Origin of the sequence: Klebsiella sp. DY2415, assembly GCF_026314315.1 — a bacterium.
GTDB classification, from domain to species: Bacteria; Pseudomonadota; Gammaproteobacteria; order Enterobacterales; family Enterobacteriaceae; genus Klebsiella; species Klebsiella ornithinolytica.
This window is the reverse complement of the sequence record NZ_CP111115.1, coordinates 3,837,572-3,893,830: the sequence shown is the minus strand read 5'-3', so window position 1 is coordinate 3,893,830 and position 56,259 is coordinate 3,837,572. Positions and strand designations below refer to the sequence as shown.

Sequence of the window (56,259 nt, the reverse complement as noted above, 5' to 3'; positions counted from 1 at the left end):
GCGGCGGTCATGTCCTTTCCGCTGATGGTGCGGGCCATTCGTCTGGCGCTGGAAGGGGTGGACGTGAAGCTGGAACAGGCGGCGCGAACTCTGGGGGCGGGCCGTTGGCGGGTGTTTTTTACGATAACGCTGCCGCTGACGCTGCCGGGCATTATCGTCGGTACCGTTCTGGCCTTCGCCCGTTCGCTAGGGGAGTTTGGCGCCACTATTACCTTTGTCTCCAATATCCCGGGAGAAACGCGCACTATTCCTTCGGCGATGTATACCCTGATTCAAACCCCCGGCGGCGAAGGGGCCGCCGCGCGCTTATGTTTGATTTCCATCGTGCTGGCGCTGGTTTCGCTGCTGGTTTCTGAATGGCTGGCGCGGCTCAGCCGCGTGCGGACGGGGAAATAACCATGCTTGAACTCCATTTTACCCAGACGCTGGGCAGCCACTGCCTGAGTATCGATGAAACGCTGCCTGCCAGCGGCATCACCGCCGTTTTTGGCGTCTCCGGCGCAGGCAAAACCTCCCTGATTAATGCCATCAGCGGCCTGACCCGGCCGCAGAAAGGGCGAATTGTGCTCAACGGCAGGGTTTTAAATGACACGGAAAAACGCATCTGCCTGGCCCCGGAAAAGCGGCGTGTTGGCTATGTGTTTCAGGATGCACGCCTGTTTCCGCACTATAAGGTGCGCGGCAATCTGAAGTACGGCATGGCGAAAAGTATGGCCGGTCAGTTTGATAAACTGGTGGCGCTGCTCGGTATCGAACCGCTGCTTGATCGCCTGCCGGGGGGGCTGTCCGGCGGAGAAAAGCAGCGTGTGGCGATTGGCAGAGCGCTTCTCACCGCACCTGAGCTGTTGCTGCTTGATGAGCCGCTGGCTTCGCTGGATATCCCTCGTAAACGTGAGCTTCTGCCGTACCTGCAGCGGCTGGCGCGGGAAATACATATCCCGATGCTCTACGTCAGCCACTCGCTTGATGAGATTCAACATCTGGCGGATAAGGTGCTGGTGCTGGAGGAGGGGAGCGTCAAAGCCTTTGGCGATCTGGAGGAGGTATGGAGCAGCAGCGTGATGCATCCGTGGCTGCCGCCGGATCAGCAGAGCACAATACTGAACGTGTCCGTTGCCGCACAGCATCCCCGTTATGCCATGACCGCGCTGGCGCTGGGCGAGCAGCAGATCTGGGTGAACTATCTCGATCGGCCAATCGGCGAGGCGACGCGAATTCGCATTCAGGCCTCCGACGTCTCGCTGGTGCTCGAACAGCCGCAGCAGACCAGCATTCGCAATATTTTGCCGGCGCGGGTCGTGCAGTGTCTTGAAACACACGGACAGATCGAAGTGCAGCTGAACGTCAGCGGCCGTCCGCTGTGGGCGCGCATCAGCCCGTGGGCCAGAGATGACCTGGGGGTCACGCCAGGTCAATGGCTGTATGCGCAGATTAAAAGCGTATCGATTGCCGCCTGATTACAGCAGGTTGCGGTTGATGAAGTCGGCAATACTGTTGCTTTCGTTTTCGCCAATGACCACGTTGGCGCGCGCTTTGACTTCCTCAACCGCATTGCCCATCGCTACGCCGGTTCCGGCGGCTTCCAGCATGCTGAGGTCATTATAGTTATCGCCAAAGGCCACCACGTCCTGCATGGACAGGCCCTGTGCTTCCACCCACTGCGTCAGGCGCTTGCCTTTGCTGTTGCCCGCGCGGGCGATATCGACCTGATCGTGCCACGACCATTCGCACTCCAGACCCAGCGTCTGACCCACATCAAGGGCGAACTGCTGCAGCTTAGGTATATCTTCATCGGTGAGGGCAAACTTCCACACCGACTCGACGTCGCGGGCGGCCTGCGCCAGCGAAGCGACTTGGGTGAACACCGGACGCTGCTCGACGGGCAGCGACTGTGCCCAGCGGCTAGTACGGATAACGTGCCCGGTCGGACGTTCATAGAGCATTGCGTCGTCGACATACATCAGGCCGTGAATATCGTGCGCGGCGAGCATATCGGTCAGGCTCAACGCTTTATCAACCGGCATCGGATCGGACTGCAGAACCTTTTTTGCCTGATAATCATACAAATAAGTGCCATTACAACAAATTGCAGGTGTATCCAGAGCCAGTGCCTGATAAAAAGGATGGATAGCGACGTGATGTCGGCCAGTGACGACGATCACCTGGAACCCTGCCGCTCTGGCGCGGGCCAGGGCTTCCAGCGAGGCGGGCAGGATAGTTTTGTTGGAGGTGAGCAGGGTGCCGTCTAAATCCAGTGCAATCACGCGTGATGTCATGTGTTGTTTCCGGTTAATGATGAAAAAATTGCCTGGCATGATGGTACACCGCTATGCCTGCGGGGCAAATTTTTCAGCATCTACCGTTAAAAGAGTCTATACATTGCATCAGCTCAGCAGCTTGATGAATGAAATGTATACGTTTTCCCTGTGCAGTGAGGAAAGGAGCAGTCATGAAACAAACCGTTTATACCGCCAGCCCGGAAAGCCAGCAGATTCATGTCTGGAGTCTCGATCTTGAGGGTAACCTGAAGCTTGTTCAGGTTGTGGATGCCCCGGGTCAGGTTCAGCCGATGGTGGTGAGCCCGAATAAAGAGTATCTCTACGTTGGCGTACGTCCGGAGTTTCGCGTCCTGGCTTACCGCATTGCGCCCGATAACGGCGCGCTGACTTTCGCCGGCGAAGCGGTGCTGCCGGGCAGCCCGACGCATATTTCGACCGATCATCAGGGCCGTTTTGTCTTCAGCGCGTCCTATAACGCCGGCTGCGTGAGCGTTACTCCGCTGATCGATGGTCTGCCGGGTGAAACGGTGGCCGTTGTGGAAGGGCTGGAAGGGTGTCACTCGGCCAATATTTCGCCCGACAACCGCACCCTGTGGGTCCCGGCGCTGAAACAGGATCGTATTTGCCTGTTTACCCTCAGCGATGATGGCTTCCTCGCGGCGCAAGAACCGGCGGAAGTGACCACCGTTGAAGGGGCTGGCCCGCGTCACATGGTGTTCCATCCGAATCAGCAATACGGCTACTGCGTGAATGAACTGAACAGCTCCGTTGACGTCTGGGAGCTGAAAGATCCGCATGGCGAAATTGAGTGCGTCCAGACGCTGGATATGATGCCCGCCGGTTTTACCGACGTACGCTGGGCGGCGGATATTCATCTGACGCCGGATGGCCGTCATCTGTACGCCTGTGACCGTACCGCCAGCATCATCACCATTTTCAGCGTATCCGAAGATGGCAGCGTGCTGTCCATTGAAGGGTATCAGCCGACGGAGGCGCAGCCGCGCGGTTTCAATCTCGATCACAGCGGTAAATATCTGATCGCTGCGGGGCAGAAATCACACCATATTGCGGTCTATGAGATCGTCGGTGAGCAGGGGCTGCTGACAGAGAAAGGGCGCTATGCCGTCGGTCAGGGGCCAATGTGGGTGGTCGTTAACGCTTACTAAGTTGCAGAGATAAAAAACCTCGCCGCGGCGAGGTTTTTTTATCGGTTAGCGTAGTCTGAAGCGCCGGCAAACAAAGTGCCATCAACCTGATGGATGACCAGACCCGATAGCGCAGCGATGAGCGGTAGAGAACGCCCGCTAATCCAGCGCCACCCAGCGCCTGCCAACCAACACCGTCAGCGCCACGATTGTGACTATCGCCGCCAGATGCATGACAAAATCCATCGGGTGCAGATGCACCGGATGGCAAAACGCCAGCAGGCTGACCGCCATGCTGGCAATGCCCAGTCCCGCCATTGCCAGGCTGCGCACCGGATGCAGCGTTCGGGTGCGGCGCAGACTGGCGATCATCAGCGCCATCATTGGCGTGCTGACCACCAGCAAAAAGGTAAAGCAGGGCGTGCTGTCGCTCTCCGCCACCCGCAGCGCCGGATAGGGAATGCTGCTGATACTCAACCCCAGCCACATCAGCCCAATCGGCAGCAGGGCTTTCCAGCTGAGCGAACGCCGGCCGGCAATGCTCATCGTGAAGGCGCTGCGAATCGCCAGCGCGCCGAGCACAAAAGCCAGCAGCAGCTGCACCACCGCCAGAGGGGCGCCGGGCTGTGACCAGTCGGTCGGACTGCGTTGCACAAGGAAACTGGCGGCAACCGCGCACGGCAGCGCCGCTGCCAGCCAGGTCAGAACCCGCCTGCCGGTCGACGGCAGGCGTTTCACCGGCCGCATGTCGCGCCCCAGTTTGTCAATTAACAGGTCATGATTAGTCATGATGAGCTCCAAAACGGCGCAGGTTTTTCAGCGCCCGATGCAGCAGCGATTTCACTGCGGCGACACTCAGATTATTATGTGCAGCGGCTTCCGTCAGGCTCATTTCGCGCAGATGGACATGCTCCACAATGGCTCGTTGGCGGGAGGGGAGCTGGCGCAAATAGCCCGCCAGCTCCTCCCGACTATCCCGCTTTTGCGGATCTGCTGACGTTGCCGGTTCCGGCAGCGTCTCTTCGGGGATCTCCCACTGCTGATAGCGGCCGCGACGGCGCAGCGCATCAACGGCCCGCGCCGAAATAATCGCCATCAGCCAGGGCAAAAAAGGGTAGCTCGGATCGTAGGTATGGCGTACCCGATGCACCGTCAGCAGCACATCCTGAATCACATCTTCGACTAACGCGTCGTCGGCGATTCGCTTACGTATCTGCGAACGAATGACCGGAACCAGCGCTTTTAACAGCCGGGTGTAGGCGAGCTGATCGCCCGCCTGCGCCTGCTCCATTAGCGCGGGCCAGCTTTCACGCGCGCTGTCGTTTATTTCCATAATCCGCCTTGTTGCGTTTATGCTTTTTTGCCGGTTGCCTGGTTCAGGGCGTTCACGACGATGCCCGGAGTCAGGAGCTGCGGCAGTACTTTCGGCGGCCCGCCATCGGCAGGATAGACCACGTACAGCGGCAGACCGCCCTGACCAAATTGATTCAGCGCATCATCGACGTCCGGATTAAATTTAGTCGAGTCTGCCACCATATACAGCGTCCCGGTTTTTGCCAGCGCCTCTTTTACGGCCTGGGTTGAAAGCGATGTCTTTTCGTTAACCTGGCAAGTGATACACCAGGAGGCGGTGAAGTTAACAAAGATCGCTTTGCCGTGGCCGCGCTGCGCCTCGACAGCCTGCGGCGTCCATTTTTCCGCAGCGGTTTCGGCGGTCGCGACAGTCTGTGCGCCGGGCGACACGGAATCAGCCTGAATCAGACCGACCAGCGGGGCAATAACCGCGACGGCGAGCAGGCCGGTGACGGCGAACAGGCGCTTATGCCCTTTGCCCTGAAAGCGGCGCTGCTGGGCGATACCATAGAGCCAGGCAGCAAAGCTCAGCACCACGGAGGCCGCCAGTAGCGTCGCCAGCGCGCTGCTACCGGCCTGCTGCGCCAGCACCCAAACCAGCCAGGCGTAAGCGCCGAACATCGGAAAGGCCAGCGCACGTTTAAGAATATCCATCCACCCGCCAGGACGGGGGAGGAGAGAAGCCAGCGCCGGAAACAGTGAGACGAGGGTGAACGGAGCGGAAAAGCCGAGCGCGAGGGCAAAAAACACGACCAGCGCGGTGGCCGGCGGCTGCACCAGCGCATAGCCAATCGCACTGGCCATAAACGGCGCCGCGCACGGGGTTGCAACGACGATTGCCAGCGCGCCGGTCATCGCCGAGCGTAAAAAGGCGCCGCGGCCAATATCCAGAGCGCCGACACGCTGCGCCGATAGCCCGACCTCGAACACCCCCAACAGGTTCAGCGCAGCGGCGAGGATCACCAGCGAAAGCAGGGCAATCACCAGCGGCGATTGCAGCTGGAACCCCCAGCCGACAGCGACGCCGCCGGCGCGTGCAGCCAGCAGAACACCGGCCAACAGCATCATGGTGACCATCACACCAAGTAAAAAAGCCAGCCCTTCGCGACGAGCGCCCACGGCGTTATCCGCATGGCGCAGAAGCCCGAGCGCTTTCAGGGAGATGACCGGAAAAACGCAGGGCATAAAGTTGAGTATGATGCCGCCAATAAAGGCGGCCAGCATGGCGGTGAGCATCGCTGGCCTCTTCGCTTAGTGGGTTTGCGGGTGGGCGGCGTCGTACTGCTTGACGGCGGCCAGGGTCTTCTCAATATGGGCATCCGGATTTCGATCGGTGTAGCTGAGCAGAATCGTGTTGTCCGGCGCAATGACAAATGAAGTCCGGTCAGAAACGGTCTTACCTTTCATCTCCATCAGCGTTTGATACTGCGCGGCGACTTTTGCCCCCGGATCCGCGGCGACGGCGAACTTATCGCGGCACTCCAGTTTAGAGAAATCGCTGACCTGATCGGTGTTACCGGCGGTGACGCCGATGACGGTAGCGCCCATTTTGTTAAATTCATCGGTGGCTTCGGCGAAAGCGTGGGCCTCAATGGTGCAGCCGGCGGTAAATGCCGCCGGGAAGAAATAGAGCACCACCGGCCCCTTTTGCAAAGCCTGCTGCAGGGAGAAGGCGATCGGTTTACCGGCTAAGGCGCCCTGCAGTTCGAAAGCAGGGGCTTTTGCGCCGACGGGCAGCGCCGCGCCGGCGTTAAACGCGGTGGCGGACAGGCCAAGCGCGACGGTCAGGGTCAAAGAACGAGCAAGGTTTTTCATCAGTTTCATTATTAGCTCCAGCGATGTCAGGGCGTTCTGGTCAGGTGACTCTGCTATACAGTTCGCCGGAGTGAGAAAGAAAGTTTCGCCGGGTGAAAAATATTTAGCGGCCGGATGCGATGGCCGACGGCAGTTCTCAGCGATGTTGAGCGAATCATCGCCCGCTATCGCCGGTCATCGCCCCGAAGGGCGACGTTGCCTATGACAGTAAGTCCTGCAGTTTGCGGGCGTTATCGTGCAATTGTGCGCGAGGATTGCGGCCAATCAGCACGAACTGATATCCGTTAGCGCGCCACCAGGCGAGGTTCATGTCGTGCCGCCGTTCCGCGACTATCCTGGTCTCGTTTTGCGGGCTGGCCGCAGAGATGCACAGCGCCATCGGCCCATACGCCGCGTGAATCCAGGCGATCTGCGCAATGGTGGTGCGCTCGTAACGCAGAATGCGCACCATTTTTAGCTCGGCGCCCGGCAGCGCAAGCTGCTGCGGGTTGAGCGCTAAACCGATATCTTCGGCGGTGCGCGTCAGGCCGCGCTGTAATATCGCCGGTGAACTGTCCATATCGAGCAGGGTTTCCGCGCTATACAGCGACATGTAACGGGCCTCGAGATCGCGAATGTTTTCGCTCTCATCAGGTTCGCCGGGAGCGGGACGGGCCAGATAGCCTAAGCCGCTGCCGATCAGTAAAAACGCGAGCGAGGCGGCAATCATGGCGCGGCGGCTAAAGACCGGGGGAGGTGCAGCGCTGTCCGGCGCGGGCATTGCCGCCAGATGGGCATCAAGTCGGTTCTGCATGCGCGCGACGGGGGCCTGTTCCAGCAGCGGGGCAAACGCCTGCTGATAATTCCGCGGGATGCTCTTCAGTTCGGCGGTGCGCGCGGCCAGCTGCCGATCCTCTCTGAAGGCGGCTTCAAAGCGGAGAGCGTCGGGAGCGCTCATTTCGCCATCCAGCCAGGCAATAATGGCCTCATCGCCATAGGGCGGAGTAAAAAAGGATGATTTCACAGGCGTTTCTCCCTGGCTGCAGCGGCGGTAGCGGGCGTTTTTGCCAGCGTCGATCGCGCCGCCGCCAGCCGGCTCATCACCGTACCGATGGGGACCGATAGCGTATCGGCCGCCTCCTGATAGGTAAAACCTTCAACATAAACTAAAAACACCGCGTTGCGCTGGGCTTCCGGCAGGGCGCTGACCCGGCGCATAAGTTGCTGATACTGGCGATGATCTTCATTCATTTCGCGGTCGTCGGTGGCAAGCTGCGGGGCGTTTTCGACGAAGCCTTGCCCCATTCGGACGTGACGCGCCCGCAGCTCGGAAATCCAGATGGAGTGGAGAATGGTGAACAGCCACCGGTCGATGCGGGTGCCCGGCGTAAACTGCGCGCTCCGTTCGAGCGCGCGAACACAGGTTGACTGAACCAGCTCTTCGGCAATATCGCGATTGTGCGACAGAATCAGCCCGTAGCGCCAAAGACGGGCCAGATGTGCGGCAAGCTGTGAGCGAACGTCGCTGGTGGTAATTTTTTTACCCTCGCGGTGGGCTTCAGGATTCCGGATGTCCGTTAATGGCGGCCTGCAAATCGCGATACTCCTCGCAGCTTTGACCGCAAATCCCGGAAATCACTTTCAGCTGTTCCTGCGCCAGATCCCGGCGGCCTTTTACCATCCACGCTTCGCCAAGATATTCACGCGCTTTGGCGTAGTTCGGCTCAAGCGCCAGCGCGCGCTGATAATAGCCAATCCCTTCATCCGTCCGTCCGAGCTTACGGGTGGCATAGCCGCGGTAGTTCCAGGCTTCGGCGGTATTGCCGTTTTTCAGCGAATCCAGCAGGTTCAGTGCCGCCTGATATTGCCCTTTTTTCGCCAGATGATAGGCGTAGTTGGTTTTATCCTGATCGCTAAGACTGCTGGTTTTATCCGGGACGCACTGCTTGCTGACGCTGTCATATACCTGCCCGCTGGGGCAGTCCGGCGTTTTGCTCTGGGTGCTGTTATCGCCCATGGCGAATGACGGCGATGCATATAACAAACATAGCAGTGCCGGGACCATTAAGCGGCGCGAAGCCGGCAGAATTGATGAGATAAGGGTGTTCATTTTTCGTCTCCAGGAGCAACGATGCGGGTAACCCGGCGGCCTCCCTGTCGGGGGGAACCGTGCCGGATGGCCGTTGTGTTCTTACAGAGAGTAAACGCATCAGCGGGGATATTTATTCGCCAGAAAACGCTATTTTTTGCACGCGTAAGAGAAGCGGCTGCGCTAGCGATGAATTGAGGAGGCGGAGCGGAGGAAAAATGCAGAGGGGTAAGTCGCGAAAGAGAACGTCGCTCAGAAAAAGAGAGGGAAAAAGAGAGAAAAAAGGGGGAGACGCGCTCCCCCCTCGTGAAGATTTACTGCTTCGGTTCGGCGACAACCACGCTGCCCACGCCGCGGTTATTGTATTCCCACATGCGGTTGAAGCTGCTGTCGTTGAGATTACGTTGCGGCACGCCCTTCGCATCTACGGCGCCGGTGTTACCGCTGAACGGGCGGCTGGAGATTGCCGCGTCGGCCCACGGTTTCGCCACGTTAAAGCCTTCATTGATGGCGCTGTCGCGGATTACCACCTGGCCACTGGTGGCGCTGTCGACATCGAGAGAGCGTCCCAGTTGCGCCACGCCGTCGCCGGAGGCGGTAAAGCGACTGTTCACGGCCAGGAAGCCGTAGGTAACGCTTTTCAGCGTTGCCGGTGCAAAGACGTAGGCTTCTTTCTGGGTGCGTGAATTCACGACGCGGAAATCGGTGTTATCAAACACGACGGCACCGCGGCCGGAAACGATATCAACATCGCCTTCAATGTAGCTGTTGCTCACCAGGGTACGGGTCTGGCGATCGTTTTGCAGACGGTTCTGCACGCCGCTGTTGGTGACGAAGAAGGTGTTCTGGCGACCCAGAATGTTGACGTTGTTAATCTGGACCTGGTCGCCATCGCTGCGCAGCGCAACGGCCTGGTGAGTCCCGGCATCCACGCTGTCGCCGAGGTTGTTGGCGATGGTCAGGTTTTGCAGCTGCAGACCATTGTTCTGCGACCAGAATACCGCTGAACACATCACGCCGACGGTGGCGGCGCGTTTGCTCTGGCAGCTGTCAAACATATACCACGCCGGTTTACCTGGCATATATTTACCGGCCGGGTTGACCAGGTGGCGCCAGGTGTTCACGTCCATCTCCGAGTCAATAGCCTGGCTGATTTTCACATCCAGCGGCTTCTCGCCGGTACCGTACAGCGTCAGCGCACCGGGTGCCGCAGGGACATAAACGGTACCCGTATATTCACCCGGCATAATCGCAATAAACTGACGACGATCGGAGTGGCGGGCGATAGCCGCATCAACCGCAGCCTGAATGGTGGTATGGGTCACGCCCTGAGCGCCCGCCGGGCCGACGACGAAGTCAGGCTGAGACGGTATGCTGATGGCTGCCGGGGTCCACGCCGCGGCGTTTGGATCCAGGGACTGGAAATAGCTTGCCGGCGTGAAGTTTTTCGCTTCATCAGCGGTCAACACAGGGCGAGAGACGGTGCCCGGCGCAGTCTGCGTCGAGGGCTGTTGATCGGCAGGGGTTGAGCTACAGGCGGATAACGTCACGCCAAAAGCCAGTGCCAGCGTCAGGCGGGAAACTGAGAATGTGTTCATGTTGCTCCGGGCAAGAATCAATTAACAAGACCTGTCATTCTTCAGGCTGCCTCTCTGTTGGCGTATTTGTTGATTTCCGCCGCAAAGCAACCCGAATGATTTGGGGAGGGCATTATACAAAAAACATGCAAGCGGCGTCAGGCCGGCAAGGAATGAATTACGCGTATAACGTCCTTTAAAACCTGCTTTTTATACTAAGTCGAGCGAAACGGGAAGACGCTGCGCGAAAAAGTTCGCCTGAACCGGGCAGATGGACGGAGCTTCGCCCGCGTCCGGTCACAAAAAAATAACAATTCCCTCTGCTTTTATTGACATTCCGCGTGGAATGAAAATAAATGTCTATACAACCCATGACAAGCTGACTGGTATGACTGAAGCCACCTCCGATCGCGTTATCTGGCGAAATGCCCGCCTCGCCACTCTGAACCCTGATGATTCGCAGCCTTACGGCCTGCGGGATGGTCATGCGCTGCTGGTGCGCAATGGCCGGATTGAAGCCATTGTGCCTGAAAATGATGCCCCGGCCGGGCCGAGTATTGATCTTGGCGGTAGGCTGCTGACGCCGGGACTGATTGATTGCCACACCCATCTGGTCTTCGGCGGTAGTCGGGCGCAGGAGTGGGAGCAGCGTCTGAACGGCGTCTCCTACCAGACGATCAGTGCCAATGGCGGCGGCATTAACTCAACGGTGCGCGCCACCCGTGAAAGCAGCGAAGCGCAGCTGTTAGCGCTGGCTCAGCAGCGGCTGGAGCGACTGCTTCGCGAGGGGGTGACCACGCTTGAAATTAAATCCGGCTACGGGCTGGATCTGGAAAACGAGCGCAAAATGCTGCGCGTGGCGCGCCAGCTTGCGCAGAACAATGCGGTCGAGCTGTCGCCGACGCTGCTCTCCGCTCACGCCACGCCACCGGAATATAAAGACCGCCCGGACGCCTACATTACGCTGGTGTGTGAAACCCTGCTGCCGACGCTGTGGGAGGAGGGGCTGTTTGAAAGCGTTGATGTTTTCTGCGAAAACGTCGGCTTCAGCCCGCAGCAGACCGAACGCGTATTCCAGGCCGCGCAGGCCCGCGGTATTCCGGTCAGAGGGCATGTTGAACAGCTCTCTTCGCTGGGCGGCGCGCAGCTGGTGAGCCGTTATCAGGGGCTCTCGGCCGATCATATCGAATATTTAACGGAAGAGGGGGTTGCGGCGATGAGCCGCAGCGCGACGGTGGCGGTGCTGCTGCCCGGCGCGTTCTATTTCCTCAATGAAACCCGCAAACCCCCGGTCGAGCTGCTGCGTCAGTATCAGGTGCCGATGGCGGTGGCGACGGATTACAATCCGGGTACCAGCCCCTTTGCCAGCCTGCATCTGGCGATGAACATGGCCTGCGTCAAATTTGGCTTAACTCCGCAAGAGGCGTGGGCGGGCGTGACGCGTCATGCCGCGCAGGCGCTGGGGCGCCAGAATAGCCACGGCCAGCTGGCGGCGGGGTTTGTTGCCGATTTTGCTATCTGGGATGCTGAACATCCGGTTGAAATGGTCTATGAACCGGGGCGGAGCCCGCTCTGGCATCGCGTTGTGCGAGGAGAAATGCAATGACATTGTGGCAACCGACCCCCGCCGATATCTGGCAAGGGCGTGACGACAGCGCGGAAGCCGCCAATGCGCTGCGCCTGTTTCAGACTATCGTGCGGGCCGAACGTTTTGCACCACAGGCGTTACCGGGGGATATTGCCCTGCTGGGGTTTGCCTGCGATGAAGGCGTTCGCCGCAACCGCGGACGTACCGGGGCCGAAAAGGGGCCGGAAACGCTACGCCGGGCGCTGGCGAATATGGCCAGCCACAGCGGCCACGAGCGCTGTGTCGATATGGGCACCATCGGCGTCGCCGGTGAAGGGCTGGAGACCGCCCAGCAGGCGCTGCGCGAAGCGGTGGCCGCCTGTCTGCGCGCAGGCAAACGCACGCTGGTTCTCGGCGGCGGGCATGAGACGGCATTCGGTCATGGCGCGGGAGTGCTCGACGCTTTCCCCGGAGAGAAGGTCGGGATCATTAACCTCGATGCGCACCTGGATTTGCGCATCGCTGAGCAGGCCAGCTCCGGTACGCCGTTCCGCCAGCTGGCGCTGGAGTGCGACGCGCAGCAGCGCGGCTTTCACTATACCTGTATCGGCGCCAGCCGTGCGGCGAACACCCAGGCGCTGTGGGATGAAGCGGCGCGTCGCGAGGTGCGGATCGTGGAGGATTTGGACGTTCTGCAGGCCTATGATCAGCAGGTTGCGCCGGAAATCGCGCGTAATATTGCCCTCTACGACAGGCTCTATTTGACCATCGATCTGGATGTGCTGCCGGCGCGCGAAATGCCGGCGGTCTCGGCGCCTGCGGCGCTGGGCATTCCGCTGGCGATCCTGCTGCGCATCGTTGAACCGTTATGCCGCAGCGGAAAACTGCAGGCGGTGGATCTGGTGGAGTTTAATCCGCAGTTTGACATTGACAGCCAGGGGGCCCGTGCGGCGGCCCGGCTGGCATGGCAAATCGCCCATTGGTGGCGCTGACGATTCAGTATATTCTGACCGTTTCGCCGCCCATTGAGTATAAGGAAAGCCAGGCTATGTTTTCACAGCAACCTCGAACCGCGCCTGCCCCGTTTTATGAAAAGGTGAAGCAGGCGATCAGCGAAAAGATTCAGCGCGGCGTCTGGCGTCCCCACGACCGCATTCCTTCCGAGGCGGAACTGGTGGCCCAGTTTGGTTTCAGTCGCATGACGATCAATCGGGCGCTGCGTGAACTCACGGATGAAGGTTTACTGGTACGTTTGCAGGGTGTCGGTACTTTTGTCGCGGAGCCGAAAGGGCAGTCGGCGCTGTTTGAAGTGCGGAGCATCGCCGACGAGATTATCTCCCGTCGCCATCAGCACCGCTGCGAGGTGCTGCTGCTGGAAGAGACCGAAGCCGATCTTATCCAGTCGGCTGCGCTGAATGTCGCCGAAGGAACGCGGATTTTTCACTCTCTGATGGTGCATTTTGAAAACGACATTCCGGTACAGATTGAAGACCGCTGCGTCAATGCGGCGGTGGTGCCGGCGTATTTACATCAGGACTATACCGTCACCACACCGCATGATTACCTGTCGCTGATTGCGCCGTTAACCGAAGGCGAGCACATCGTCGAAGCGGTACAGGCCAGCGCCAAAGAGTGCGAACTGCTGCATATCCATGCCCACGATCCTTGCCTGCTGATCCGGCGCCGTACCTGGTCTACCACGCATATTGTTTCCCACGCCCGTCTTCTGTTCCCGGGTAGCCGCTACCGGCTGCAGGGCCACTTCACTTCCTGACGATCGTCTGCGTCGGCAAAAGCGTGATTGCTGACGCAATATAACAAAATTGTATCATTTCTGTTAAATCCTGGCTTGCGTAGAGTTGTATAGACAAGTATATGTATCTACGTAAACAACGTTAATTGTCAGGAGAAACCCCGATGTCGCAAAGCAAATATCGCCAGCAAGACGTACGTGCACCGCGAGGCACGACGTTGAATGCCAGGAGCTGGTTGACCGAAGCACCGCTGCGTATGTTAATGAACAACCTCGATCCCGATGTTGCCGAGAACCCACATGAGCTGGTGGTCTACGGCGGTATTGGTCGCGCGGCGCGTAACTGGGAATGCTATGACGCTATCGTGAAGGCGCTGAAAAACCTGGAAAGCGATGAGACGCTGCTGGTGCAGTCCGGTAAGCCGGTTGGCGTATTTAAAACCCATGAAAATTCACCGCGCGTACTGATTGCCAACTCCAACCTGGTCCCGCACTGGGCGACCTGGGAACATTTCAATGAGCTGGATGCAAAAGGTCTGGCGATGTACGGCCAGATGACCGCGGGCAGCTGGATCTATATCGGTAGCCAGGGCATCGTGCAGGGCACCTACGAAACGTTCGTCGAAGCCGGACGTCAGCACTATCAGGGCAGCCTGAAGGGGCGCTGGGTCCTCACCGCCGGTCTGGGCGGTATGGGCGGCGCACAGCCGCTGGCGGCGACCCTGGCAGGCGCCTGCTCGCTGAATATCGAATGTCAGCAGAGCCGGATCGATTTCCGTCTGCGTACCCGCTACGTTGACGAGCAGGCGACGTCGCTGGATGACGCGCTGGCCCGCATCAAGAAATACACCGCCGAAGGCCGGGCTATCTCTATCGCCCTGTGCGGCAATGCCGCCGATATCGTGCCGGAGATGGTGAAGCGCGGCGTGCGCCCGGATATGGTCACCGACCAGACCAGCGCCCACGATCCGCTGCATGGCTATCTGCCGAAAGGCTGGACCTGGGAAGAGTATCAGGCGAAAGCTGAATCCGACCCGCAGGGGACGATTCTGGCGGCCAAGCGTTCGATGGCCGACCATGTTCAGGCGATGCTGGCCTTCAACGAAATGGGCGTACCGACCTTCGACTACGGCAACAATATCCGCCAGATGGCGCAGGAGATGGGCGTCGACAATGCGTTCGACTTCCCGGGTTTTGTCCCGGCCTATATTCGCCCGCTGTTCTGCCGCGGCATCGGTCCGTTCCGCTGGGTGGCCCTCTCCGGCGATCCGCAGGATATCTACAAAACCGACGCCAAAGTGAAAGAGATCATCAAAGATGATCAGCATCTGCACCACTGGCTGGATATGGCGCGTGAGCGTATTAGCTTCCAGGGACTGCCGGCGCGTATTTGCTGGGTGGGGCTGGAGTGGCGCCAGAAGCTGGGGCTGGCCTTTAACGAAATGGTCCGCAGCGGTGAAGTATCTGCGCCGATCGTCATTGGTCGTGACCACCTTGACTCTGGCTCGGTTGCCAGCCCGAACCGCGAAACTGAATCCATGCGTGATGGCTCCGATGCCGTCTCCGACTGGCCGCTGCTGAACGCCTTACTCAATACCGCCAGCGGCGCGACCTGGGTGTCGCTGCATCACGGTGGTGGCGTCGGGATGGGCTTCTCGCAGCACTCCGGGATGGTTATCGTCTGTGACGGTACCGACGAAGCGGCCGCGCGTATTGCCCGCGTGCTGCATAACGATCCGGCGACCGGGGTGATGCGTCACGCCGATGCGGGTTACGACATCGCGATTGAGTGCGCGGCGGAACAAGGACTGAATCTTCCTATGGTGGCAGCAACGCAGGGGCAACGCTGAGATGAAAAACTTAACTCTGATTCCAGGTCAACTGAGTCTGGCGCAGCTACGCGAGGTGTTCCAGCATCCGCTGACCATCACTCTCGACGAGCAGGCTTTTGCCGCTATTAACGAGAGCGTCGCCTGCGTCAACGCCATTCTGGCCGAAGGACGCACCGCTTACGGCATTAACACCGGTTTTGGCCTGCTGGCGTCAACGCGGATCTCCACGGACGATCTGGAAAACCTGCAGCGTTCTCTGGTGCTGTCTCATGCGGCGGGCATTGGTGAGCCGCTGGATGATGCCATGGCACGTCTGATTATGGTGCTGAAGATTAACAGCCTTTCCCGCGGCTTCTCCGGGATTCGTCTGAGCGTCATTCAGGCGCTGATTCAACTGGTGAATAAAGGCGTCACGCCGTGGATCCCGGCTAAAGGTTCCGTCGGCGCATCCGGTGACCTGGCGCCGCTGGCGCACATGTCCCTGACGTTGCTGGGTGAGGGGAAAGCCCGCGTCGACGGCGAGTGGATGCCGGCGCTGCAGGCGTTGAAAAAAGTGGGTCTCGAGCCGATTACCCTGGCGGCGAAAGAGGGGCTGGCGCTGCTGAACGGTACTCAGGCATCGACGGCGTTTGCGCTGCGCGGCCTGTTTGACGCGGAAGATCTGTTTGCTTCCGCGGTGGTATGCGGCGCGCTCACCACCGAAGCGGCGCTGGGATCGCGTCGTCCGTTTGATTCGCGTATTCACGAAGCGCGCGGCCAGCGCGGGCAGATTGACGCTGCGGCGCTGTATCGCCATGTGCTGACCGACAGCAGCGAGATTTCGCAGTCGCATCACAACTGTAGCAAAGTGCAGGACCCGTACTCTCTGCGCTGTCAGCCGCAGGTGATGGGCGCCTGTCTGACCCAGATTCGCCAGGCCGCGGAAGTCCTGCTGATTGAGGCCAATGCGGTGTCGGATAACCCGCTGGTCTTCGCCGCCGAGAATGAAGTGATCTCCGGCGGTAACTTCCACGCCGAACCGGTAGCGATGGCGGCGGATAACATTGCGCTGGCGATTGCCGAAATCGGTTCGCTGTCCGAGCGTCGTATTGCGCTGATGATGGACAGTCATATGTCGCAGCTGCCGCCTTTCCTTGTGAAAAATGGCGGCGTCAACTCCGGCTTTATGATTGCGCAGGTGACCGCTGCGGCGTTAGCCAGTGAGAACAAAGCGCTGGCGCACCCGCACAGCGTTGATAGCCTGCCGACGTCGGCAAACCAGGAAGATCACGTCTCGATGGCGCCGGCTGCCGGTCGTCGTCTGTGGGCGATGGCGGAAAACACCCGCGGCGTGCTGGCCGTGGAGTGGCTGGCCGCCGTCCAGGGGCTGGATATGCGCGAAGGGCTGGCCAGCAGTCCGCTGCTGGAAGAGGCGCGTCATCTGCTGCGCGAGCGGGTTTCGCATTACACCCAGGATCGCTTCTTCGCCCCGGATATCGATAACGCTATTGAGCTTCTGGCAGCGCGCCACCTGACGCGACTGCTCCCTGCCGTCTTGCCTGGTCAGATCTGACCCTCGTTGTTTTCTGTACCCGTGTCGGGGGGGTAAGCTCCCCCCGGCCGTCCTACACGCATATTTGTCGTCATACAAAAATTATCAGGACACTTGCATATGCAACAACAACCACAATCGCCACAAAAGCCCCACCTGCTGCGCGGGCTGAATGCCCGACATATTCGCTTCATCGCGCTCGGTTCCGCCATTGGTACCGGGCTGTTTTATGGTTCTGCCGCCGCCATTAAGGCCGCGGGACCGGCGGTTCTGCTGGCCTATCTGATCGGCGGCGCGGCGGTATTTATCGTCATGCGTGCGCTGGGCGAAATGGCGGTACGCAACCCCGTTTCCGGCTCCTTCGGCAGCTATGCCCGCCAGTATCTCGGGCCGCTGGCCGGGTTTATCACCGGCTGGACCTATACCTTTGAGATGGTGATTGTCGCCCTGGCGGATGTCACCGCGTTTGGTATCTATATGGGGCTCTGGTACCCGGATGTGCCGCGCTGGATTTGGGTACTGAGTATTATCTTCTTCATCGGCGCGATGAACTTGTGCCACGTGCGCATTTTCGGCGAGATGGAGTTCTGGCTGTCGCTGATTAAAGTGGTGGCGATTATTGCGATGATCGTCGCCGGCGGCAGCATTATTTTCTTCGGCTTTGGTCATGCCTTCCCGGCGACGGGGCTGGAAAACCTGTGGAGCCACGGCGGGTTCGCGCCGAACGGCTGGCAGGGAATTGTTGCGTCGCTGGGTATTGTGATGTTTGCCTTTGGCGGCGTCGAAATTATCGGCGTGACCGCGGCGGAAGCGCAGAACCCGAAGAAAGTGATTCCGCAGGCAATTAATACCATCCCGCTGCGTATCGTGCTGTTCTATGTCTGCACGCTGGCGATCCTGATGGCCATTTTCCCGTGGAACAGCTTTGGCGAGCAGGGCAGCCCGTTCGTGCTTATTTTTAGCGGCCTGGGGATTCCGGCGGCGGCGACAATCCTCAATATCATCGTGATCAGCGCCAGTATTTCAGCCATCAATAGCGATATTTTTGGCGCCGGTCGCATGATGTACGGCATGGCAAAAGAGGGGATGGCGCCGAAAAGCTTCCAGCGAATCGCCAGCAACGGCGTGCCGTGGATGACGGTAGTGGTGATGGGCGTGGCGCTGCTGGTGGCGGTAGTGCTGAACTATCTGATGCCGGAACAGGTCTTTGTGCTGATTGCCTCCCTGGCGGCATTTGCAACGGTATGGGTCTGGCTGATGATCCTGCTGGCTCATTTCGCCATGCGTCGCGGTTTGTCGGCAGAAGAACGTCGCCAGATTGCGTTCCCGGTGCCGTTCTGGCCGGTTGCGCCGCTGCTGACCCTGCTGTTTATGGGACTGGTGATTGCGGTGCTCGGGATGGTGGAGGAGACGCGGATTGCGCTGATCGCCGGTCTGGTCTGGCTTGGGCTGCTGACGATTATCTGGTATGCGAAAGTCAAAAAAACCGTGCGGATGCCGGTGGCTGAGCAGTCATCTTCGAGCTGAATGAGTCCCCGGTGGCGCTGCGCTTACCGGGGCTACAAGGGGTTGTCAGGTATCGCGGGTGGGCGTAATTCGCGCCCCTGGGGACTCCCCCGGTGGCGCTGCGCTTACCGGGGCTACAAAGGGGGGGCAGGTCGCCCGGATAAGGCGTCAGCCGCTATCCGGGGAGGGACTGACGGGAGAAAGTCAGATAAACAGGGCGGTGATGGATGCGCTGCCCAACGAATGAAAATGGACGTTAAAGCCTACCATCGCACCGCTTGCCCCTTCATCGACCTCGATCTTCTCGACATCCAGCGCATGCACCGTAAAGATGTAGCGATGGCTTTCCCCTTTTGGCGGCGCCGCGCCGCCGTAGCCGGGGAGGCCGAAATCGGTGCGGGTCTGGATTGCGCTGGCCGGCAGCGGGGCCAGACCGGAGCCGGCTCCCTGCGGTAGTTCGCGCGTTTCCGCCGGTAGATTGGCGACCAGCCAGTGCCACCAGCCGGAGCCGGTGGGCGCATCGGGATCGTAACAGGTCACCACAAAGCTTTTAGTTCCGTCAGGCACCTCGTCCCACGCCAGATGCGGCGAGATATTATCGCCATCGTAGCCCATGCCGTTAAATACATGGCGGTGGGGCAATTTCCCGCCATCCTGCAGATCGTGACTGATTAGGTTCATGCCGTCTCGTCTCCTCTGGGATAATCAACTGATTAACAAAGAAGTGTAGTCCTGTTGACGGCCAGTTTCTGCTACTTATTCGCGAAAAAATGTTTCGTTGAGCACCGCCGCGTTAACCGCCTGGGTCAGGCGCGTCAGCTGCCGCGGGGTAATCACGTACGGTGGCATCAGGTAGATCAGGCGCCCGAACGGGCGAATCCATACGCCTTGTTCGACGAAGAAGCGCTGCAGCGCGGCCATATTGACCGGGCGGCAAGTTTCCACCACGCCGATGGCGCCCAGCACGCGGACATCGGCGACCAGCGGGGATTCCCGTGCCGGAGCCAGCTCGACATTAAGCTGCGCTTCAATCGCGGCGACCTGACCTTGCCATTCGCCGCTTTCCAGCAGACGCAGACTTTCTGTCGCCACCGCGCAGGCCAGCGGATTGCCCATAAAGGTCGGGCCGTGCATAAAGCAGCCGGCTTCGCCGTCGCTGATGGTCTCGGCCACCGAACGGGTGGTGAGGGTAGCCGACAGCGTCATGGTTCCGCCGGTCAGCGCTTTGCCGAGACACAGAATATCCGGGGCGATATCCGCGTGTTCGCAGGCAAACAGCTTGCCGGTCCGGCCAAATCCGGTGGCAATCTCATCGGCAATCAGCAGAATGCCCTCACGATCGCACATCTTGCGGATGCGCTTCAGCCACTCAGGATGATACATCCTCATGCCGCCGGCACCCTGTACGACCGGTTCGAGAATGACCGCCGCGATCTCATCCCGATGGGCCGCCATCAGGCGGGCAAACGGCACCATATCCCGTTCATCCCACTCGCCGCCAAAGCGGCTTTGCGGCGCCGGGGCGAACAGGTTATCCGGCAAATAGCCCTGCCACAAACTGTGCATGGAGTTATCCGGATCGCAGACCGACATCGCGCCAAAGGTATCGCCGTGGTAGCCGTTGCGGAAGGTGAGAAAGCGCCGCCGCGCTGCGCCTTTTGCCTGCCAGTACTGCAGGGCCATCTTCATGGCCACTTCCACCGCGACCGAGCCGGAGTCGGCGAGGAATACGCACTCCAGCGACTCCGGAGTCATCGCCACCAGCTGGCGGCACAGCGCCACCGCCGAAGGGTGGGTGATACCGCCAAACATCACGTGCGACATCTGGTCAATCTGCGCTTTCATCGCGGCGTTTAAACGAGGGTGATTGTAGCCGTGGATTGCCGCCCACCAGGATGACATTCCGTCAATCAGCTGCTCTCCGCCGGCGAGGGACAGCTCGCAGCCGTGGGCGGAAACCACCGGATAGACCGGCAGAGGAGAAGTCATGGAGGTGTAGGGGTGCCAAATGTGGCGCCGATCGAAGGCGAGATCGTCCGTTGTCATAAGTGACTTGTAAACCATTTTGAAAACATTTAGGTTTACGAGTATAAACCGAACCGACAATTAACAAAACCCTTTGGAGAGGCCAATGGCTCACCACGCACGCTGGACAATGTCGCAAGTTACTGAGTTGTTTAATAAACCATTGTTAGATCTGCTGTTTGAAGCGCAGCAGACCCACCGCCAGCACTTCGATCCGCGTCAGGTCCAGGTCAGCACGCTGCTGTCGATCAAAACCGGCGCCTGTCCGGAAGATTGTAAATATTGCCCGCAAAGCGCGCGCTACAAAACCGGTCTCGAATCGGAGCGTCTGATGGAAGTTGAGCAGGTGCTGGAGTCCGCGCGCCAGGCAAAAAATGCCGGATCAACGCGCTTCTGCATGGGGGCCGCCTGGAAGAACCCCAACGATCGCGATATGCCGTATCTGGAGCAAATGGTCAAAGGCGTCAAAGCGTTGGGGCTCGAATCCTGCATGACGCTCGGCACCTTGACCGACACCCAGGCGCAGCGCCTCGCGGGAGCCGGGCTGGACTACTACAATCACAACCTCGATACCTCGCCGGAATTTTACGGCAACATCATTACCACCCGCACCTATCAGGAGCGCCTGGACACCCTCGACAAAGTGCGTGACGCCGGGATTAAGGTGTGTTCCGGCGGGATCGTCGGCTTAGGCGAAACCGAGAAAGATCGCGCTGGCCTGCTGTTACAGCTGGCTAACCTGCCAACGCCGCCGGAAAGCGTACCGATCAACATGCTGGTTAAGGTGAAGGGCACGCCGCTGGCCGATAACGACGATGTCGATGCTTTCGATTTTATCCGCACCATTGCGGTGGCGCGCATCATGATGCCGACCTCGTACGTGCGTCTTTCCGCCGGCCGCGAGCAGATGAACGAACAGACCCAGGCGATGTGCTTTATGGCCGGGGCGAACTCGATTTTCTACGGCTGCAAGCTGCTGACCACGCCGAACCCGGAAGAGGACAAAGACCTGCAGCTGTTCCGCAAACTGGGGCTTAACCCGCAGCAGACGGCGGTGCTGGAAGGCGATAACGAGCAACAGCAGCGTCTGGAACATGCGCTGAATAACCCCGATACCGAGGAATACTACAACGCGGCGGTGCTATGAGCTGGCAGCAACGCATCGACCAGGCGCTGAGCGAGCGGCGGCAGGCGGATGCATTCCGTCGCCGCCAGCCGGTGGCGCAGGGTGCCGGGCGTTGGCTTATCCGTGAAGATCGGCGCTGGCTGAATTTCTCCAGCAATGATTATCTCGGACTGAGCCAGCATCCGCAGATTATCGCCGCCTGGCAGCAGGGGGCGGCGCGTTATGGCGTGGGTTCCGGCGGCTCCGGCCACGTCAGCGGTTACAGCGAGGCGCATCGTGAACTGGAAGAGAGCCTGGCGGACTGGCTGGGATATCCGCGCGCGCTGCTGTTTATTTCCGGGTTTGCCGCCAACCAGGCGCTGATTACCGCGCTGCTCGCCAGGGACGATCGCATCGTTGCGGATCGTCTGAGCCACGCCTCTTTACTCGAAGCGGCCAGCCTGAGCCCGGCGCAGCTCAGACGCTTTGCGCACAACGACGTGCAGCAGTTGAGTGAACTTCTCGGTAAGCCGCTGGCGGGGCAACAGCTGGTGGTGACGGAAGGGGTGTTCAGCATGGATGGCGATAGTGCACCGCTTCGCGATATTGCCCCAACGACCCGGGCGGCCGGCGGCTGGCTGCTGGTGGACGATGCGCACGGTATTGGCGTCGTGGGCGATGAAGGGCGCGGCAGCTGCCATGCGCAAAACGTCCGCCCGGAACTGCTGGTCGTGACCTTCGGTAAAGCCTTTGGCGTCAGCGGCGCGGCGATCCTGTGCGACGAGGCGCTGGCGGACTATCTGCTGCAGTTTGCCCGACATCTGATTTACAGCACCGCCATGCCGCCGGCCCAGGCGGTTGCGCTGAGCGCCGCGCTGGCGGTGATCCGCAGCGATGATGGCCGGCAGCGGCGGGAAAAACTGGCCAGCCGCGTGGCGCAATTTCGCGACGGTATGGCGGATTTTCCGGGGGAGCTGAGCGCCTCGACCAGCGCGATTCAGCCGCTGATCGTGGGTGACAATACGCGGGCGTTGCAGCTGGCGGCGCGCCTGCGTGAGCAGGGCTGCTGGGCGACGGCCATTCGTCCGCCGACGGTGCCGGCAGGCAGCGCGCGGCTGCGCCTGACGCTGACCGCGGCCCATGAGCCGACTGATATTACCCGTCTGCTGGAGGTGCTGCATGGCGGCGGTGAATAAACGGGCGGTGGCTGCGGCCTTTGGCCGGGCGGCCACCCACTATTCGCAACACGACGCGCTGCAGCGTTACAGCGCTGAACTGCTGCTGCGTCAGCTTCATGGCCGCCCCTTTTCAGCGGTCCTCGACGCCGGCTGCGGCCCCGGCAGCATGAGTCGCTACTGGCGCGAGGTCGGCAGTCATGTGACGGCGCTCGATCTCTCGGTTGAGATGCTGGCGCAGGCCCAGCGCAACGCGTGCGCGCATCGTTATCTTGCCGGGGATATTGAGTCGCTGCCGCTGGCCGATGCCTGCGTCGATCTGGCGTGGAGCAATCTGGCGGTTCAGTGGTGCGAGAGTCTGTCCGGCGCGCTCGATGAACTGTGCCGGGTGGTGCGCCCCGGCGGTCGGGTCGCGTTCACCACCTTGCTGGCCGATTCGCTTCCCGAGCTGAATCAGGCCTGGCGCGCGATTGACACCCATCCCCATGCCAACCGCTTTCTCAGCGAACGGGCGGTGCGCGAGGCGCTGGCCGGGCGGCGAGCCGTTGGCGAGGTTCACGCCGTCAGCCTGCCGTTTGCCGATGCTCTGAGCGCGATGCGTTCGCTCAAAGGGATTGGGGCAACACACTTGCATCAGGGGCGCAGCGCGGCGCCGTTGAGCCGGGGAAAACTGCGTCAGCTGCAGCTGGCCTGGCCAAAACAGCAGGGCCAGTGTCCGCTGACGTACCATCTTTTTACAGGAGTCATTGAACGTGACTAAACGTTTTTTCGTCACCGGAACCGACACAGAAGTCGGTAAAACGGTCACCAGCTGCGCCCTGTTGCAGGCGGCGAAGCTGTCAGGTCTGAAGTGCGCGGGCTATAAACCGGTCGCCTCCGGGAGTGAGTTGACGGCGCACGGGCTGCGTAACGATGATGCGCTGGCACTCCAGCGCAATAGCGGTGTGGCGCTGAACTATGCGCAGGTCAACCCCTTTACCTTTGCCGAACCGACCTCACCGCATATCGTGAGCGCGGAAGAGGGGCGGCCGATTACCGGCGATGCGCTTTCTGCCGGGCTGCGTGAACTGGAGACGCTGGCGGAATGGGTGCTGGTGGAGGGAGCGGGAGGCTGGTTTACGCCGCTATCCGCGACGCTGAGTTTTGCCGACTGGGTACGCGACGAACGGCTGCCGGTCATTCTGGTGGTCGGCATTAAACTCGGCTGCATCAACCACGCGCTGCTGACGGCCCAGGCGGTACGTCAGGCCGGGCTGCCGCTGGTGGGCTGGATTGCAAACGACATCCAGCCGCCGGGTAAACGCCATGCGGAATATCTGGCGACCCTCAACGATCGACTTGCGGCCCCGTTGCTGGGCGAGATCCCATGGCTGGGGGACGCGTCGCGACGTGAGGATCTCGGCCAGTATCTGGATCTCAGCGCGCTGGATCGGGCGTCATCCACTGTGCCAGCAGCGGTTCATCCAGCTGGATAACGCGGCCTTGCGCCACGTTACGCCCGCGATGCAGCAGGCAAAAACGGTCCGCCACCCGGCGAATAAACGGCAGGTGCTGTTCCGCCAGCAGCACCGTTAAACCGATGTCGCGGTTAAGGCGCACCAGCAGGTCACCCAGCTTATGCACGAAGTGTTGTCCGCTGCCACGCGAAGGTTCATCAAGAATCAGCAGACGCGGCCGGACAACCAGCGCTCTCGCCAGCGCCAGCTGGTACTGGTCATCTTCTGACAACATCGCGGCTTTATGCTGACGTCGTGCGTAGAGCTCCGGGAAAAAATCGTAAATCTCCCCCTTTACGGCGCCGCCCGGGTTCCCTCCGGCGGCCAGCGCAATATGCAGATTCTCCTCCACGCTCAGCTGAGAAAAGATCCGCCTGTCCTGCGGGACATAGCCGATGCCAATAATCGAGCGGGAATGGGCGGAGAGCGGCGTGATATCGCAGGGCGGCGAGCCGATGTCATGCCAGGTCATACTGCCGCTGGCGACCGGAAGATGTCCGGTAATGCAGTTCACCAGCGTGGTTTTCCCCATCCCCTGGAGTCCCATCACACAGGTGCACTCCCCCGGCTGAAGTTCAAGGTCGACATTCCATAGCGTGTGCTGATTTCCGTAGTACTGATTGACTGCGCGTAGACTCAACATAGACGTTTTCTCCTGTTTGGGGATAGCGGGCGACATGAAGATTCTGCAAATCTCTTGCCAGGAAAAAGATGTTTCGGTTTTTTCCCGTACGGGCAGCTGCCGCGGGGCGAGGCGAAGGCGAGTCAGCGAGGCGGTTGCACTCTCCCGGTGCTAAGGGGTATGAAAAATGGTGCAGAAAGCAACAAAAAAGCAGGCACCCTTAGCTGATAAATATCAAAAATAATTCGATAATTTTTTTTAGGCGGTCGATTTTCACCGGCGGTCGATTTCTGCGGGGTGGCAGAAGGCATGGCCTGCAGACACTTATCCACTATTCCTGTGGATAACCTTGTGTATTAGAGTTAGAGAACTTGCGGTAAGCTAGAGATTACGCGGCCTGCGGCTGAATTGGCGCGAAACCCATCTTTTGTTTAATATCATTAAATATCAATTAGTTGAATAAAAGCAATGGCTGTAAGGAAAGTGTCACCTGATGCCACAAAAGATTCACCACCTTGCTTGACAAATGTTAAATGATAAATTTTTTTGGGGATAACCCTACTCTCTGGCGGATTATTCTGCAGGATGGTCTTTTTTTACCCCAAAACGACGCGCGCGCGGGCGATTTCAGGCACAAACAATAATAGAATACTGTTTTTATATCCAGTATTATTTATTGGCAAAAGTGAGCGTGAAGGGTAGAATTAAACACCTGCCGTATATCACCAGGCGCTTCATCCTTCTTCAGGGCCAGACATATGAGTAAAACGTTCACGCTGCATTCCGCATTCCGTCCTTCTGGCGACCAGCCGGAGGCTATCCGCCGCCTGGAAGAGGGGCTGGAAGATGGCCTGGCGCACCAAACGCTGCTGGGGGTGACCGGGTCGGGCAAGACGTTCACCATTGCTAACGTTATCGCCGATCTTCAGCGTCCGACGATGGTGCTGGCGCCGAATAAGACCCTGGCGGCGCAGCTGTACGGCGAAATGAAAGAGTTCTTCCCGGACAATGCGGTGGAATATTTCGTCTCCTACTACGATTACTATCAGCCTGAAGCCTACGTGCCGAGCTCGGACACCTTCATCGAGAAAGACGCGTCGGTGAACGAGCATATCGAGCAGATGCGTCTGTCGGCGACCAAAGCGCTGCTTGAGCGGCGCGATGTGGTGGTGGTGGCTTCGGTATCGGCTATCTACGGTCTGGGCGACCCGGATCTCTACCTGAAGATGATGCTGCACCTGACCACTGGCATGCTGATCGACCAGCGGGCGATTTTGCGCCGCCTGGCGGAGCTGCAGTATACCCGTAACGATCAGGCCTTCCAGCGCGGCACCTTCCGCGTGCGCGGCGAAGTGATCGACGTCTTCCCGGCGGAATCCGACGATATTGCGCTGCGTATCGAGCTGTTCGATGAAGAGGTTGAGCGGCTGTCGCTGTTCGATCCGCTCACCGGTCAGGTGGAATCGACGATTCCACGCTATACCATCTACCCGAAAACGCACTACGTGACGCCACGCGAGCGAATCGTTCAGGCGATGGAAGAGATAAAAGTCGAGCTGGCGGAGCGGCGTAAAGTGCTGCTGGAAAACAACAAGCTGCTGGAAGAGCAGCGCCTGAGCCAGCGTACCCAGTTCGACCTCGAAATGATGAACGAGCTGGGCTACTGCTCGGGCATCGAAAACTACTCGCGCTATCTTTCCGGGCGCGGGCCGGGCGAACCGCCGCCGACGCTGTTTGATTACCTGCCGGCAGACGGTTTGCTGGTGATTGACGAATCCCACGTCACTATTCCGCAAATCGGCGGCATGTACCGCGGCGATCGGGCGCGCAAAGAGACGCTGGTGGAGTACGGCTTCCGTCTGCCGTCGGCGCTGGATAACCGTCCGCTGAAGTTCGAAGAGTTTGAGGCGCTGGCGCCGCAGACCATTTACGTCTCGGCGACGCCGGGGCCTTATGAGCTGGATAAATCTGGCGATGAGGTGGTCGATCAGGTGGTACGTCCGACCGGGCTGCTTGACCCGCTGATTGAAGTGCGGCCGGTGGCGACTCAGGTCGATGACCTGCTGTCGGAGATTCGCATCCGCGTCGCCATCAACGAGCGCGTGCTGGTCACCACTTTGACCAAACGGATGGCGGAAGATTTAACGGAGTATCTCGAAGAGCACGGCGAACGCGTGCGCTACCTGCACTCCGATATCGATACCGTGGAGCGTATGGAGATCATCCGCGACCTGCGGCTGGGCGAGTTCGATGTTCTGGTGGGTATCAACCTGCTGCGTGAGGGGCTGGATATGCCGGAAGTGTCGCTGGTGGCAATTCTGGATGCCGATAAAGAGGGCTTCCTGCGTTCGGAACGCTCGCTGATTCAGACCATCGGTCGCGCCGCGCGTAATATCAACGGTAAAGCGATTCTGTATGGCGATAAAATTACCGCTTCGATGGCCAAAGCCATCAGCGAGACCGAGCGTCGCCGTGAGAAGCAGCAGCGCTATAACGAAGAGCACGATATCACCCCGCAGGGGCTGAATAAAAAAGTGGTCGATATTCTGCAACTGGGCAGCAATCTGGCGAAGACGAAAGCCAAGGGCCGCGGAAAATCACGTTCGCCGGTTGAGGCGGATACGCCTGAGGTGCTGCTGACGCCAAAAGCGCTGCAGCAGAGAATTCACGAGCTGGAAGGGCAGATGATGCAACATGCGCAGAATCTGGAGTTCGAAGAAGCCGCGCAAATTCGTGACCAGCTGCATCAGCTCCGCGAGCTGTTTATTGCGGCGTCCTGATCCCGCAGGACGCGATGCGCTGCGCGTGGAGCCAGGCAGTGTGACGGGACGCCGATTTTTTGCTATTCCGCGGCGTTTTCTGGCTGGCTTAATGTCTGCTTAATCTTGCCAGGCGACACTATCCCCATTCTGATGAGGATAGTGTCATGCAAAAATTAACCTTCCGTGAGTCTCTGGCCCTTACCTGTGCGTTTGTTGTGGTTGTCGCTTTTGTCCATCAGTGGGTGCTGACGTTCTAACGCGAAGGCTTAGGAAACTGAATCCAGCCTCGAACGCCGGGGCCAGGCTGGCGGTTATGTAAGAAAAACTGGGCATCGTGCAGCTGAACGATGCGCGTCACAATACTTAATCCCAGGCCAATTCCCCCGTAGCGGCTGTCCATACGGACAAATGCTTTACTCAGCTCGCCGCTTTTCGCTTCATCAATCCCCGGACCTTCATCTTCCACGGCCATAACCGGCGTTGTACCGGCCTGTATGGCGATTTTTATCTTCGACCCTGCCGGGCTATAGCGATGCGCATTCTCCACCAGATTGCGCAGCACAACGCGCAGCAGCGTGGCATCACCGGAGACAACAACATCTTTGGCATCATCCCCCTCGGGGAGGGCGAGCGCCAGCGTCTGCTGGCGCTGTTCCAGCATGCTCTCCAGCTCACCGCGAATCGGTTCGACCACATCCTCTTTCAGCAGCACGCGCTGGTAGCTCCCGGCGGAAAATGACTGCCCGACGCGCGCCAGCTGCAGCAGCTGTGAGATGCTGTTGGTCATCTGATCCAGACGCTGGATCAGCTGACCCACCTCCACGTGGTGTACTTTCGCCATCAGTTCGAGATGCAGACGCAGTCCCGCCAGCGGGGTACGCAGCTCGTGCGCGACGTCAGCGGTGAACAGACGTTCGCGATCGAGGGTTAAGTTAAGGCGAGAAACCAGCTGGTTAATCGCTGTCGTCACCGCCGTCACTTCCGGAACCGACTCCGTCAGCGTAATCGGCTGCAGGTTATCCGGCGTACGGCTCTCCAGCTCAGTTTGCAGATTCGACAGCGGTCGGGTGATTTTTCTCACCGCCACCAGACTGATATACAGCGCCAGACCGACGATCAGCAGGCTGGGTATTAACAGACTCGCGACCGCCTCGCGCACTTCGTGTTCAACGTGCTTTTGGTTGTTATGCCCTTCGATGGCGCTCGCCACCAGCAGCTGAATCTGCTCTTTGCTTTCGTGCCATAACCAGAAAACGCTGATCAGCTGACAGACCACCAGAATAGTGCCGATCGTCAGCAGCAGACGGTGACGCATGGTCCAGGTTTCACTTGCGAACAGTGCCATGGCGTTATTCCGTTCCTGAATTGTTCACCAGCATATAGCCAAACCCCCTGACGGTACGAATACGGGCTTTACCCACTTTTTCGCGCAGGTTATGGATATGAACCTCCAGCGTATTGGTGGCGGGTTCATTGTCCCAGCTGTAGATATCGTTGTAGAGAATTTCACGGTGTACCGGGCTGCCCGCTTTCATCATCAGGCGAGAGAGCAGGGCGTACTCTTTCGGCGTCAGGTCCAGCGCCTCGCCGCCCAGCCACACCAGGCGACGAGTCATGTTCAGCCGCAGGTTGCCCACGGCCATTTCGTTGTCGCCCTGGTTATTATGGCGGCGGAGCAGCGCGCGGATGCGGGCGTTCAGCTCTTCCAGGGCGAAAGGTTTCACCAGATAGTCATCTGCGCCGGTGTCGAGACCGCTGATGCGATCTTCAACGGTATCGCGGGCGGTCAGGATCAGCACCGGCTGGCTGAATTTTTCCCGACGCATGCGCATCAGGAAGTGCAGGCCATCTTCATCCGGCAGGCCGAGATCGAGTACGATCAGGCTGTAATGGTTGCTGGCGAGGGACAGGGCGGCCTCGTGAGCAGTGGCGACGCCATCACAGACGTATCCCTCGCTTTGCATTGCCAGGATCAGGCCTTGTAACAGGAGTGCGTCGTCTTCAATGACTAAGATTTTCATCTGGCGGTCTCGCTTCTGCACGGCGTTAAAATATCATCGGTTGCCTGGTACTCGTGGGTATCGACCCCAAGGAGTCCGAGCAGGGTAGAAAACAGATTATCCTGAGAATAAGGGTCTGTTTTAGCTCTTTGTTGCAGACACTGGCTGGAAACGCCATAGCGCTGTTGGTAATCCTCGGACAACCAGAGCAGCATCGGCACATGTTTTTGCGTTTCCGGGGCGATTGACCACGGCAGGCCGTGTAAATAGACGCCATTTTCCCCCAGCGACTCACCGTGATCGGAGAGGTAAACGAGGCTGGTGGTGAATTTATCCTGCTTTGACTGCAATAATTTTATCGCTTTATCAACTATATAGTCGATATACAGAATTGTATTATCGTAGGTATTCGTCAGCTGCTGCTGGGTGCAGCTCTGGATTTCGTTGGTATCGCAGGTTGGGGTGAATTTTTTGAATTCAGCAGGGTAGCGATTGTAATACGTCGGACCGTGGCTACCGATGGTGTGCAGCACGATAATCCCGTCCTGCTGCAGATTATCGATGTAGCTCTCCAGATTATGGAACAACACTTCATCGTAACATTCGCCATCGATGCACTGGCCGGTCAGGTTCAGGTCGGTCACGTTCTGATGCGGGACGCGATCGCAGGCGCCCTTACAGCCGCCGTCGTTGTCGTTCCACAGCACCCGAATGCCGGCGCGTTGCAGGATGTCGAGAACGCCTTCCTGATGGTGGGCCAGCTCTTCATCGTAATGCGCCCGCGGCATATTGGAGAACATGCAGGGTACCGACACCGCGGTCGCCGTGCCGCAGGAGGTGGTATTCGCAAAGTAGATGACATCGTCTTGTTTGAGTCGCGGGTTGGTCTCGCGTTCGTAGCCGCCCAGTGAGAAATTCTGCGCGCGCGACGTCTCTCCCAGCACCAGAATGGTCAGGTTTTTGCGCGGGCCGCTGTGCATTTCGGGTTTTTGCACGGCATCTTCGCCAATGTTTACCAGCGGCAGGTTGTCCATCTTGTTGTGCGCATACCACGAGTTGATGGCAACGATGCTATTGGAGGGACTCAGGGATTTCACCAGCTCTTTATTGTTGCGAAAGACCGAGGCGTAATCTTTATAAAACAGCGCAGCGACCAGAACGATCAGCAGGGCCGATACGAGGATATTCAGCAGACGTACCGCGATGCTGCGCCACACTGTTTTGGCTTTACTGATTTTTATCCACCAGGCGAGGGCGACCATCAGAACACCGGACAGTCCCAGCGTCAGCACCATCTTACCGGACATCAGGGCGAAGCTTTCCGCCGGCGTGGTATCCAGAATGTTGGTAATCATGGCGCGGTCAATGACGACGCCGAAGGTCCAGATAAAATACTGGGCCGAGGCGCTCAGCAGAATAAACAGGCTAATAACGAGGCGGTCGAGCTTGAGGAAAGAGGCGAGCGTGGTGAGAATATTCATCACGCTGAAGGCAACCACCGGCATGCTGAGGAACACCAGCCAGTTGTGCAGGCTGTTTACCGGCAGCAGAGTGAACACCTGACGATAGAACGCGAGATTGAGCAGCAGCCCGACATAGAGGGCAAAAATAATCAGATAAACCGTACGGCTCATGACCGGCCGACGTAAAGTGAATAACGACATAGCAACAATCCTGGGACTAAGATAGTTGCCATGGTGCCACCTTTATTTTAAGACAACCTTAATATTTTAATATAAAGGTCTGGCGCGTCGTTACCCGCGCCTTCTCGCCTCCAGCGGGCTAACCTAAGGTCTGGATCGCTTTTTCCAGCGCGTTACGTAACAGCACCCGGTCGTGGCGATAGGGAACATCCGCGGCATCCAGCGGCGTCTGCACGATCGCCCGGTTTTCCAGACCGGTCGTATCGGTTTTCGGCCCAACAACGATGGCATCGATCACCCGCTTGCCAATATAGTGCTCCATAATCCCGACCCTGTCCGCCAGCGTCAGATTCGCCGCCGGGCTGTGTTCTTTGCCGAGATTGTCGATAAAAACCATTGTCGCCGGCGTTCGGCGCAGCGCCTGCGCCATCTCATCGAGCAGCAGAATCGGCAGCAGGCTGGTATAGAAACTTCCGGGGCCAATCAGGATTAAATCGGCTTCTGCGATAGCCTCTACCGCTTCGCGGGTCGCCGGCACCGGCGGGGAGAGCATCAGTTCCTTCGGCACGCGGGGCAGCTGGTCGATATTGACTTCGCCGTAGACTTCATGGCCTTCATGGTCAATGGCCATCAGATCTACCGGTTGTTCCGACATCGGGATCAGGAATGCGTCCACTTTTAGCAGATTTCTGATTAAATTGATCGCCTCTAAAGGCCGCACGCTCAGGTGATCCAGGGCCTTTAACATCAGATTTCCGAGGTTATGCCCGGAAAGTTCGCCATTACCGGAGAAACGGTACTCAAACATCGCCGAAGCAATGCTGGGTTCAGCGATCAGCTGGTTAAGACAGTTGCGCATATCGCCCCAGGCAATGCCGCCTTCGGAACGGCGAATCCGCCCCGTGGAGCCGCCGTTATCGGTAGTCGTGACGATCCCGGTAAGACGTGATCCGAGCGATGAGAGTGATGACATCACCCGGCCCAGACCGTGCCCTCCGCCAAGTGCCACGACGCGATCCAGATCGGCGAACGTACGAGTGCGCATACACATTCCTTATCTCAATTAAACGGGCTCACAGTAACCGATCTACCCCTAAAAGACGATGCCCGGATCCTGACAAAATGACCGATATCAATGCAAAAGCCTGGTTTTTAGCTATTCTGTATCGAAAATGCACGATCGTGTCGATATATACATAATTATATAACGAAAGTGAGAATGGCGAAACTGCCGTTTCCGCGCTACTATCGGCATAAACCAGTTAACACTCTAGCCTCTGTGCCTGTGTCGCAAGATATGGTGCTTTGGCCGTGACAGCCTCGCTTGTCACCAGGGCGTGGGAAGAAATGACCGCGTCTCCCGTACTTGGAAAGGTGTATATGGCTTCACAGCTTACCGATGCATTTGCGCGTAAGTTTTATTACTTGCGCCTGTCAATTACCGATGTGTGTAACTTTCGTTGCACCTACTGCCTGCCGGATGGTTACAAACCCGGCGCGGTCACCAACAAAGGCTTTCTCAGCGTTGATGAAGTACGTCGCGTCACGCGCGCTTTCTCTGCGCTCGGCACCGAGAAGGTGCGGCTGACCGGCGGCGAACCCTCTTTGCGCCGCGACTTTGCCGATATCATCGCCGCCGTACGTGAAAACAGCGCGATTCGCCAGATTGCGGTCACCACCAATGGCTATCGTCTGGCGCGCGACGTCAGCCGGTGGCGTGATGCCGGACTGACGGCGATTAACGTCAGCGTTGACAGCCTCGACGCGCGCCAGTTTCATGCCATTACCGGGCAGGATAAATTTCACCAGGTCATGGACGGCATTGATGCCGCCTTTGCCGCCGGTTTTGAGAAGGTCAAGGTCAATACCGTGCTGATGCGCGATGTGAACCATCATCAGCTCGACACCTTCCTCGCGTGGATCCAACCCCGACGCATTCAGCTGCGCTTCATCGAGCTGATGGAGACCGGCGAGGGCAGCGACCTGTTCCGACGTCACCATATTTCCGGCATGGTGCTGCGCGATGAGCTGCTGCGTCGCGGCTGGATTCACCAAATCAGCCAACGCAGCGACGGCCCGGCCCAGGTCTTTTGTCACCCGGATTACGCCGGGGAAATTGGCTTAATCATGCCGTACGAGAAAGATTTCTGCGCCAGCTGCAACCGTCTCCGCGTCTCCTCCGTAGGCAAGCTGCATCTGTGTCTGTTCGGCGACGGCGGCGTGGATCTGCGCGACCTGCTTGTCGAGGACCAGCAGCAGGCGGCGCTGGAAGCGCGCATCTCCGAAGCATTAACCCATAAAAAGCAAACCCATTTCCTGCATCAGGGCAACACCGGTATTACGCAAAACCTGTCGTATATTGGCGGATAATTCATTCTAAAGGAGCGAACAGATGAGTCAGGCCAGCGCTGAGTTTAACCCGACCCGTATTGCTATTCTCACCGTTTCCAGCCGACGTGGCGAAGAGGATGATACCTCCGGCCACTGGCTGCGTGACGCGGCGCAGGAGGCGGGCCACCGTATTGTCGATAAGGCGATTGTTAAAGAGAACCGCTATGACATCCGCGCCCGGGTCTCGGCGTGGATAGCCAGCGATGATGTGCAGGTGGTGCTCATCACCGGTGGAACCGGGTTTACCGACGGGGATCAGGCGCCGGAGGCGCTGCGACCGCTGTTTGACCGTGAAGTCGAAGGGTTTGGTGAAGTTTTCCGCATGCTTTCCTTCGAAGAAATCGGCACATCGACGCTGCAATCCCGCGCCATTGCCGGCATGGCGAATCGCACGCTGATTTTTGCCATGCCGGGCTCAACCAAAGCCTGCCGCACCGCGTGGGAAAATATCATTGCTCCGCAGCTGGATGCCCGTACGCGCCCATGTAACTTTATCTCTCATCTTAAGAAATAAACGATGTCACAACTCACCCATATTAACGCCGCCGGCGAGGCGCACATGGTAGACGTTTCTGCCAAGGCCGAGACGGTACGCGAAGCCCGGGCTGAAGCCTATGTTGAAATGCGGCCGGAGACGCTGGCGATGATCATCGACGGCAGCCACCATAAAGGCGATGTCTTCGCCACCGCCCGCATTGCCGGTATCCAGGCGGCAAAACGCACCTGGGAGCTGATCCCGCTGTGTCATCCGCTGATGCTAAGTAAAGTCGAGGTCAATTTGCAGGCCCAGCCGGAACACAACCGGGTGCGCATCGAGTCGCTGTGCCGTCTGACCGGCAAAACCGGCGTGGAGATGGAAGCGCTGACCGCTGCTTCCGTGGCGGCGCTGACGATTTACGATATGTGCAAAGCGGTGCAAAAAGATATGGTGATTGGTCCGCTGCGTCTGCTGGCGAAAAGCGGCGGTAAATCCGGGGATTTCAAGGCGGACGAGACTCATGATTAAGGTTCTGTTTTTTGCCCAGGTGCGCGAACTGGTTGGCACTGAATCCCTGACCCTTGAGGTCGATGCGCAGTCGACGGTCGAAACCGTACGGCGTCAGCTCGCCGGCCGCAGCGAACGTTGGGCGCTGGCGCTGGAAGAGGGCAAGCTGCTGGCGGCGGTAAACCAGACGCTGGCCCCCTTTGACCATCCGCTGGTGGCCGGCGACGAAGTGGCGTTCTTTCCGCCGGTTACGGGAGGTTAAATGACGCAGACTCGTATTATCGTCAGCCACGATCGTTTTTGCGTCGGCGACGAATATCCGTGGTTGGCCGAGCGCGATGAAGACGGCGCGGTGGTCACTTTTACCGGAAAAGTACGTAATCATAATCTCGGGGATAGCGTGAAGGCGCTGACCCTCGAACACTACCCGGGAATGACGGAAAAATCGCTGGCGGAAATCGTTGAGCTGGCGCGGGAACGCTGGCCGCTCGGCCGGGTGACGGTGATTCACCGCATCGGCGAAATGTGGCCAGGCGAAGAGATTGTATTCGTTGGCGTGACCAGCGCGCACCGCAGCAGCGCTTTTGCCGCCGGGGAGTTCATTATGGATTACCTGAAAACCCGCGCACCGTTCTGGAAGCGGGAAGCGACACCGGAAGGCGAACGTTGGGTGGATGCACGCGATAGCGATCGCCAGGCGGCAGAGCGCTGGTAGTGTGGTACGCTTAGTAAGAGAAAACGTGTTAATCAGGAGACAGTCATGGACAGATTCCCTCGTTCAGATTCCATTATTCAGGCACGCAGCGGCCTGCAAACCTATATGGCCCAGGTTTACGGCTGGATGACGGTCGGGCTGCTGTTGACGGCATTCATTGCCTGGTTTGCCGCCAATACGCCGGCGGTCATGATGTTCGTCTTTTCCAGCAAAATAACCTTTTTTGGTTTGATTATCGCCCAGCTGGCGCTGGTATTCGTGCTTTCCGGGATGGTGCAGCGCCTGAGCGCAGGGATGGCGACCACGCTGTTTATGCTCTATTCGGCGCTGACCGGACTGACGCTATCCAGCATCTTCCTCGTCTATACCTATTCGTCGATTGCCAGTACCTTTGTGGTCAGCGGCGGGATGTTTGGGATAATGAGCCTTTATGGCTATACCACTAAGCGCGATCTCAGCGGTTTCGGCAACATGCTGTTTATGGCCTTAATTGGTATTGTCCTGGCTTCGCTGGTCAACTTCTGGCTGAAGAGTGAAGCGCTGATGTGGGCGATTACCTATATCGGGGTGATCGTGTTCGTCGGCCTGACCGCTTATGACACGCAGAAACTGAAAAACATCGGCGAGCAGATCGATACGCGAGACACCTCCACGCTGCGTAAGTACTCCATTCTTGGCGCGCTGACGCTGTATCTGGACTTTATCAACCTGTTCCTGATGCTGCTGCGTATTTTCGGCAACCGTCGTTAACGCCTTGCTCCCCGGACTGCACCTGGCCCGGGGAGCGCCGATTATCCCCGCCATCTCACCTATCCGTCCGCCAGCTTACGCTGATTCCTTTCGCGTAATGTTTTCGCCCGACTCTCCAGCAGCAGATAGCCGACGGTGGCGATAAGCAGCGGCAAAAAGTAATACAGCGCGCGCCAGGCCAGCAGGGCGGCAATAATCGCCCCGCGGCTAATCGAATCGGCGGAAAGCATGGCGATAAAAACGGCTTCCAGCACGCCGATCCCGGCTGGAATATGCACAATGACGCCGGCAATACTGCTGACCAGCAGCACGCCCAGGACGAGGAAATAATCGACCTGCTGCGCCATCAGCAGCCAGATAATCGCGCCCATCACCATCCAGTTTGCCACCGAAAGCGCCATCTGCAGCAGAGCGAACCGCCATGAAGGCAGCACCAGCCGTTGGCCTTTAATCGTCAGATGGCGCCGACGGGCAAAGGCGCAGGCCCACAGATAAAGCGCGCTCATCGCCAGCAGTCCGCCCCCGATGAGCCGCAGCGTGTCCTGACTGATATACCAGTGCGCCGGTAGCGCCACCAGATTTGCGGTGAAAATCACGCCGCCCAGCAGAATAAACCCCAGCCAGTTGGTGGTGATGCTCAATGAGAAAATACGGGTAATGGTCCCGCCGCTCAAACCGAGGCGCGAATAGAGGCGGTAGCGCATACCGATACCGCCAACCCAGGTGCTGAGGGTCAGATTAAAGGCGTAGCAGATAAACGACACCAGCATCACCTGCCGTTTAGCCAGTTTATGTCCGCACCATGCGCGCCCCAGCAGATCGTAGCAGCCATAAATCAGGTAGCTCGCTATCGTCAGCCCCACCGCGCCGAGCAGGGCGGTGCGATCATAGTGGCGAATCACCTTCCACACCGCCGGCCAGTCCACTTTTTGCGCATAAACCACCAGCAGGGCCGTTACGGCGAGGAAGAAAATGACGGTAAAGATCTTTTTCGCCATCCGCCTGCGAGGGTGTGATTTTGCCATCAGGGTTTCACCTCCTGATTCGTCGCATCCAGCCGATCCTGAGTTTCAATTTCTGGCTGCACCGGCGGGCGGACCCGCGCCAGATGCGGCGTATGGGCAGGCAGCCAGCCTATCCACGCCGGGAAGTGACGGAGAAAGTGGAAGGCCAGCACGCTGGTACCCACATTCCACCAGCTGCGCTTTGGCAGCATCGACTTGTCCACTTGCTTACAGTCCTCGGCGATCAGTCCGTTAAGGTTATCGCGCAAGGTCTGATTAAACTGGCGATCGTGGATAATCAGGTTAGCTTCCAGATTTAATGACAGGCTCAGCGGGTCAAGATTGCTCGATCCGACGGTGGCCCAATGGTCGTCGGCGAGAGCAACTTTGCCGTGCAGCGGCCGGCGGCGATACTCAAAAATCTGTACGCCGCCGTTGACCAGATAGCGATACAGCAGGCGGGCGCCGACTTTAACGATAGGAATATCCGGCTCGCCCTGCACGATCAGCTTAACCCGCACGCCGCGGCGGGCGGCGTTACGCATCGCATGCAGCAGCCGGTAGCCAGGGAAAAAGTAGGCGTTGGCAATGATCACTTCCCGGCGGGCGTTAGCCAGCATCTTGAGATAATGGCGTTCAATATCATCGCGATGTTCTTGATTATCCCGCCAGACAAACAGCGCCTGCGCCTCCCCGGGGTTGCGGTTGATCGCCGGCTGGTGGCGACGCCTGAGCCACCAGCGGCGCGTCTCTTCGCTGGCCGGGAGATTTTCCAGCTCAAACTGCAGGATATCCTGCACCACCGGCCCCTCCACCTGAACGGCATAATCCTGTTTTGCCTCCGGGCCATAGTCGGTCATGTGCTCGGCGGAGTAATTGATGCCCCCGACGAAGGCCGTCGTCTCATCGATCACCACAATTTTGCGGTGCATGCGGCGAAACAGATTGGTTCGCATGCCGAACAGACGCGGGCGCGGATCGTAGTAGCGAAAAATCACGCCGGCGGCACTCAGCTCATTCACGAAACGCTCACTCAGGTCGGGGGAACCGTAGCCGTCGAGCAGCACTTCGACCCGTATCCCGCGGCGTGCGGCTTTTAACAGCACGGCGTGCAGCTGCCAGCCCACGTCATCTTCAAACCAGATAAACGTTTCGAGGATCACTTTCCGCTGCGCGCGGGCGATGGCGGCAAACAGCGCCGGATAGTAGTTATCGCCGTTCTCCAGGAGCTGGATGCGGTTTCCTTCCTGCCAGCTGCATTTCATAGATGAATCTCCACGCTCAGCGGGGCATGATCAGAGAGGTGACGCCAGGGTCGAAGTGGCAACGCCGTTGGGTGGCTGGCATGCGCATTTTTCACGTAGATCCGATCAAGGCGCAGGAGCGGAAGACGCGCAGGAAAGGTTCTCGCCGGGCGGCCATGGGCGCGGGTAAAGATCTCCTCCAGCCCGGCCTGCGCCTTTAGCACCCGGTTGGCCTGCTGGCGCCAGTCATTAAAATCGCCGGCCACCACCACCGGCTGCTGGGCGGGCAGGTCGTTGACCCGCCTGGCGAGCATCGCCAGCTGGGCCGATCGCTGCCGCGCGCTCAGGCCGAGGTGCACACAAATCAGATGTAGCGCCGCGCTTTGCGGCGGAACGATTCGGCAGTAGAGCAGACCGCGCTTTTCGCTGTTGCCAACGGAGATATCGATATTTTCATTATATTCAATAGGAAAGCGAGAGAGTACGGCGTTGCCGTGATGGCCTTCCGGGTAGACTGCGTTGCGTCCATAGGCGTATTCGCTCCACAGGGTATCGGCAAGAAACTCATAATGGCTGCGGTCCGGCCAGTTTTCGATCTGCAGCGAATGAATCTCATGCGCCCCGGTGACCTCCTGCAGACAGACGATGTCGGCGCTGACGCTGCGAATGGCGTCGCGCAGTGCCGGCAACATGAAGCGTCGATTAAACGTCGTAAAGCCTTTATGGATGTTAATTGTCAGCACGTTTAACGAAAATCTGCACGTTTGCTCAGACATATTTCCCCGGTCAATGTCACTTTCCTGAATGAAATAGTGTAGTAGGTGTCACAAAAAGATGCGGTGTTCCGGAATTTTCCGTAAAGTGCGGTACTCTGAGTTACAGATAAAGATCCTTCAGGAGAGAAGCCATGAAGTGGCAACAACGTGTACGCGTCGCAACTGGCCTCAGTTGCTGGCAGATTATGTTGCATCTACTGGTCGTGGCAGTACTGGTGATGGGTTGGATGAGTGGCGCGCTGGTTCGCGTCGGATTAGGGCTGTGCGTACTGTACGGCGTTACGTTACTGTCGATGCTGTTTTTACAGCGTCACCACGAAGCACGCTGGCGCGATGTCGGTGATTTCCTTGAGGAACTCACCACCACCTGGTATTTTGGCGTAGCGGTTATCGTGCTGTGGCTGCTGTCACGCGTGCTGCATAACAATCTGCTGCTGGCCGTCGCCGGGGTGGCGATTCTGGCGGGTCCGGCAGTGGTGTCACTGCTGGCGAAAGACAAGAACCGTTACCCGAAAGCCTTCGGGTTGCAGCAAGGCGGTAACGCTGCCAATCCCCAGAAGCACAGATAGCTGTGCGAACGGGCCGACGGGGCGAGGCCCAGGACGGACAGGGTAATCAGGTCAACGCCGAGGCAGGCTGAACGATAGCAAGGATCCCCTAAAGCGTTCGGACTGCATCAAGGCGGCGACGCGACGAATCCCCGGGAGCATAGATAGCTATGTGACCGGGGTGAGTAAGGAAGTCAACGCCGAGGCAGGCTGAACGATAGCAAGGATCCCCTAAAGCGTTCGGACTGCATCAAGGCGGCGACGCGACGAATCCCCGGGAGCATAGATAGCTATGTGACCGGGGTGAGTAAGGAAGCCAACGCCGAGGCAGCCTGAACGATGACGGGGATCAGGCGATCTTTCTGCGGAACATCGCATATGCCGCTGAACCCGTTGTGGCCGCTATGACCAGTAGCGGCCACAAACTTCCCCAAACAATCTCCAGACTCGCATCCTTCAAATAAATCTGCTTGGTGATGTCAGTAAAGTGACGAATCGGGTTTATCCATGTCACGTCCTGCAGCCACTGCGGCATATTCTCAACCGGCGAGACGTAGCCGGAGAGCAGGATCGCCGGCATCATAAAGACGAAAACGCCGATGAAAGCCTGCTGCTGGGTTGAGCATAAAGACGAAATCAGCAGACCAAATCCCACCAGCGACAGACCGTAAATGACCATCGTAAAGTAAAACAGCAGCAGCGAACCGGCGAAGGGGATTTGATACGCCCAGATGCCAATAGCCAGCACGATGCTCGCCTGCAGCGTGGCGACAATCAGCGCCGGGACCGCTTTGCCGACGAAAATTTGCCAGGTGGCCAGCGGCGAAACCAGCAGCTGATCGAGCGTGCCTTGCTCCCGCTCGCGGGCCACCGAGAGAGAGGTGACGATCATCACCCCGATGGTGGTGATCATCGCGATCAGCGATGGAACCACAAACCACTTGTAATCGAGATTCGGGTTATACCAGTTGCGCACGATCAGCTCGCTGTTGTTCGGCTTCGCTTTCCCTTCCAGCAGCTCCTGCTGATAGTTTTTGACGATCTGCTGGAGGTAGTTGGCGGCGATTTGCGCGCTGTTCGAGTTGCGTCCGTCCAGTAAGAGCTGGAGCGGCGCGGGCTGGTTGGTGTCGAGATTGCGCGAGAAGTCCGCCGGGAAGCGGATCAGCAACAGCGCTTTTTGTTCATCAATCGTCGGGCGGATCTCCTGCGGGCTCTTGAGGAGCATCACATGGGTGAAGGCCTTAGCCCGGGCGAAACGCTGGGTCAGTTCTACCGCGTGACGGCCATTGTCTTCGTTGTAGATGGCGATGGTCGCGTTGGTCACTTCCAGCGTTGCGGCGAAGGGAAACAGCAGCACCTGAATCAGAACCGGCATAATCAAAATGGCGCGCGTTTGCGGTTCGCGCAGCAGCGATTGCAGCTCTTTACGAATCAAGGTCCATAAGCGATGAAACATAGTACTTTCCTCATGTCAGGTGGCGCGGCGCTTACCCGACCAACAGGGTCCGCAGGCGCGGTAAGCATAGCGCCACCGGGCAAAATACGAGCGCCAGGCTTAATCCAACCGACGTTTGGTTTTCAGCCAGGTCAGGCCGATAAACATCACCGCCGAGGCAATTAAAAACAGCGTGTTCACCAGCAGCACCACCGGAATATTACCGGCGAGAAACAGGCTTTGCAGCGTGCTGACGAAATAGCGCGCCGGGATGACGTAGGTCACCGCGCGGATCACCGCCGGCATACTGTCGATCTGGAAAATAAACCCGGAGAGCATAATGGAGGGCAGAAAGGCGGCGTTCAGAGCGACCTGCGCGGCGTTAAACTGATTGCGGGTGATGGTCGAAATGAGCAGCCCCATCCCGAGGGTGCTGAGCAAAAACAGGCTGGTTATCAAGAACAGAACCACCAGCGAACCGCGAAACGGCACGCCGAGGATGAACACCGCCACCAGCATGCACAGCAGCATCGCCAGCATGCCGAGGAAATAGTAGGGAATCAGCTTACACAGCAGCAGCTCCGCACGGGTGATTTCCGTCGACAGCAGCGCCTCCATGGTCCCGCGCTCCCATTCGCGGGCCACCACCAGCGAGGTCAGAATCGCGCCGACCACCGTCATAATGATGGTAATGGCGCCGGGAATAATAAAGTGCTGGCTGATGGCCGCGGGGTTAAACCAGTAGCGCATCTGTACATCAATCAGCGGTTCGAAGGTTTCCCCGCGATCTTCCGCGCGCTGCTGCTGCCAGATTTGCCAGATGCCCTCTACGTAGCCCTGGGCAAAGTTGGCGGTATTGGGTTCGCTACCGTCGGTAATCAGCTGGATGGGAGCATCATCGCCGGGGCGCGCCATCTTCTGGTCGAAATCCACCGGGATGACCACCAGCCCACGAATGCGCCCGGCCTGCATCATCTCAATCAGCTGCTGGCGATTGTCGCTGACGGTGGCGTCAATATAGGGTGAGCCGGTCATGGCGTGGACGAAATCCAGCGCCTCTTCGCTTTGTTGCTCCAGCAGTACGCCGACTTTGAGCTTGCTGGAGTCGAGATTGATCCCGTAGCCGAAGATAAACAGCAGCAGCAGCGGAATGACCACCGCAATCAGCCAGCTGCTGGGGTCGCGGACGATCTGCCGCGTCTCTTTGACGCACAGGGCGCGCACGCGACGCCATGAGAGAATTTTAGCGCTCACCGGCATTCTCCTTATCCCAGTCGTGAATCAGGGTGATAAAGGCCTGCTCCATCGTCGGATCGGGCTGTTGATCATTTGCCGCCAGCGCTTTGAGCGCATCCGGCGTACCGCTGGCGATCAGCTTGCCGTGATACACCAGACCAATACGATCGCAATATTCCGCCTCATCCATAAAGTGGGTCGTCACCATCACCGTCACCCCTTTATCCACCATGCTATTAATATGCAGCCAGAACTCGCGGCGGGTAATCGGGTCGACGCCGGATGTCGGCTCATCGAGAAACAGAATATCGGGTTCATGCATCAGCGAGCAGGCCAGCGCCAGACGCTGTTTGTACCCCAGCGGCAGCTCATCGGCCGCATGGCTGGCGATGCTTTTCAGACCAAAAGCATCGCTCATCCGGGCGATTTTCTCGTTCTGGACCCGACCACGCAGGCCATAAACGCCCGAGAAGAAGCGCAGGTTTTGTTCAACGGTCAGGTTGCCGTACAGCGAAAACTTCTGCGCCATGTAGCCGAGATGCTGGCGTGCTTTCCCGGAACTGACTTTCAGGTCCATTCCCAGAACCAGCGCCTTGCCGGAGGTCGGCACCAGCAGGCCGCACATCATTTTAAAGGTGGTGGATTTACCGGCGCCGTTGGGGCCAAGCAGGCCGAAAATTTCCCCGCGTTTGACGCGGAAATCTACGTGGTCGGTGGCGGCGAAGTCGCCGAATTTTTTGGTCAGACTCTGCGCTTCAATCACCGTCTCGTCGGCCGTGCCCTCTACGCGGTGGATAATTTCGCCCAGCGGCGATTCCGCGGTCGCGGCGCCGCCCAGCAGATCGATGAATGCATCTTCAAAGCGCGGTGCGGTTTCGGCAATCTCCAGCGTCGGCATGTTAGCGCTGCGCTGCACCTCCGCAATGGTGGCCTCTTTTTTCAGGATCAGGCGTACCGATTTCCCCTGAATGACGCCATCGCTGATCTGCGGCAGCTTCAGCGCTCGTTGCAGGAGGCGACGGTTATTTTCCTCGCGGCTGGAGACGAGGAAACTGCGGCCGGCCATGGTTTGGGTCAATGCTTTCGGCTCGCCCTGATAAAGCAGCTGGCCTTCATTCATCAGCAGGACGTCGCGGCACTGTTCGGCTTCATCAAGGTAGGAGGTGCTCCAGAGGATCAGCATCCCGTCGCCGGCCAGTTCGTGCACCATTTGCCACAGTTCACGGCGGGATATAGGGTCAACCCCGACCCCCGGCTCATCGAGCAGCAGGACTTTTGGCTCGCCCACCAGGGTGCAGGCGAGGCCCAGTTTCTGCTTCATCCCACCGGAAAGTTTCCCCGCCAGGCGTTCGGTAAAGGGGCCGAGGGAGGTAAATTCCAGCAGACGAGCGAAGGTTTTCCTGCGCGTCTCGCCGGTAACGCTGCGCAGGTCGGCATACAGCGTAAGGTTTTCCATGACCGTCAGGTCTTCGTATAGGCCGAATTTTTGCGGCATATAGCCGAGCACCGCGTGCAGCGCGCTATCGTCGGTAATCGGGTCGAAACCGATCACCCTGGCGGTGCCGTCATCGGCCTTCAGTAGCCCGGCGAGCATGCGCATCAAGGTGGTTTTCCCGGCGCCGTCAGGGCCGACCAGACCGGTGACATAGCCGGCGCGGATGGTGCAGTTGAGCGGCGCAACGGCGGGCCGATCCATACCGGCGAAGCGGCGGGTGAGCCCGTTGAGCGTGATAACGTCCTCACTCATGTCCGTTCCCGCTGCTGAAGGTGACGGTTACCGGCATCCCCTGGCGCAGCGAATCATCCGCATCGGTGACGACAATACGCAGGCGATAGACGAGGTCAGTCCGTAAATCTGGCGTCTCTACGGTCTTCGGCGTGAATTCGGCGCTCGGCGACACAAAGCCAATCTTGCCGTGCCAGGGTTGATTCGGGCGACTATCGGTATAGAGCAGCACTTCGCGTCCGGGTACCGCCTGGCCGAGATTTTTTTCATCAATGTAGGCGCGGACCCATACCGGGTGAGTCAGCGACAGCGTCATAACCGTGCCGCCGGCGCTGAGCATGCTGCCCGGTTCGACGGCGCGGGTCATCAGCGTGCCGTCGGACGGGGCGATCAGCGTGGTATCGTGCAGGTCGAGTTTAGCCTGCGCCAGGGCCGCCTGCGCCTGTTCAAGGCTGGCTTTGGCCTGGGCGATTTCCTGCGGGCGGTTGCCGGCGCGATACTGGCGCAACTTGTCCTGCGCGGACTTCAGCGTCGCCTGAGCCTGGTCGCGGGAGGAGCGCGCGTTTTCCAAATCGTTAACCGAGATGGCGCTGTTCTGACGCAGCCCCAGCTGACGCTGGTAAAAGTTCTGCGCGTAATCGTACGCGGCCTGCGCCTGTTTGACGGCGGCGGCGGCCTGGGCTATCTCTTCCGCCCGGTAGCCGGCCATCATCAGGTCATACTGCGCCTGAGCCGTGGAGACATTCGCCTGGGCCTGTTGTAAGGCGTTCTCATACGGGGCGCGATCCAGCTGGCCTAGTATTTGCCCGGCCTGAATCTTATCGCCCTCATCAACGTTCAGTGAGGCCAGTCGTCCGCCGACGCGGAAGCTCATGTTCACGGTGCGAATATCGACGTTGCCATACAGGGTCAGCTCCCTTTGCTGGCTGCTTTGATACCACCACCAGCCGCCGCCGAATGCGGCAATCAGCAGCAGTATGAACAGAACGATGATGACGGGTTTTTTCATGATCCCAGGCTCCTTTGCGATAACCCTTGCAGAACGAAATCAATATGGCAGGCGATAACCTGATAAATTTGCTCAGTTTTTTCTTCGTCGAACTGCGTCCATCCGGTGCGCAGCAAAATGGTTTCCCGCCCAAGGCGGAAGGCGAGAATCTCTCCCAGCAGCGCGTGGGTGTGCAGAATCATTGCCGTGTCATCGGCATCAAGGCCGGTAAATGCGGCGATCAAACGGGTCAGGTAGCGATGGAGCGGCGCAATTACCTGACCGTGGATGAGCTGGTAGGCCGGGGTAGGGGAAAGCTGCTCGCGGGAGATGAATTTGCTCAAATTGACCGTGTCATCCTGGGTCAGCAGCAAAATCATATTCTGACAGGCGCGCAGAATCAGTACCCGAATCTCCGCCTTATCCGGCGAAGGTGTCGCCAGCAGCGTTTCCGCCGCTTCGGCATGCGGACGAAAATTATGGCTGATAAAATCGGCAATCCACTGGGCGCAGGCGAGATAGAGATCGTCCTTGGAACCAAAATAGTAGGGGATCGCCGCGATATTTTGCCCGGCCTGCGCGGCAATATCGCGGGTGGTTGCGTGCAGGCCGTATTCGCCGAACTGGGCGATGGCTGCGGCAATGAGCTGGCTTTTGGCTTGTTCACCTTTGGTTGTCACAGGAGTCGTCGTCATCGCACTATAAAAAATTAATCAATCGATTGATTAAGAGTATGACCAATTCGCGTCACTGTCCAGAATAGTGGATACTCTCTTTTGCGTATTTCGCATCACTCTTTGCAAGCGGCGGGTGACGAGGATTATCCGGCGCAGCGGCCCCGAGGGGATATTTATGCGCTGCGTCACAAAACCTGCTAGACTGCGCCCCTTTATGGCATTGTGGTTTTTGCCATCTCTATTCGCAATAATCTCCCCGAAAACTACGCCTGTTACGGGCCGGGGTGGTTTGGAGTTGTTATGTCTTTTGATTCCCTTGGCCTGAACCCTGATATCCTGCGCGCTGTCGCCGAGCAGGGTTACCTTGAGCCAACCCCAATTCAGCAGCAGGCTATCCCTGCGGTGTTGCAGGGACGCGATCTGATGGCCAGCGCCCAGACCGGCACCGGCAAAACGGCGGGCTTTACCCTGCCGCTCCTGCAGCATCTGATTCAGAAAGAGCCGCATGCTAAAGGCCGTCGCCCGGTGCGCGCGCTGATCCTCACGCCAACGCGTGAACTGGCGGCACAGATCGGTGAAAACGTTCGCGATTACAGCAAATACCTGAATATTCGCTCGCTGGTGGTTTTTGGCGGGGTGAGTATTAACCCGCAGATGATGAAGCTGCGCAGCGGCGTCGATGTTCTGGTGGCCACCCCTGGGCGCCTGCTGGATCTTGAACATCAGAATGCCGTCAGCCTGGACAAGGTTGAAATCCTGGTGCTTGATGAAGCCGACCGTATGCTGGATATGGGCTTTATTCATGATATTCGCCGCGTGCTGGCGAAGCTCCCGGCGAAACGCCAGAACCTGCTGTTCTCCGCGACCTTCTCGGACGACATCAAGGCGCTGGCGGAAAAGCTGCTGCATAACCCGCTGGAAATCGAAGTGGCTCGCCGTAATACCGCTTCCGAGCAGGTGACGCAGCACGTCCATTTCGTTGATAAGAAACGTAAGCGGGAACTGCTGTCGCAGATGATCGGTGAAGGTAACTGGCAGCAGGTGCTGGTCTTTACCCGCACCAAACATGGCGCCAACCACCTGGCCGAGCAGCTGAATAAAGACGGCATCCGCAGCGCCGCTATTCATGGCAACAAGAGCCAGGGGGCGCGTACCCGGGCATTAGCCGACTTCAAATCCGGTGGTATTCGCGTGCTGGTGGCGACGGATATCGCGGCGCGTGGGCTGGATATCGAAGAGCTGCCGCACGTCGTCAACTACGAGCTGCCTAACGTGCCGGAAGATTACGTTCACCGTATCGGCCGTACCGGTCGCGCAGCCGCCACCGGCGAAGCGCTGTCGCTGGTCTGCGTGGACGAGCATAAACTGCTGCATGATATCGAACGCCTGCTGAAAAAAGAGATTCCCCGTATCGCTATTGATGGCTATGCGCCGGATCCGTCTATCAGAGCGGAGCCGATTCAAAACGGTCGCCAGCAGCGTAGCGGTGGCGGCGGTCGCGGCCAGAGTCAGGGCCGCAGCGGTCAGGGACAAGGACGTAACGCCCAGGGGCAGGGTCGCAGCCAGCAGTCTGCGCCGCGGCGTAACGATGGCGAAGCGCCGAAAGCCGGGGCAAAACCTTCACGTCGTATCGGCGAGGCGAAACCGGCCGGCGAGCAACAGCGCCGTCGTCGCCCGCGTAAACCAGCGGCAGCTGAGTAACCGCCTCCCGCCAGATCGTCGCTATCCGGGCAACAGGTTTTACCCGGATAACGCAACGACACCCGGAAGCAGCGCGCATGCTGTCTCCGGGTTCTTCCCTCGCGTGCCCTGTGATTCCCGGTCGGTGCATTGACAAATCCCGAGCATCATTCCACATTGCTCAGAAAGAAATTCCTCCTGCCAGGTAAAAAGTGTCACAATAGTGGCTGTTTATACAGTATTCAGGTTTTCTCATGGCTTTGACCGCTGCGCTAAAAGCGCAAATCGCCGCCTGGTATAAGGCGCTTCAGGAACAGATCCCGGATTTTATTCCCCGTCCGCCACAGCGGCAGATGATTGCCGACGTGGCAAAAACGCTGGCCGGGGAAGAAGGCCGACACCTGGCTATTGAAGCACCCACCGGCGTCGGCAAGACGCTGTCATATCTGATTCCCGGCATCGCTATCGCCCGTGAGCAGCAGAAAACCCTGGTGGTGAGTACCGCCAACGTTGCGCTACAGGATCAGATTTACAGCAAAGATCTGCCGCTGCTGCGCAAAATTATTCCCGATCTGCGTTTTACCGCCGCGTTTGGTCGCGGACGTTACGTTTGCCCACGCAATCTTACGGCGCTGGCCAGCACCGAACCGACGCAGCAGGACCTGCTGGCGTTTCTCGATGACGATCTCACGCCGAATAATCAGGCTGAACAGAAGCTGTGTGCGACGCTGAAAACCGATCTCGACAGCTACCGCTGGGACGGTCTGCGCGATCACACCGATAAACCTGTCGATGATGCGCTATGGAGTCGTCTGAGCACCGACAAAGCCAGCTGCCTCAACCGCAACTGCCACTACTATCGCGAATGTCCGTTCTTCGTTGCCCGGCGAGAAATTCAGGAGGCGGAAGTGGTGGTGGCGAACCATGCGCTGGTGATGGCGGCGATGGAGAGCGAAGCCGTGTTGCCGGAGCCGAAAAACCTGCTGCTGGTGCTCGATGAAGGCCATCATCTGCCGGACGTAGCTCGCGATGCGCTGGAAATGAGCGCGGAAATGACCGCCCCCTGGTACCGGCTACAGCTGGATCTGTTCAGTAAGCTGGTGGCGACCTGTATGGAGCAGTTTCGGCCGAAAACCACGCCGCCGCTGGCCAATCCCGAGCGCCTGACCGGCCACTGTGAGGAGCTGTATGAGCTGATCGCCTCGCTGAACGCTATCCTTAATCTCTATATGCCGGCCGGGCAGGAAGCCGAGCACCGTTTCCCGATGGGCGAGTTGCCGCAGGAGGTGATGGATATCTGCCAGCGTCTGGCGAAACTGACCGAGATGCTACGCGGGCTGGCGGAACTCTTTCTTAACGACCTCGGGGAAAAAACCGGTAGCCACGACGTGGTGCGCCTGCATCGGGTTCTGCTGCAAATGAACCGTGCGCTGGGGATGTTTGAAAGCCAGAGCAAGCTGTGGCGGCTGGCGTCGCTGGCGCAGTCATCCGGCGCGCCGGTCACCAAATGGGTGACGCGCGATATGCGCGACGGTCAAACGCATATCTGGTTTCACTGCGTCGGCATTCGCGTCAGCGACCAGCTGGAAAGGCTGCTGTGGCGCAGCGTACCGCATATTGTTGTCACCTCCGCTACTCTGCGCTCATTGAACAGCTTTTCACGCCTGCAGGAGATGAGCGGGTTGAAAGAAAAGGCCGGCGACCGTTTTGTGGCGCTGGATTCCCCTTTTAACCATGTTGAGCAGGGCAAAATCGTTATTCCGCAGATGCGCTATGAACCGCTGATCGATAACGAAGAGCAGCATATTGCTGAAATGGCAGCTTATTTCCGCGAGCAGGTTGAAAGTAAAAAGCATCTCGGGATGCTGGTGCTGTTCGCCAGCGGGCGGGCGATGCAGCGTTTCCTGGAACATGTCCCCGATCTGCGCCTGCTCTTGCTGGTACAGGGCGATAAGCCGCGCTACCGGCTGGTGGAACTGCACCGCAAGCGCGTCGAAGGGGGGGAGCGTAGCGTGCTGGTGGGGCTACAGTCCTTTGCCGAAGGGCTGGATCTCAAAGGTGAGCTGCTCAGCCAGGTACATATTCATAAGATTGCCTTCCCACCCATAGACAGTCCGGTGGTGATTACCGAAGGCGAATGGCTGAAGAGCCTGAACCGCTATCCGTTTGAAGTGCAGAGTCTGCCAAGCGCCTCCTTTAACCTGATTCAGCAGGTCGGACGCCTGATTCGCAGCCACAGCTGCTGGGGCGAGGTGGTGATTTATGATAAGCGTTTGTTGACCAAAAATTATGGTAAGCGTCTACTGAACGCATTGCCCGTTTTTCCGATAGAACAGCCTGCCGTTCCAGAGGTTATCGTCAAAACAAAAGCAAAACAGACGCGTCGCAAACGGCGTTAACGGTGTAATGTCGACGATGTGAGCAGCTAACAGGAGTCTTCGATGGACTACAGCAAGATCATTAAAGAAGTCGGGCGCGGGAAAAATCACGCGCGTGACCTGGATGTGGATACTGCCCGCGCGCTTTACTCGCGGATGCTTGACGGCGAGGTGGCAGAGCTGGAGCTGGGCGGGATTTTAATTGCCCTGCGTATTAAAGGCGAAGGCGAAGCGGAAATGAAAGGCTTCTATGAAGCCATGCAGCAGAAGACCCTGCGTCTGACGCCGCCTGTCGCCAGGCCAATGCCGATTGTGATCCCTAGCTATAATGGCGCGCGCAAGCAGGCTAATTTGACTCCTCTGCTGGCCGTTTTGCTGCATAAGCTCGGCTTTCCGGTGGTGGTGCATGGCGTCAGCCACGATCCGACCCGGGTGCTGACGGAAACGATTTTTGAGCTGATGGGGATCCCCGCCACCCGACATGCGGGCCAGGCTCAGGCGCGACTCGACGGCCACGAGCCGGTGTACATACCGGTTGGCGTACTCTGCCCGCCGCTGGAGAAACAGCTTGCCCTGCGCTGGCGTATGGGCGTACGCAACAGCGCACATACGCTGGCAAAGCTGGCGACGCCATTTGCTGAAGATGCGGCGCTACGTTTATCGAGCGTTTCTCACCCCGAATATGTGGGCAAGGTTGCGAAATTCTTTGTTGAGATCGGCGGACGGGCGCTGTTAATGCACGGGACGGAAGGTGAAGTGTATGCCAATCCACAGCGATGCCCGCAAATTAGCCTGATTGATGCTTCAGGGACGCGGGTTGTGCATGAACGCCAGAGCGAGCTGCCGGAGGAGGGGGCTGTACTGCCGGAGTCAAAAGATCCTCAGGTCACCGCTCGCTGGATTGAGCGCTGCGTAGTGGGAAGTGAGCCGCTGCCGACCTCATTGAGAATTCAGCTGGCCTGCTGCCTGGTGGCAGCCGGCGAGGTTGCGACCCTCGAGCAGGGACTGAGCCGGGTGGCGGAACAGTGGTAGCCGCCGGTTTCCCCTGAAAAAAGCTCACGTCAGAAAGCAACGCATAAAAAAAAGCCCGTCCGGTGGCACGGACGGGCAAAACAAGGGTATTAAAGGGTCGTTCAGGGTTAATACAGGTCGGGCAGCGATTATTTATAGATAACCGCGGTACCGCTAATTTTGTTGTTGGTGTTAGCGGAGGTGATGCTGTAACCAGTCGCGCCAGCGGCTTCCGCTTTTTCAGCCAGTTTGGCTTCCAGACCATCCAGAGTCGTTGCGCCTTCAGCAGACACTACGCCAATTTTGTTCATGCTTTCAGCCTGAGACGGGCTAACCGGCTGAGCGGCAAAAGCGCCAAAGGACAGAGTAGTAAGGGCAATAGCAGCGGCAGCATATTTAATGGTTTTCATAGTTAATCTCTCGCAGGTTATTTTGTTAAGAGGACGATGTTCCGTCGATGTGATAAGTATCACGCTTTTTTGCGAGAGATAAAATCGAAGGAAATTAACAGTCTTCATCGATTTTTTTGAATGATTATTAATTTATTGAATATTAATAAATTATTTCGTGGCGGGATGGCCGGAGAGACGCCGGCGGGATGAAGAACGCATTGAGGGCACATTTTGCCACTTTTTTAGCCAAAAAACGTGCGCGAAAAGATAATGCTTTCTGCGGTAATGAACGGTAAAGGAAGGTCAGCGTAGCTGGCTGTCCTTGGAGCCACGGCGATTATATCCTGAAAATGTATTGTTATGTAAATCTTTCTCCTGCTGGCACTTCACGCAGTATCTGACCCCCGGGATCGCCTTCCTCCGGGCCTCGGGAATCGGCTCTCCGCATTCATCACAAAATTTGTGGCTCTCTCCGCTGGGTAGGGCGTTTCTCGCCCGTGCGACCGCATCATCAACGGTGCTGTCGATCTGATCCTGAACTGCGCCATCATTTGCCCAACCTGATGCCATGATGCACCTCCTCACTGTTGTTACTGTCATTATATACCCTGACTTATTCGCGTTGCAGAAAGGCGACGACGCCGGGCCCCCGGACGCTTACTTCGGTAAGTGGCTGGGGGGAGCGGCCAATCTGTGCGCAACAGATTTGAACGCTGCGCGGCGGCGGCCCGTATGGGTGAGGCCTCATTGGGAGTCGAGTAGCCAAGCCAACGTGCAGGCAACTTGAGTATGACGGGTAGCGTGAAGATGGGGGCAAAAATGCGTCAGGCAAGGGCTCAGATTTCCGACCACTCCCGTAGCAGGTTATGGTACAGATTAAGCAGCGATAGCACCTCGTCACTCTCGCCGTGGCGGCTCTTCAGAGTCTGAATATTCCGATCCAGCTCGAACAGCATGCTGCGGCGTTTATCATCGCGGATCATCGACTGGATCCACAGAAAAGAAGCCACGCGCACGCCCTGGGTCACCGGCATCACGCAGTGCAGGCTGCTTGAGGGGTAGAGCACCAGGTCGCCCGCCGGCAGCTTGACCGTATGCTGACCATAGGTGTCGTTTACCACCAGCTCACCGCCGTCATAACTCTCCGGCGCGCTGAGGAACAGGGTGGCGGAAAGATCGGTACGCATCCAGCCGCCCTGAGCCTGACTGCGCACCGCGCCGTCAACGTGAAAACCGTAGGTTTCACTCTGCTGATAGCGGTTAAACAGCGGGCTGGAGAGAGTTTTGGGCAGGGCGGCGGCGAAGAACAGCGAACTGCGGTTGAGCGCCGCGAGGACCCGGTTCTGCAGTTCGCCGTACAGCGGGCTGCGGGTATCGACCTGCTGATTTTTTTTCACCAGCGCGCCCTGATCGCCGGTCGTGGCTCGCCCGTCAACCCAGTCGGCCTGCTGCAGCTGCGCGCGAAAATCGTCAACTTCCTGCGGGCTGAGAACGGCGGGGATATGGTACATCATCGTTGTTTCTCCTCAAGAAACGGGGCGTTGCCGCCCCGTCGTGGATTAGAAATGCACGTTGGCGGTCAGCAGGAAAGTACGCGGTTCGCCTGGATGATAACGGTAGCCGCTCTTGTTGATTGAGGCGACGTAATGGGTATCGAACAGGTTATAGACGTTCAGCTGTAGATCGACGTTACGGTTGATACGATAGCCCACTTTCGCATCAGCCACCCAGTAGCCTTCGGTGTAGGACGGCGTACCGACGGCGCCGTCGCTGCCGCGGTGCATGCTGCCGATATAGCGAGCGCCTGCGCCAAGGGCGATGGCATCGGTTGCCTGGTACTGGCTCCAGAGGGTAAAGGCGTGCTCCGGCGTGTACGGCAGCGCGCTGGTGCCGTCCTGGGCGATGTTGTTGCCTTCACGAACGCTGGCGTGCTGCTGGGTATATCCGCCGATAACCTGCCACTCCGGGGTGATATTCCCGGCCAACGACAGCTCATAACCTTCAACGCGTTTTTTACCGTACTGCGAATAGGTGCCGTCGTCGTTTTGCTCGACTTCGTTCTCAATATCGGTACGGAAAAGCGCTGCCGTCAGCAGCAGACGTTTATCCATCAGCTCCCACTTGGTACCGACTTCGCTGGTTTTCGCTTTCTGCGGTTTAAAATCGGTACGGTTGGCGCTGTTCCCGGTGCCGCTCTGGGCCAGGGCAAAGTTATTGCCGCCCGGAGGCTGCTGGGAGATCGCATAGTTGACGTAAATGTTGCCGCTGTCGGTCAGGTGGTACAGCGCACCGGCTTTCCAGTTCACCAGATTGCCGCTGGTGGAGGTATCAACCGTGGTGACCGGGCTGTTTTTCGCCACGCCGGCCGGACAGGCAACCGCACCGCGGCCGGTGCCGCCGCACAGGCTGGCGCTGTCATATTTGGTCTGGTAGTTATCCAGACGGATGCCGCCGTTCAGCTCGAAATCACGGGTAATCTGCAGGGTATCGAAGGCATAAACGCCGAAGGTATCCGTCTGCCCGTTGGCGTTGGCGCCGCTGCGGTCCAGACCGCCAATAGAGATGTTGCTATTGGGATGGTAAATATTGACCGCCGGAGGCGTAATGGGATAAACGCCGTAGTTGGTCTGTGTTTCCCGGGTCAGCTCGAAACCGGCGCTGATATCATGCCCGATCGAACCGGTATAGAACTTTGAGGTCAGGTTGGTCTGGTTGGTCAGAATTTTATTGCTGACGTCTTTGGTGTTCGCCAGACGCGACCAGGTCCAGGTGCCGACATCGTTCGGATCCGGCTGGGTGATGTTGGTCGCGCCGCCCATGACTGCAGTCAGCAGATAATCCTGTTTTACGCGCGACCAGCGGGTGGTGTTGCGAATGGTGGTGTTATCGCTCAGGTCATGCTCGAAGCGCATGGTCACCGTATCGGTGGTGGAGTCGTCGTAGTCGGAATCCGTCCCGTAGAAGTTGCTGGTAGCCACCCTACCCGAGTGATTGAGCGCCGCGGTGCCTGGGGTTGGCGCGGAGTACCCCGGCAGACCGATGGTCGGAATACCGCCGTCCGGCGTGTTGTGCTGGGTGACATGCAGATAGTTCAGGTACAGACGGTTCTCAGTGCCGAGACCAAACGCGGCCGATGGCGCGATGCCGTAACGCTCATTTTTGACCTTATCGCGGCCGGCATCATGGGTTTTTTCGCCCATCAGGTTCAGCCGTACGGCGCTGGTTTCGCCGATGGCTTCATTGATATCGAGCGTACCGCGACGGAACCAGGCGCTGCCAGCACTGACGGAGGCATCGATACCGGAATCCAGACGCGGCTGTTTGCTGATCATGTTGATTGAGCCGGTCGGAGCGCTACGACCGTAGTCAGAGCCAGACGGGCCTTTAATCACTTCCACTTGTTCGGTGTTAAAGGTATCGCGGGTCACGCTACCGATATCGCGGACACCATCGACATAGATGCTGTTAGAGGTATCGGCTCCGCGCATATAAATGGTGTCGCCGGTCGACGAGCTGCCGTTTTCACCGGCGTAGAAGGCTCCGACGCCGGGAACGTTCTTCAGCGCATCGGTCAGGTTAGTCACGCCCTGATCTTTCATCACCTGCTCGGAGACCACGGTGACCGTACGGGTGGTATCGGCAATCGGGCGGGAAAATTTGGGGTCGGCGGATTGCGTCGGGGCATACAGAGAGGGAGCCTGCGCTTCCACCACCAGCGTTTCACCGCCATTTTTTTCGGTGTTGTCTGCGGCCAGAGCCAGGCCTGTCGGCGACAGACTCAGACACATGCCGGTAAAGATCGTCAGCGAGCTAAAACTGCTGAACGGTAAGTTTTGTTTTTTGTCCATTTCAATAAGCAACTTATAGTTTTAATTAAAGCCATCACAACCGCAGGCACAGCGATGCCGGCCCCGACCGCTGCAGGTGATTTGTTAAAATAGCAATGCGTTTGATAATGATTTTGATAACTATTATCAAATGACGGCGAATTTTTATCACTCGTTGATAAAAAAATAAATACATTTCTTTACGTGAACTGCATTTTTTCTACATAAACGGCAGCGGTCGGGCCACGCGAGGCGGGACCGCGATGGGTTCAGACCCGTTCAGGCCGGCGGATTATTTATAGATAATGGCGGTACCGGACATTTTATTCGCGCTGCTGGCGGAGTTGATTCGCCAGGCGATTGCCCCTTTTTGATGGGCTTTTTCCGCCAGTTTCGCCTGCAGATCATCCAGATTGCTGGCGCCGGAGGCAGAAACGGTGCCTGCAGGGCGTAGCGGACCGCTCTCGGCGGTAGGCGGAGGAGGTGAGATCCCGGCCTGGGCAATAAAAGAGGTGAGGGCAATCGCGATTGCGGTGAGTAACAGCAGATTTCTTTTCATGAGCATATCCTCATTAACTGCATGGGACATACTATAAGTTTAGGCCTTTACGGCAGGATAGACAGGGTAAAAAATTGAAGACAAACAACATCTTTTTTGCATAAACGGCGGCCCGACCGGGCGCGCGCCGTGGGTCGGGCGGAAGAACAAACGGCTTAACGGGCGTCCGGGCGGATCAGGTCGAAACGCAGATTTTCATCGATAGTGTAATAGGCGCTCGGCCCGCCGGCACGGAGAATCGGCCTGGCCTTAGCGGTCTGATAGACGCCATTTTCCAGTAACGACTCATCGATATGTACCGCGACGACTTCGCCGAGCACCAGCCAGCTATCGACAGGCTCACCATCGGCACGGGTCAGGCGAATACATTGGGAGAGCCGACACTCGAAGTTCACCGGGCTTTCCGCGACCCGAGGGGCCGCAACGAGACGGCTGGCGGCGGGAGTCAGCCCGGCACGGGCAAATTCATCTTCGTTGCGGGGAATGCTGGCGGAGGTTTCGTTCATCGCTTCAGCCAGAGGGCGGGTGGCCAGATTCCAGACAAACTCTTTGGTTTCGACAATATTCTGTACACTGTCTTTCCAGCCGCTGCTGGCAAAACCGATAATCGGGGGCCGATAGTTAAAACAGTTAAAGAAGCTGTAGGGGGCAAGATTGCGATGACCTGCGGCGTCCAGAGAGGC

General features: G+C 58.4%; 54 protein-coding genes and 1 riboswitch (2 of these 55 only partly in view). Of the genes, 24 read left to right on the top strand and 30 right to left on the bottom strand.

Going from position 1 to position 56,259, the window contains the following annotated elements; genetic code table 11:
* Together modB and modC are read left to right on the top strand one after the other, a co-directional pair.
* Positions 1–396, top strand: partial view of a molybdate ABC transporter permease subunit gene (gene modB, locus OQV00_RS18550; protein WP_004859726.1) — the 3' portion only. The gene continues 294 nt to the left of window position 1, outside the view; 396 of the gene's 690 nt are visible here — the last part of the coding sequence; the start codon falls outside the window, past its left edge; the stop codon is at positions 394–396.
* Positions 397–398: 2 nt separating this feature from the next.
* Complete coding sequence (gene modC, locus OQV00_RS18545) at positions 399–1,457, top strand: molybdenum ABC transporter ATP-binding protein ModC (RefSeq protein ID WP_015584861.1); 1,059 nt, start codon at positions 399–401, stop codon at positions 1,455–1,457.
* On the opposite strand, the gene OQV00_RS18540 is transcribed toward modC, so the two are convergent.
* Complete coding sequence (locus tag OQV00_RS18540) at positions 1,458–2,276, bottom strand: pyridoxal phosphatase (protein ID WP_004859730.1); 819 nt, start codon at positions 2,274–2,276, stop codon at positions 1,458–1,460. It abuts the gene before it with no gap.
* 173 nt (positions 2,277–2,449) lie between these two features.
* On the opposite strand from OQV00_RS18540, the gene pgl reads away from it, so the two are divergent.
* A complete protein-coding gene (pgl, locus tag OQV00_RS18535) occupies positions 2,450–3,445 on the top strand; it encodes a 6-phosphogluconolactonase (protein WP_266279211.1) in 996 nt (331 codons plus the stop codon).
* Positions 3,446–3,583: 138 nt separating this feature from the next.
* On the opposite strand, the gene OQV00_RS18530 is transcribed toward pgl, so the two are convergent.
* The 8 genes from OQV00_RS18530 to OQV00_RS18495 all read right to left on the bottom strand — a co-directional run bounded on the left by OQV00_RS18530 (position 3,584) and on the right by OQV00_RS18495 (position 10,258).
* Complete coding sequence (locus OQV00_RS18530) at positions 3,584–4,213, bottom strand: NrsF family protein (RefSeq protein ID WP_004859734.1); 630 nt, start codon at positions 4,211–4,213, stop codon at positions 3,584–3,586.
* A complete protein-coding gene (locus tag OQV00_RS18525; protein ID WP_004859737.1) occupies positions 4,206–4,757 on the bottom strand; it encodes a sigma-70 family RNA polymerase sigma factor in 552 nt (183 codons plus the stop codon). The genes OQV00_RS18530 and OQV00_RS18525 overlap by 8 nt, the downstream gene beginning before the upstream one ends.
* Positions 4,758–4,774: 17 nt before the next feature.
* The gene (locus OQV00_RS18520; protein WP_015584860.1) at positions 4,775–6,013 is read right to left on the bottom strand and encodes a protein-disulfide reductase DsbD family protein; all 1,239 of its coding nucleotides are present in this window, start codon (positions 6,011–6,013) and stop codon (positions 4,775–4,777) included.
* A 15-nt stretch (positions 6,014–6,028) separates the two neighbouring features.
* Positions 6,029–6,601, bottom strand: coding sequence for a peroxiredoxin (locus tag OQV00_RS18515; protein ID WP_032716916.1), 573 nt, complete (start codon positions 6,599–6,601; stop codon positions 6,029–6,031).
* 190 nt (positions 6,602–6,791) lie between these two features.
* Positions 6,792–7,595: an anti-sigma factor family protein gene (locus OQV00_RS18510; RefSeq protein WP_065906039.1), complete on the bottom strand. Its 804-nt coding sequence runs from the start codon at positions 7,593–7,595 to the stop codon at positions 6,792–6,794.
* Positions 7,592–8,143, bottom strand: coding sequence for a sigma-70 family RNA polymerase sigma factor (locus OQV00_RS18505; RefSeq protein WP_228297630.1), 552 nt, complete (start codon positions 8,141–8,143; stop codon positions 7,592–7,594). Before OQV00_RS18505 ends, OQV00_RS18510 begins: the two co-directional genes overlap by 4 nt.
* Positions 8,130–8,681, bottom strand: a complete 552-nt coding sequence (locus tag OQV00_RS18500) for a tetratricopeptide repeat protein (RefSeq protein ID WP_064357233.1) — start codon at positions 8,679–8,681, stop codon at positions 8,130–8,132. The genes OQV00_RS18505 and OQV00_RS18500 overlap by 14 nt, the downstream gene beginning before the upstream one ends.
* A 293-nt stretch (positions 8,682–8,974) precedes the next feature.
* Positions 8,975–10,258, bottom strand: coding sequence for a putative acyl-CoA thioester hydrolase (locus OQV00_RS18495; protein WP_015584856.1), 1,284 nt, complete (start codon positions 10,256–10,258; stop codon positions 8,975–8,977).
* 250 nt (positions 10,259–10,508) lie between these two features.
* On the opposite strand from OQV00_RS18495, the gene hutI reads away from it, so the two are divergent.
* The 6 genes from hutI (at position 10,509) to OQV00_RS18465 (ending at position 18,447) form a co-directional block, all read left to right on the top strand.
* Positions 10,509–11,843 (top strand): imidazolonepropionase, encoded by a 1,335-nt coding sequence (gene hutI, locus OQV00_RS18490; RefSeq protein ID WP_163980475.1) that lies wholly within the window; start codon positions 10,509–10,511, stop codon positions 11,841–11,843.
* Positions 11,840–12,796, top strand: a complete 957-nt coding sequence (gene hutG, locus OQV00_RS18485) for a formimidoylglutamase (protein WP_071359249.1) — start codon at positions 11,840–11,842, stop codon at positions 12,794–12,796. The genes hutI and hutG overlap by 4 nt, the downstream gene beginning before the upstream one ends.
* Before the next feature lie 56 nt (positions 12,797–12,852).
* The gene (locus OQV00_RS18480; RefSeq protein ID WP_004859754.1) at positions 12,853–13,578 is read left to right on the top strand and encodes a histidine utilization repressor; all 726 of its coding nucleotides are present in this window, start codon (positions 12,853–12,855) and stop codon (positions 13,576–13,578) included.
* A 143-nt stretch (positions 13,579–13,721) separates the two neighbouring features.
* The gene (hutU, locus tag OQV00_RS18475; RefSeq protein WP_032716926.1) at positions 13,722–15,407 is read left to right on the top strand and encodes a urocanate hydratase; all 1,686 of its coding nucleotides are present in this window, start codon (positions 13,722–13,724) and stop codon (positions 15,405–15,407) included.
* Between the two features lies 1 nt (position 15,408).
* On the top strand, positions 15,409–16,941 hold the full coding sequence (gene hutH / locus OQV00_RS18470) for a histidine ammonia-lyase (RefSeq protein ID WP_004859756.1): 1,533 nt from the start codon (positions 15,409–15,411) through the stop codon (positions 16,939–16,941).
* A gap of 99 nt (positions 16,942–17,040) precedes the next feature.
* The gene (locus OQV00_RS18465; protein WP_004859757.1) at positions 17,041–18,447 is read left to right on the top strand and encodes an amino acid permease; all 1,407 of its coding nucleotides are present in this window, start codon (positions 17,041–17,043) and stop codon (positions 18,445–18,447) included.
* Between the two features lie 183 nt (positions 18,448–18,630).
* Here OQV00_RS18465 and OQV00_RS18460 read toward each other — a convergent pair whose 3' ends face one another.
* Entirely contained in the window at positions 18,631–19,107 is a 477-nt protein-coding gene (locus OQV00_RS18460; protein WP_004859758.1) for a kinase inhibitor, read from the bottom strand.
* Between the two features lie 75 nt (positions 19,108–19,182).
* Entirely contained in the window at positions 19,183–20,472 is a 1,290-nt protein-coding gene (bioA, locus tag OQV00_RS18455; RefSeq protein ID WP_004859759.1) for an adenosylmethionine--8-amino-7-oxononanoate transaminase, read from the bottom strand.
* 85 nt (positions 20,473–20,557) lie between these two features.
* On the opposite strand from bioA, the gene bioB reads away from it, so the two are divergent.
* The 4 genes from bioB to bioD are packed head-to-tail and all read left to right on the top strand — an operon-like array spanning position 20,558 to position 24,206.
* The gene (gene bioB / locus OQV00_RS18450; RefSeq protein WP_004859760.1) at positions 20,558–21,598 is read left to right on the top strand and encodes a biotin synthase BioB; all 1,041 of its coding nucleotides are present in this window, start codon (positions 20,558–20,560) and stop codon (positions 21,596–21,598) included.
* Positions 21,595–22,752 carry an 8-amino-7-oxononanoate synthase gene (gene bioF / locus OQV00_RS18445; protein ID WP_064357232.1) on the top strand — a complete coding sequence of 386 codons (1,158 nt, stop codon included), beginning with the start codon at positions 21,595–21,597 and terminating at the stop codon, positions 22,750–22,752. Before bioB ends, bioF begins: the two co-directional genes overlap by 4 nt.
* A complete protein-coding gene (gene bioC / locus OQV00_RS18440; protein ID WP_004859762.1) occupies positions 22,736–23,491 on the top strand; it encodes a malonyl-ACP O-methyltransferase BioC in 756 nt (251 codons plus the stop codon). The genes bioF and bioC overlap by 17 nt, the downstream gene beginning before the upstream one ends.
* Positions 23,484–24,206 (top strand): dethiobiotin synthase, encoded by a 723-nt coding sequence (gene bioD, locus OQV00_RS18435; RefSeq protein ID WP_211843656.1) that lies wholly within the window; start codon positions 23,484–23,486, stop codon positions 24,204–24,206. Before bioC ends, bioD begins: the two co-directional genes overlap by 8 nt.
* Here the strand turns inward: bioD and OQV00_RS18430 are convergent.
* Entirely contained in the window at positions 24,148–24,870 is a 723-nt protein-coding gene (locus tag OQV00_RS18430) for an ABC transporter ATP-binding protein (protein ID WP_004859764.1), read from the bottom strand. The genes bioD and OQV00_RS18430 overlap by 59 nt on opposite strands.
* A 737-nt stretch (positions 24,871–25,607) precedes the next feature.
* On the opposite strand from OQV00_RS18430, the gene uvrB reads away from it, so the two are divergent.
* Positions 25,608–27,629 carry an excinuclease ABC subunit UvrB gene (gene uvrB / locus OQV00_RS18425; RefSeq protein WP_143722715.1) on the top strand — a complete coding sequence of 674 codons (2,022 nt, stop codon included), beginning with the start codon at positions 25,608–25,610 and terminating at the stop codon, positions 27,627–27,629.
* A gap of 235 nt (positions 27,630–27,864) precedes the next feature.
* Here the strand turns inward: uvrB and pmrB are convergent, their stop codons facing one another.
* The 4 genes from pmrB to yvcK all read right to left on the bottom strand — a co-directional run bounded on the left by pmrB (position 27,865) and on the right by yvcK (position 32,299).
* A complete protein-coding gene (gene pmrB, locus OQV00_RS18420) occupies positions 27,865–28,956 on the bottom strand; it encodes a two-component system sensor histidine kinase PmrB (RefSeq protein WP_004859767.1) in 1,092 nt (363 codons plus the stop codon).
* Between the two features lie 4 nt (positions 28,957–28,960).
* Positions 28,961–29,632 carry a two-component system response regulator PmrA gene (gene pmrA / locus OQV00_RS18415; protein WP_004859768.1) on the bottom strand — a complete coding sequence of 224 codons (672 nt, stop codon included), beginning with the start codon at positions 29,630–29,632 and terminating at the stop codon, positions 28,961–28,963.
* Positions 29,629–31,275 (bottom strand): phosphoethanolamine transferase EptA, encoded by a 1,647-nt coding sequence (eptA, locus tag OQV00_RS18410; RefSeq protein WP_015584851.1) that lies wholly within the window; start codon positions 31,273–31,275, stop codon positions 29,629–29,631. The genes pmrA and eptA overlap by 4 nt, the downstream gene beginning before the upstream one ends.
* 118 nt (positions 31,276–31,393) lie before the next feature.
* On the bottom strand, positions 31,394–32,299 hold the full coding sequence (gene yvcK / locus OQV00_RS18405; protein WP_004859770.1) for a uridine diphosphate-N-acetylglucosamine-binding protein YvcK: 906 nt from the start codon (positions 32,297–32,299) through the stop codon (positions 31,394–31,396).
* Positions 32,300–32,508: 209 nt separating this feature from the next.
* Positions 32,509–32,647: riboswitch (molybdenum cofactor riboswitch) on the top strand.
* On the opposite strand from yvcK, the gene moaA reads away from it, so the two are divergent.
* The 6 genes from moaA (at position 32,635) to OQV00_RS18375 (ending at position 36,095) form a co-directional block, all read left to right on the top strand.
* A complete protein-coding gene (moaA, locus tag OQV00_RS18400) occupies positions 32,635–33,624 on the top strand; it encodes a GTP 3',8-cyclase MoaA (protein ID WP_004859771.1) in 990 nt (329 codons plus the stop codon). (Overlaps the previous riboswitch by 13 nt.)
* 22 nt (positions 33,625–33,646) lie before the next feature.
* Positions 33,647–34,159, top strand: coding sequence for a molybdenum cofactor biosynthesis protein B (gene moaB, locus OQV00_RS18395; RefSeq protein WP_004859772.1), 513 nt, complete (start codon positions 33,647–33,649; stop codon positions 34,157–34,159).
* A 3-nt stretch (positions 34,160–34,162) separates the two neighbouring features.
* Positions 34,163–34,651: a cyclic pyranopterin monophosphate synthase MoaC gene (moaC, locus tag OQV00_RS18390; protein ID WP_015584850.1), complete on the top strand. Its 489-nt coding sequence runs from the start codon at positions 34,163–34,165 to the stop codon at positions 34,649–34,651.
* Positions 34,644–34,892 (top strand): molybdopterin synthase sulfur carrier subunit, encoded by a 249-nt coding sequence (gene moaD / locus OQV00_RS18385; RefSeq protein WP_044348188.1) that lies wholly within the window; start codon positions 34,644–34,646, stop codon positions 34,890–34,892. The genes moaC and moaD overlap by 8 nt, the downstream gene beginning before the upstream one ends.
* Positions 34,893–35,345, top strand: a complete 453-nt coding sequence (gene moaE, locus OQV00_RS18380) for a molybdopterin synthase catalytic subunit MoaE (protein WP_004859775.1) — start codon at positions 34,893–34,895, stop codon at positions 35,343–35,345.
* Between the two features lie 45 nt (positions 35,346–35,390).
* Complete coding sequence (locus OQV00_RS18375) at positions 35,391–36,095, top strand: Bax inhibitor-1/YccA family protein (RefSeq protein WP_004859776.1); 705 nt, start codon at positions 35,391–35,393, stop codon at positions 36,093–36,095.
* Between the two features lie 59 nt (positions 36,096–36,154).
* Here OQV00_RS18375 and OQV00_RS18370 read toward each other — a convergent pair whose 3' ends face one another.
* From OQV00_RS18370 to OQV00_RS18360, 3 genes are read right to left on the bottom strand one after another with little or no spacing between them, the layout of a single operon-like run.
* Positions 36,155–37,120, bottom strand: coding sequence for a lysylphosphatidylglycerol synthase domain-containing protein (locus OQV00_RS18370; protein WP_266279200.1), 966 nt, complete (start codon positions 37,118–37,120; stop codon positions 36,155–36,157).
* Complete coding sequence (gene clsB, locus OQV00_RS18365) at positions 37,120–38,364, bottom strand: cardiolipin synthase ClsB (RefSeq protein WP_004859778.1); 1,245 nt, start codon at positions 38,362–38,364, stop codon at positions 37,120–37,122. Before clsB ends, OQV00_RS18370 begins: the two co-directional genes overlap by 1 nt.
* Positions 38,361–39,119, bottom strand: a complete 759-nt coding sequence (locus OQV00_RS18360; RefSeq protein ID WP_004859779.1) for an endonuclease/exonuclease/phosphatase family protein — start codon at positions 39,117–39,119, stop codon at positions 38,361–38,363. Before OQV00_RS18360 ends, clsB begins: the two co-directional genes overlap by 4 nt.
* 131 nt (positions 39,120–39,250) lie before the next feature.
* Between OQV00_RS18360 and OQV00_RS18355 the strand changes: the two genes are divergently transcribed.
* A complete protein-coding gene (locus OQV00_RS18355) occupies positions 39,251–39,688 on the top strand; it encodes a YbhQ family protein (RefSeq protein WP_015584848.1) in 438 nt (145 codons plus the stop codon).
* Positions 39,689–40,016: 328 nt separating this feature from the next.
* Here OQV00_RS18355 and OQV00_RS18350 read toward each other — a convergent pair whose 3' ends face one another.
* The 5 genes from OQV00_RS18350 to cecR all read right to left on the bottom strand — a co-directional run bounded on the left by OQV00_RS18350 (position 40,017) and on the right by cecR (position 45,747).
* Positions 40,017–41,123 carry an ABC transporter permease gene (locus OQV00_RS18350; RefSeq protein ID WP_004859781.1) on the bottom strand — a complete coding sequence of 369 codons (1,107 nt, stop codon included), beginning with the start codon at positions 41,121–41,123 and terminating at the stop codon, positions 40,017–40,019.
* A 99-nt stretch (positions 41,124–41,222) separates the two neighbouring features.
* Positions 41,223–42,356 (bottom strand): ABC transporter permease, encoded by a 1,134-nt coding sequence (locus OQV00_RS18345; protein WP_004859782.1) that lies wholly within the window; start codon positions 42,354–42,356, stop codon positions 41,223–41,225.
* Complete coding sequence (locus OQV00_RS18340) at positions 42,346–44,085, bottom strand: ATP-binding cassette domain-containing protein (RefSeq protein WP_004859783.1); 1,740 nt, start codon at positions 44,083–44,085, stop codon at positions 42,346–42,348. The genes OQV00_RS18345 and OQV00_RS18340 overlap by 11 nt, the downstream gene beginning before the upstream one ends.
* Complete coding sequence (hlyD, locus tag OQV00_RS18335) at positions 44,078–45,073, bottom strand: secretion protein HlyD (protein ID WP_004859785.1); 996 nt, start codon at positions 45,071–45,073, stop codon at positions 44,078–44,080. The genes OQV00_RS18340 and hlyD overlap by 8 nt, the downstream gene beginning before the upstream one ends.
* A complete protein-coding gene (gene cecR / locus OQV00_RS18330) occupies positions 45,070–45,747 on the bottom strand; it encodes a transcriptional regulator CecR (RefSeq protein ID WP_004859787.1) in 678 nt (225 codons plus the stop codon). Before cecR ends, hlyD begins: the two co-directional genes overlap by 4 nt.
* A gap of 282 nt (positions 45,748–46,029) precedes the next feature.
* Here cecR and rhlE point away from each other — a divergent pair, with 282 nt between their 5' ends.
* From rhlE to ybiB, 3 genes are all read left to right on the top strand, one after another.
* Positions 46,030–47,430, top strand: a complete 1,401-nt coding sequence (gene rhlE / locus OQV00_RS18325; protein ID WP_015584846.1) for an ATP-dependent RNA helicase RhlE — start codon at positions 46,030–46,032, stop codon at positions 47,428–47,430.
* A 233-nt stretch (positions 47,431–47,663) separates the two neighbouring features.
* Positions 47,664–49,808: an ATP-dependent DNA helicase DinG gene (gene dinG, locus OQV00_RS18320; RefSeq protein WP_004859791.1), complete on the top strand. Its 2,145-nt coding sequence runs from the start codon at positions 47,664–47,666 to the stop codon at positions 49,806–49,808.
* Positions 49,809–49,850: 42 nt separating this feature from the next.
* Positions 49,851–50,819 carry a DNA-binding protein YbiB gene (ybiB, locus tag OQV00_RS18315; protein ID WP_004859793.1) on the top strand — a complete coding sequence of 323 codons (969 nt, stop codon included), beginning with the start codon at positions 49,851–49,853 and terminating at the stop codon, positions 50,817–50,819.
* A gap of 128 nt (positions 50,820–50,947) precedes the next feature.
* Here ybiB and ybiJ read toward each other — a convergent pair whose 3' ends face one another.
* The 6 genes from ybiJ to OQV00_RS18285 all read right to left on the bottom strand — a co-directional run.
* Positions 50,948–51,208, bottom strand: a complete 261-nt coding sequence (gene ybiJ / locus OQV00_RS18310; protein ID WP_004859796.1) for a DUF1471 family protein YbiJ — start codon at positions 51,206–51,208, stop codon at positions 50,948–50,950.
* Positions 51,209–51,493: 285 nt separating this feature from the next.
* Positions 51,494–51,760 (bottom strand): DksA/TraR family C4-type zinc finger protein, encoded by a 267-nt coding sequence (locus OQV00_RS18305; protein WP_004859799.1) that lies wholly within the window; start codon positions 51,758–51,760, stop codon positions 51,494–51,496.
* A gap of 266 nt (positions 51,761–52,026) precedes the next feature.
* Positions 52,027–52,704: a PKHD-type hydroxylase YbiX gene (gene ybiX, locus OQV00_RS18300; RefSeq protein WP_004859801.1), complete on the bottom strand. Its 678-nt coding sequence runs from the start codon at positions 52,702–52,704 to the stop codon at positions 52,027–52,029.
* 45 nt (positions 52,705–52,749) lie between these two features.
* Positions 52,750–55,038 carry a catecholate siderophore receptor Fiu gene (locus tag OQV00_RS18295; protein WP_004859802.1) on the bottom strand — a complete coding sequence of 763 codons (2,289 nt, stop codon included), beginning with the start codon at positions 55,036–55,038 and terminating at the stop codon, positions 52,750–52,752.
* A gap of 271 nt (positions 55,039–55,309) precedes the next feature.
* Positions 55,310–55,576, bottom strand: coding sequence for a YdgH/BhsA/McbA-like domain containing protein (locus OQV00_RS18290; protein WP_032716935.1), 267 nt, complete (start codon positions 55,574–55,576; stop codon positions 55,310–55,312).
* A 155-nt stretch (positions 55,577–55,731) separates the two neighbouring features.
* On the bottom strand, positions 55,732–56,259 hold the 3' portion of the coding sequence (locus OQV00_RS18285) for a flavin reductase family protein (RefSeq protein ID WP_004859806.1). It continues 87 nt past the right edge of the window; only the last 528 of its 615 coding nucleotides appear in the window; its start codon lies off the right edge, out of view; the stop codon is at positions 55,732–55,734.

Excerpts from the sequence above, each read along its gene's own strand:
- modC (WP_015584861.1), top strand. The coding sequence starts at position 399 with ATGCTTGAACTCCATTTTACCCAGACGCTGGGCAGCCACTGCCTGAGT.
- OQV00_RS18540 (WP_004859730.1), bottom strand. The coding sequence starts at position 2,276 with ATGACATCACGCGTGATTGCACTGGATTTAGACGGCACCCTGCTCACC.
- pgl (WP_266279211.1), top strand. The coding sequence starts at position 2,450 with ATGAAACAAACCGTTTATACCGCCAGCCCGGAAAGCCAGCAGATTCAT.
- OQV00_RS18530 (WP_004859734.1), bottom strand. The coding sequence starts at position 4,213 with ATGACTAATCATGACCTGTTAATTGACAAACTGGGGCGCGACATGCGG.
- OQV00_RS18525 (WP_004859737.1), bottom strand. The coding sequence starts at position 4,757 with ATGGAAATAAACGACAGCGCGCGTGAAAGCTGGCCCGCGCTAATGGAG.
- OQV00_RS18520 (WP_015584860.1), bottom strand. The coding sequence starts at position 6,013 with ATGCTCACCGCCATGCTGGCCGCCTTTATTGGCGGCATCATACTCAAC.
- OQV00_RS18515 (WP_032716916.1), bottom strand. The coding sequence starts at position 6,601 with ATGAAACTGATGAAAAACCTTGCTCGTTCTTTGACCCTGACCGTCGCG.
- OQV00_RS18500 (WP_064357233.1), bottom strand. The coding sequence starts at position 8,681 with ATGAACACCCTTATCTCATCAATTCTGCCGGCTTCGCGCCGCTTAATG.
- OQV00_RS18495 (WP_015584856.1), bottom strand. The coding sequence starts at position 10,258 with ATGAACACATTCTCAGTTTCCCGCCTGACGCTGGCACTGGCTTTTGGC.
- hutI (WP_163980475.1), top strand. The coding sequence starts at position 10,509 with ATGGACGGAGCTTCGCCCGCGTCCGGTCACAAAAAAATAACAATTCCC.
- hutG (WP_071359249.1), top strand. The coding sequence starts at position 11,840 with ATGACATTGTGGCAACCGACCCCCGCCGATATCTGGCAAGGGCGTGAC.
- OQV00_RS18480 (WP_004859754.1), top strand. The coding sequence starts at position 12,853 with ATGTTTTCACAGCAACCTCGAACCGCGCCTGCCCCGTTTTATGAAAAG.
- hutU (WP_032716926.1), top strand. The coding sequence starts at position 13,722 with ATGTCGCAAAGCAAATATCGCCAGCAAGACGTACGTGCACCGCGAGGC.
- hutH (WP_004859756.1), top strand. The coding sequence starts at position 15,409 with ATGAAAAACTTAACTCTGATTCCAGGTCAACTGAGTCTGGCGCAGCTA.
- OQV00_RS18465 (WP_004859757.1), top strand. The coding sequence starts at position 17,041 with ATGCAACAACAACCACAATCGCCACAAAAGCCCCACCTGCTGCGCGGG.
- OQV00_RS18460 (WP_004859758.1), bottom strand. The coding sequence starts at position 19,107 with ATGAACCTAATCAGTCACGATCTGCAGGATGGCGGGAAATTGCCCCAC.
- bioA (WP_004859759.1), bottom strand. The coding sequence starts at position 20,472 with ATGACAACGGACGATCTCGCCTTCGATCGGCGCCACATTTGGCACCCC.
- bioB (WP_004859760.1), top strand. The coding sequence starts at position 20,558 with ATGGCTCACCACGCACGCTGGACAATGTCGCAAGTTACTGAGTTGTTT.
- bioF (WP_064357232.1), top strand. The coding sequence starts at position 21,595 with ATGAGCTGGCAGCAACGCATCGACCAGGCGCTGAGCGAGCGGCGGCAG.
- bioC (WP_004859762.1), top strand. The coding sequence starts at position 22,736 with ATGGCGGCGGTGAATAAACGGGCGGTGGCTGCGGCCTTTGGCCGGGCG.
- OQV00_RS18430 (WP_004859764.1), bottom strand. The coding sequence starts at position 24,870 with ATGTTGAGTCTACGCGCAGTCAATCAGTACTACGGAAATCAGCACACG.
- uvrB (WP_143722715.1), top strand. The coding sequence starts at position 25,608 with ATGAGTAAAACGTTCACGCTGCATTCCGCATTCCGTCCTTCTGGCGAC.
- pmrB (WP_004859767.1), bottom strand. The coding sequence starts at position 28,956 with ATGGCACTGTTCGCAAGTGAAACCTGGACCATGCGTCACCGTCTGCTG.
- pmrA (WP_004859768.1), bottom strand. The coding sequence starts at position 29,632 with ATGAAAATCTTAGTCATTGAAGACGACGCACTCCTGTTACAAGGCCTG.
- eptA (WP_015584851.1), bottom strand. The coding sequence starts at position 31,275 with ATGTCGTTATTCACTTTACGTCGGCCGGTCATGAGCCGTACGGTTTAT.
- yvcK (WP_004859770.1), bottom strand. The coding sequence starts at position 32,299 with ATGCGCACTCGTACGTTCGCCGATCTGGATCGCGTCGTGGCACTTGGC.
- moaA (WP_004859771.1), top strand. The coding sequence starts at position 32,635 with ATGGCTTCACAGCTTACCGATGCATTTGCGCGTAAGTTTTATTACTTG.
- moaB (WP_004859772.1), top strand. The coding sequence starts at position 33,647 with ATGAGTCAGGCCAGCGCTGAGTTTAACCCGACCCGTATTGCTATTCTC.
- moaC (WP_015584850.1), top strand. The coding sequence starts at position 34,163 with ATGTCACAACTCACCCATATTAACGCCGCCGGCGAGGCGCACATGGTA.
- moaD (WP_044348188.1), top strand. The coding sequence starts at position 34,644 with ATGATTAAGGTTCTGTTTTTTGCCCAGGTGCGCGAACTGGTTGGCACT.
- moaE (WP_004859775.1), top strand. The coding sequence starts at position 34,893 with ATGACGCAGACTCGTATTATCGTCAGCCACGATCGTTTTTGCGTCGGC.
- OQV00_RS18375 (WP_004859776.1), top strand. The coding sequence starts at position 35,391 with ATGGACAGATTCCCTCGTTCAGATTCCATTATTCAGGCACGCAGCGGC.
- OQV00_RS18370 (WP_266279200.1), bottom strand. The coding sequence starts at position 37,120 with ATGGCAAAATCACACCCTCGCAGGCGGATGGCGAAAAAGATCTTTACC.
- clsB (WP_004859778.1), bottom strand. The coding sequence starts at position 38,364 with ATGAAATGCAGCTGGCAGGAAGGAAACCGCATCCAGCTCCTGGAGAAC.
- OQV00_RS18360 (WP_004859779.1), bottom strand. The coding sequence starts at position 39,119 with ATGTCTGAGCAAACGTGCAGATTTTCGTTAAACGTGCTGACAATTAAC.
- OQV00_RS18355 (WP_015584848.1), top strand. The coding sequence starts at position 39,251 with ATGAAGTGGCAACAACGTGTACGCGTCGCAACTGGCCTCAGTTGCTGG.
- OQV00_RS18350 (WP_004859781.1), bottom strand. The coding sequence starts at position 41,123 with ATGTTTCATCGCTTATGGACCTTGATTCGTAAAGAGCTGCAATCGCTG.
- OQV00_RS18340 (WP_004859783.1), bottom strand. The coding sequence starts at position 44,085 with ATGAGTGAGGACGTTATCACGCTCAACGGGCTCACCCGCCGCTTCGCC.
- hlyD (WP_004859785.1), bottom strand. The coding sequence starts at position 45,073 with ATGAAAAAACCCGTCATCATCGTTCTGTTCATACTGCTGCTGATTGCC.
- cecR (WP_004859787.1), bottom strand. The coding sequence starts at position 45,747 with ATGACGACGACTCCTGTGACAACCAAAGGTGAACAAGCCAAAAGCCAG.
- rhlE (WP_015584846.1), top strand. The coding sequence starts at position 46,030 with ATGTCTTTTGATTCCCTTGGCCTGAACCCTGATATCCTGCGCGCTGTC.
- dinG (WP_004859791.1), top strand. The coding sequence starts at position 47,664 with ATGGCTTTGACCGCTGCGCTAAAAGCGCAAATCGCCGCCTGGTATAAG.
- ybiB (WP_004859793.1), top strand. The coding sequence starts at position 49,851 with ATGGACTACAGCAAGATCATTAAAGAAGTCGGGCGCGGGAAAAATCAC.
- ybiJ (WP_004859796.1), bottom strand. The coding sequence starts at position 51,208 with ATGAAAACCATTAAATATGCTGCCGCTGCTATTGCCCTTACTACTCTG.
- OQV00_RS18305 (WP_004859799.1), bottom strand. The coding sequence starts at position 51,760 with ATGGCATCAGGTTGGGCAAATGATGGCGCAGTTCAGGATCAGATCGAC.
- ybiX (WP_004859801.1), bottom strand. The coding sequence starts at position 52,704 with ATGATGTACCATATCCCCGCCGTTCTCAGCCCGCAGGAAGTTGACGAT.
- OQV00_RS18295 (WP_004859802.1), bottom strand. The coding sequence starts at position 55,038 with ATGGACAAAAAACAAAACTTACCGTTCAGCAGTTTTAGCTCGCTGACG.
- OQV00_RS18290 (WP_032716935.1), bottom strand. The coding sequence starts at position 55,576 with ATGAAAAGAAATCTGCTGTTACTCACCGCAATCGCGATTGCCCTCACC.